54 protein-coding genes and 1 pseudogene (1 of these 55 running past the window's edge) are annotated in these 56,399 nt (G+C 56.9%); 44 read left to right on the top strand and 11 right to left on the bottom strand.

Features of this window, described 5'->3' with window-relative positions; genetic code table 11:
* Positions 1–180, bottom strand: partial view of a DUF1145 family protein gene (locus ACVCAM_RS15320; RefSeq protein WP_008500088.1) — the 5' portion only. 102 nt of this gene lie to the left of the window's left edge; the window shows 180 of its 282 coding nt (coding positions 1–180); its start codon is at positions 178–180; its stop codon lies off the left edge, out of view.
* Positions 164–766: a 16S rRNA (guanine(966)-N(2))-methyltransferase gene (gene rsmD / locus ACVCAM_RS15315; protein WP_407222964.1), complete on the bottom strand. Its 603-nt coding sequence runs from the start codon at positions 764–766 to the stop codon at positions 164–166. Before rsmD ends, ACVCAM_RS15320 begins: the two co-directional genes overlap by 17 nt.
* 127 nt (positions 767–893) lie before the next feature.
* Between rsmD and ftsY the strand changes: the two genes are divergently transcribed.
* The 6 genes from ftsY (at position 894) to livJ (ending at position 7,879) form a co-directional block, all read left to right on the top strand.
* A complete protein-coding gene (gene ftsY, locus ACVCAM_RS15310) occupies positions 894–2,354 on the top strand; it encodes a signal recognition particle-docking protein FtsY (RefSeq protein ID WP_407222965.1) in 1,461 nt (486 codons plus the stop codon).
* Positions 2,355–2,356: 2 nt separating this feature from the next.
* Positions 2,357–3,028, top strand: a complete 672-nt coding sequence (ftsE, locus tag ACVCAM_RS15305) for a cell division ATP-binding protein FtsE (RefSeq protein ID WP_008500091.1) — start codon at positions 2,357–2,359, stop codon at positions 3,026–3,028.
* A complete protein-coding gene (ftsX, locus tag ACVCAM_RS15300) occupies positions 3,015–4,070 on the top strand; it encodes a permease-like cell division protein FtsX (protein ID WP_023326488.1) in 1,056 nt (351 codons plus the stop codon). Before ftsE ends, ftsX begins: the two co-directional genes overlap by 14 nt.
* Positions 4,071–4,321: 251 nt before the next feature.
* A complete protein-coding gene (rpoH, locus tag ACVCAM_RS15295; protein WP_008500093.1) occupies positions 4,322–5,179 on the top strand; it encodes an RNA polymerase sigma factor RpoH in 858 nt (285 codons plus the stop codon).
* A gap of 136 nt (positions 5,180–5,315) precedes the next feature.
* Positions 5,316–6,581, top strand: a complete 1,266-nt coding sequence (locus ACVCAM_RS15290) for a 4-aminobutyrate--2-oxoglutarate transaminase (RefSeq protein WP_008500095.1) — start codon at positions 5,316–5,318, stop codon at positions 6,579–6,581.
* Positions 6,582–6,778: 197 nt separating this feature from the next.
* Positions 6,779–7,879: a branched chain amino acid ABC transporter substrate-binding protein LivJ gene (gene livJ / locus ACVCAM_RS15285; RefSeq protein ID WP_072201786.1), complete on the top strand. Its 1,101-nt coding sequence runs from the start codon at positions 6,779–6,781 to the stop codon at positions 7,877–7,879.
* A 64-nt stretch (positions 7,880–7,943) separates the two neighbouring features.
* Here the strand turns inward: livJ and panM are convergent, their stop codons facing one another.
* Positions 7,944–8,327 (bottom strand): aspartate 1-decarboxylase autocleavage activator PanM, encoded by a 384-nt coding sequence (gene panM / locus ACVCAM_RS15280; protein WP_008500097.1) that lies wholly within the window; start codon positions 8,325–8,327, stop codon positions 7,944–7,946.
* Positions 8,328–8,751: 424 nt separating this feature from the next.
* Between panM and livK the strand changes: the two genes are divergently transcribed.
* From livK to ugpQ, 10 genes are all read left to right on the top strand, one after another.
* A complete protein-coding gene (gene livK, locus ACVCAM_RS15275; RefSeq protein WP_008500098.1) occupies positions 8,752–9,861 on the top strand; it encodes a high-affinity branched-chain amino acid ABC transporter substrate-binding protein LivK in 1,110 nt (369 codons plus the stop codon).
* Positions 9,862–9,907: 46 nt separating this feature from the next.
* A complete protein-coding gene (livH, locus tag ACVCAM_RS15270; protein WP_008500099.1) occupies positions 9,908–10,834 on the top strand; it encodes a high-affinity branched-chain amino acid ABC transporter permease LivH in 927 nt (308 codons plus the stop codon).
* On the top strand, positions 10,831–12,108 hold the full coding sequence (gene livM, locus ACVCAM_RS15265; protein WP_008500100.1) for a branched chain amino acid ABC transporter permease LivM: 1,278 nt from the start codon (positions 10,831–10,833) through the stop codon (positions 12,106–12,108). Before livH ends, livM begins: the two co-directional genes overlap by 4 nt.
* Complete coding sequence (gene livG, locus ACVCAM_RS15260) at positions 12,105–12,872, top strand: high-affinity branched-chain amino acid ABC transporter ATP-binding protein LivG (RefSeq protein WP_008500101.1); 768 nt, start codon at positions 12,105–12,107, stop codon at positions 12,870–12,872. Before livM ends, livG begins: the two co-directional genes overlap by 4 nt.
* 1 nt (position 12,873) lies before the next feature.
* Positions 12,874–13,587, top strand: coding sequence for a high-affinity branched-chain amino acid ABC transporter ATP-binding protein LivF (gene livF / locus ACVCAM_RS15255; RefSeq protein WP_008500102.1), 714 nt, complete (start codon positions 12,874–12,876; stop codon positions 13,585–13,587).
* Positions 13,588–13,835: 248 nt separating this feature from the next.
* The gene (gene ugpB, locus ACVCAM_RS15250) at positions 13,836–15,152 is read left to right on the top strand and encodes a sn-glycerol-3-phosphate ABC transporter substrate-binding protein UgpB (protein WP_021242738.1); all 1,317 of its coding nucleotides are present in this window, start codon (positions 13,836–13,838) and stop codon (positions 15,150–15,152) included.
* Positions 15,153–15,258: 106 nt separating this feature from the next.
* A complete protein-coding gene (ugpA, locus tag ACVCAM_RS15245; RefSeq protein ID WP_407222967.1) occupies positions 15,259–16,146 on the top strand; it encodes a sn-glycerol-3-phosphate ABC transporter permease UgpA in 888 nt (295 codons plus the stop codon).
* The gene (ugpE, locus tag ACVCAM_RS15240; protein WP_013099125.1) at positions 16,143–16,988 is read left to right on the top strand and encodes a sn-glycerol-3-phosphate ABC transporter permease UgpE; all 846 of its coding nucleotides are present in this window, start codon (positions 16,143–16,145) and stop codon (positions 16,986–16,988) included. Before ugpA ends, ugpE begins: the two co-directional genes overlap by 4 nt.
* Before the next feature lies 1 nt (position 16,989).
* Complete coding sequence (locus tag ACVCAM_RS15235) at positions 16,990–18,060, top strand: sn-glycerol-3-phosphate import ATP-binding protein UgpC (RefSeq protein ID WP_008503354.1); 1,071 nt, start codon at positions 16,990–16,992, stop codon at positions 18,058–18,060.
* Positions 18,057–18,803 carry a glycerophosphodiester phosphodiesterase gene (ugpQ, locus tag ACVCAM_RS15230; protein ID WP_023326492.1) on the top strand — a complete coding sequence of 249 codons (747 nt, stop codon included), beginning with the start codon at positions 18,057–18,059 and terminating at the stop codon, positions 18,801–18,803. The genes ACVCAM_RS15235 and ugpQ overlap by 4 nt, the downstream gene beginning before the upstream one ends.
* Here the strand turns inward: ugpQ and ACVCAM_RS15225 are convergent.
* Positions 18,787–19,164 carry a DUF2756 family protein gene (locus ACVCAM_RS15225; protein WP_023326493.1) on the bottom strand — a complete coding sequence of 126 codons (378 nt, stop codon included), beginning with the start codon at positions 19,162–19,164 and terminating at the stop codon, positions 18,787–18,789. The genes ugpQ and ACVCAM_RS15225 overlap by 17 nt on opposite strands.
* Positions 19,165–19,287: 123 nt before the next feature.
* On the opposite strand from ACVCAM_RS15225, the gene ggt reads away from it, so the two are divergent.
* Positions 19,288–21,033: a gamma-glutamyltransferase gene (gene ggt / locus ACVCAM_RS15220; protein ID WP_447093621.1), complete on the top strand. Its 1,746-nt coding sequence runs from the start codon at positions 19,288–19,290 to the stop codon at positions 21,031–21,033.
* Between the two features lie 86 nt (positions 21,034–21,119).
* Here ggt and yhhY read toward each other — a convergent pair whose 3' ends face one another.
* Positions 21,120–21,608, bottom strand: a complete 489-nt coding sequence (gene yhhY, locus ACVCAM_RS15215; protein ID WP_069597759.1) for an N-acetyltransferase — start codon at positions 21,606–21,608, stop codon at positions 21,120–21,122.
* Between the two features lie 256 nt (positions 21,609–21,864).
* Between yhhY and ACVCAM_RS15210 the strand changes: the two genes are divergently transcribed.
* From ACVCAM_RS15210 to gntU, 5 genes are all read left to right on the top strand, one after another.
* Complete coding sequence (locus tag ACVCAM_RS15210) at positions 21,865–22,902, top strand: oxidoreductase (RefSeq protein WP_063453166.1); 1,038 nt, start codon at positions 21,865–21,867, stop codon at positions 22,900–22,902.
* A 122-nt stretch (positions 22,903–23,024) separates the two neighbouring features.
* Positions 23,025–23,720: a pirin family protein gene (locus tag ACVCAM_RS15205; RefSeq protein WP_023326496.1), complete on the top strand. Its 696-nt coding sequence runs from the start codon at positions 23,025–23,027 to the stop codon at positions 23,718–23,720.
* Between the two features lie 101 nt (positions 23,721–23,821).
* Positions 23,822–24,817, top strand: a complete 996-nt coding sequence (gntR, locus tag ACVCAM_RS15200; protein WP_021242747.1) for a gluconate operon transcriptional repressor GntR — start codon at positions 23,822–23,824, stop codon at positions 24,815–24,817.
* A gap of 126 nt (positions 24,818–24,943) precedes the next feature.
* The gene (gene gntK, locus ACVCAM_RS15195; RefSeq protein WP_407222968.1) at positions 24,944–25,471 is read left to right on the top strand and encodes a gluconokinase; all 528 of its coding nucleotides are present in this window, start codon (positions 24,944–24,946) and stop codon (positions 25,469–25,471) included.
* 3 nt (positions 25,472–25,474) lie between these two features.
* The gene (gene gntU, locus ACVCAM_RS15190; RefSeq protein WP_014833577.1) at positions 25,475–26,815 is read left to right on the top strand and encodes a gluconate transporter; all 1,341 of its coding nucleotides are present in this window, start codon (positions 25,475–25,477) and stop codon (positions 26,813–26,815) included.
* Positions 26,816–26,917: 102 nt separating this feature from the next.
* Here the strand turns inward: gntU and plsB are convergent, their stop codons facing one another.
* Positions 26,918–29,338, bottom strand: a complete 2,421-nt coding sequence (gene plsB / locus ACVCAM_RS15185; protein ID WP_021242749.1) for a glycerol-3-phosphate 1-O-acyltransferase PlsB — start codon at positions 29,336–29,338, stop codon at positions 26,918–26,920.
* A gap of 154 nt (positions 29,339–29,492) precedes the next feature.
* Between plsB and ACVCAM_RS15180 the strand changes: the two genes are divergently transcribed.
* The 4 genes from ACVCAM_RS15180 to ACVCAM_RS15165 all read left to right on the top strand — a co-directional run bounded on the left by ACVCAM_RS15180 (position 29,493) and on the right by ACVCAM_RS15165 (position 32,309).
* Positions 29,493–29,861 (top strand): diacylglycerol kinase, encoded by a 369-nt coding sequence (locus tag ACVCAM_RS15180; RefSeq protein WP_021242750.1) that lies wholly within the window; start codon positions 29,493–29,495, stop codon positions 29,859–29,861.
* Between the two features lie 108 nt (positions 29,862–29,969).
* The gene (gene lexA / locus ACVCAM_RS15175; protein ID WP_008503366.1) at positions 29,970–30,578 is read left to right on the top strand and encodes a transcriptional repressor LexA; all 609 of its coding nucleotides are present in this window, start codon (positions 29,970–29,972) and stop codon (positions 30,576–30,578) included.
* 63 nt (positions 30,579–30,641) lie between these two features.
* Positions 30,642–31,979: an MATE family efflux transporter DinF gene (gene dinF / locus ACVCAM_RS15170; protein WP_021242751.1), complete on the top strand. Its 1,338-nt coding sequence runs from the start codon at positions 30,642–30,644 to the stop codon at positions 31,977–31,979.
* A gap of 120 nt (positions 31,980–32,099) precedes the next feature.
* Positions 32,100–32,309 (top strand): CsbD family protein, encoded by a 210-nt coding sequence (locus ACVCAM_RS15165; RefSeq protein ID WP_014830284.1) that lies wholly within the window; start codon positions 32,100–32,102, stop codon positions 32,307–32,309.
* A gap of 69 nt (positions 32,310–32,378) precedes the next feature.
* On the opposite strand, the gene zur is transcribed toward ACVCAM_RS15165, so the two are convergent.
* Positions 32,379–32,891 carry a zinc uptake transcriptional repressor Zur gene (gene zur, locus ACVCAM_RS15160; protein ID WP_008503369.1) on the bottom strand — a complete coding sequence of 171 codons (513 nt, stop codon included), beginning with the start codon at positions 32,889–32,891 and terminating at the stop codon, positions 32,379–32,381.
* Positions 32,892–33,006: 115 nt separating this feature from the next.
* On the opposite strand from zur, the gene ACVCAM_RS15155 reads away from it, so the two are divergent.
* The 4 genes from ACVCAM_RS15155 to pspG all read left to right on the top strand — a co-directional run bounded on the left by ACVCAM_RS15155 (position 33,007) and on the right by pspG (position 36,435).
* Entirely contained in the window at positions 33,007–33,495 is a 489-nt protein-coding gene (locus ACVCAM_RS15155; RefSeq protein WP_023293524.1) for a cupin domain-containing protein, read from the top strand.
* Between the two features lie 172 nt (positions 33,496–33,667).
* The gene (locus ACVCAM_RS15150) at positions 33,668–34,978 is read left to right on the top strand and encodes a conjugal transfer protein TraF (protein WP_021242754.1); all 1,311 of its coding nucleotides are present in this window, start codon (positions 33,668–33,670) and stop codon (positions 34,976–34,978) included.
* 82 nt (positions 34,979–35,060) lie between these two features.
* Positions 35,061–36,056: a tRNA dihydrouridine(20/20a) synthase DusA gene (dusA, locus tag ACVCAM_RS15145; protein WP_407222969.1), complete on the top strand. Its 996-nt coding sequence runs from the start codon at positions 35,061–35,063 to the stop codon at positions 36,054–36,056.
* Between the two features lie 136 nt (positions 36,057–36,192).
* Positions 36,193–36,435, top strand: coding sequence for an envelope stress response protein PspG (pspG, locus tag ACVCAM_RS15140; protein ID WP_023293521.1), 243 nt, complete (start codon positions 36,193–36,195; stop codon positions 36,433–36,435).
* A gap of 184 nt (positions 36,436–36,619) precedes the next feature.
* On the opposite strand, the gene ACVCAM_RS15135 is transcribed toward pspG, so the two are convergent.
* Positions 36,620–37,603 carry a quinone oxidoreductase gene (locus tag ACVCAM_RS15135; protein WP_407222970.1) on the bottom strand — a complete coding sequence of 328 codons (984 nt, stop codon included), beginning with the start codon at positions 37,601–37,603 and terminating at the stop codon, positions 36,620–36,622.
* A 60-nt stretch (positions 37,604–37,663) separates the two neighbouring features.
* Between ACVCAM_RS15135 and dnaB the strand changes: the two genes are divergently transcribed.
* The 8 genes and pseudogenes from dnaB to ACVCAM_RS15095 all read left to right on the top strand — a co-directional run bounded on the left by dnaB (position 37,664) and on the right by ACVCAM_RS15095 (position 44,881).
* On the top strand, positions 37,664–39,076 hold the full coding sequence (dnaB, locus tag ACVCAM_RS15130) for a replicative DNA helicase (protein ID WP_008503375.1): 1,413 nt from the start codon (positions 37,664–37,666) through the stop codon (positions 39,074–39,076).
* Between the two features lie 16 nt (positions 39,077–39,092).
* Positions 39,093–40,172 carry an alanine racemase gene (alr, locus tag ACVCAM_RS15125; RefSeq protein WP_008503376.1) on the top strand — a complete coding sequence of 360 codons (1,080 nt, stop codon included), beginning with the start codon at positions 39,093–39,095 and terminating at the stop codon, positions 40,170–40,172.
* Positions 40,173–40,194: 22 nt separating this feature from the next.
* A pseudogene (pnuC, locus tag ACVCAM_RS15120) lies at positions 40,195–40,752 on the top strand (nicotinamide riboside transporter PnuC).
* Entirely contained in the window at positions 40,749–41,759 is a 1,011-nt protein-coding gene (locus ACVCAM_RS15115) for an AAA family ATPase (RefSeq protein ID WP_008503378.1), read from the top strand. Before pnuC ends, ACVCAM_RS15115 begins: the two are co-directional and overlap by 4 nt.
* A 75-nt stretch (positions 41,760–41,834) precedes the next feature.
* Positions 41,835–43,028 (top strand): aromatic amino acid transaminase, encoded by a 1,194-nt coding sequence (gene tyrB / locus ACVCAM_RS15110; protein ID WP_063453163.1) that lies wholly within the window; start codon positions 41,835–41,837, stop codon positions 43,026–43,028.
* A 253-nt stretch (positions 43,029–43,281) separates the two neighbouring features.
* Positions 43,282–43,995: an acid phosphatase AphA gene (gene aphA, locus ACVCAM_RS15105; protein ID WP_023293517.1), complete on the top strand. Its 714-nt coding sequence runs from the start codon at positions 43,282–43,284 to the stop codon at positions 43,993–43,995.
* A gap of 113 nt (positions 43,996–44,108) precedes the next feature.
* Positions 44,109–44,525: a secondary thiamine-phosphate synthase enzyme YjbQ gene (locus ACVCAM_RS15100; protein ID WP_008503381.1), complete on the top strand. Its 417-nt coding sequence runs from the start codon at positions 44,109–44,111 to the stop codon at positions 44,523–44,525.
* A 2-nt stretch (positions 44,526–44,527) separates the two neighbouring features.
* Positions 44,528–44,881, top strand: a complete 354-nt coding sequence (locus ACVCAM_RS15095) for an MmcQ/YjbR family DNA-binding protein (protein WP_407222972.1) — start codon at positions 44,528–44,530, stop codon at positions 44,879–44,881.
* Positions 44,882–44,884: 3 nt separating this feature from the next.
* On the opposite strand, the gene uvrA is transcribed toward ACVCAM_RS15095, so the two are convergent.
* Positions 44,885–47,707, bottom strand: coding sequence for an excinuclease ABC subunit UvrA (gene uvrA, locus ACVCAM_RS15090; RefSeq protein ID WP_008503383.1), 2,823 nt, complete (start codon positions 47,705–47,707; stop codon positions 44,885–44,887).
* Positions 47,708–47,958: 251 nt separating this feature from the next.
* On the opposite strand from uvrA, the gene ssb1 reads away from it, so the two are divergent.
* A complete protein-coding gene (ssb1, locus tag ACVCAM_RS15085) occupies positions 47,959–48,483 on the top strand; it encodes a single-stranded DNA-binding protein SSB1 (protein ID WP_008503384.1) in 525 nt (174 codons plus the stop codon).
* A 62-nt stretch (positions 48,484–48,545) separates the two neighbouring features.
* Here ssb1 and ACVCAM_RS15080 read toward each other — a convergent pair whose 3' ends face one another.
* Positions 48,546–48,827, bottom strand: a complete 282-nt coding sequence (locus tag ACVCAM_RS15080; RefSeq protein ID WP_008503385.1) for a YjcB family protein — start codon at positions 48,825–48,827, stop codon at positions 48,546–48,548.
* A 635-nt stretch (positions 48,828–49,462) separates the two neighbouring features.
* On the opposite strand from ACVCAM_RS15080, the gene ACVCAM_RS15075 reads away from it, so the two are divergent.
* Positions 49,463–51,028: an EAL domain-containing protein gene (locus ACVCAM_RS15075; protein ID WP_023293514.1), complete on the top strand. Its 1,566-nt coding sequence runs from the start codon at positions 49,463–49,465 to the stop codon at positions 51,026–51,028.
* A gap of 6 nt (positions 51,029–51,034) precedes the next feature.
* Here the strand turns inward: ACVCAM_RS15075 and soxS are convergent, their stop codons facing one another.
* The gene (gene soxS / locus ACVCAM_RS15070; RefSeq protein ID WP_008503387.1) at positions 51,035–51,361 is read right to left on the bottom strand and encodes a superoxide response transcriptional regulator SoxS; all 327 of its coding nucleotides are present in this window, start codon (positions 51,359–51,361) and stop codon (positions 51,035–51,037) included.
* A gap of 98 nt (positions 51,362–51,459) precedes the next feature.
* Here soxS and soxR point away from each other — a divergent pair, with 98 nt between their 5' ends.
* The 4 genes from soxR (at position 51,460) to ACVCAM_RS15050 (ending at position 56,393) form a co-directional block, all read left to right on the top strand.
* Complete coding sequence (gene soxR / locus ACVCAM_RS15065) at positions 51,460–51,918, top strand: redox-sensitive transcriptional activator SoxR (protein WP_008503388.1); 459 nt, start codon at positions 51,460–51,462, stop codon at positions 51,916–51,918.
* 362 nt (positions 51,919–52,280) lie between these two features.
* Entirely contained in the window at positions 52,281–52,952 is a 672-nt protein-coding gene (locus ACVCAM_RS15060) for a glutathione S-transferase family protein (RefSeq protein ID WP_008503389.1), read from the top strand.
* 294 nt (positions 52,953–53,246) lie between these two features.
* Complete coding sequence (gene ghxP / locus ACVCAM_RS15055) at positions 53,247–54,596, top strand: guanine/hypoxanthine transporter GhxP (protein ID WP_008503390.1); 1,350 nt, start codon at positions 53,247–53,249, stop codon at positions 54,594–54,596.
* Between the two features lie 150 nt (positions 54,597–54,746).
* Positions 54,747–56,393, top strand: coding sequence for a Na+/H+ antiporter (locus tag ACVCAM_RS15050; protein ID WP_407222973.1), 1,647 nt, complete (start codon positions 54,747–54,749; stop codon positions 56,391–56,393).
* The last annotated feature ends 6 nt before the right edge of the window (positions 56,394–56,399 follow it).

Raw genomic sequence — 56,399 nt, 5'->3', positions numbered from 1 at the left:
GTCTTTCGGCAGACCGTTTTTCAGCATCACCATCTGCAGGGCGTGCATGAACGAGGTGAAAATCAGCGCGACGTTAACAAAAATATTCATCGGGCGCGGGAACGGGTGCACCAGGTTGAGCAGCAAAAACGCCCAGACGCCCAGCATCAGCAAACGTCCCAGATTAATCAGTACCGGCATCGGATCCTCCTTGTGCCTGACGGTGATACAGACGATAAGCAACCTGACCTGCCACTTTTTCACGGTGCAGATCCCAGTGAGCGGGAACCGGCGGCAAACCGTTCTCCACTTCGCTTTCCACGTAAATCATTGCGTCATCCGCCAGCCAGCCGTTTTGCTCCAGCAGGGATAACGTCTCTTCAAGCAGCCCCTTGCGGAACGGCGGGTCGACAAACACCACGGTGTGCGGCGTGCCCTTTTGCGCGAGGAAGCTCAGCGTGTTGGTGTTAACCACTTTCGCGTTGCTCGCTTTCAGCGTCGCCAGATTTTGCTGCAGCGTCTGCGCCACGCCGCGCTCCATCTCCAGCAGCGTGGCGCTGGCAGCATAGCGCGACAGCGCTTCCAGCCCGAGCGCGCCGCTACCGGCGAAGCAGTCCAGGCAGCGGGCGTCTACCATTGACGGGGCCAGCCAGTTAAACAGCGTCTCGCGCACGCGGTCGGTAGTAGGGCGTAAACCGGGGCTGTCCGGCACCGGTAATTTCCGGCCTCGCCACTGACCGCCGATAATACGAATTTGACCGGCCGGGGCGCGGTTGGGTTTCTTCATCTCAGGAAAGCTCTGTTAACAATTGGCCTGCGATTGCGGGCGGTGATGTCAATTAAGTAAAGTGTTAGACTATTTCATCATTTTTTTAGCTTCCATGTATATAGCGCCGCGAGGAGTGTAGTCGCAGATGGCAAAACAAAAAAAACGTGGCTTCTTTTCCTGGCTGGGCTTCGGTGAAAAAGAGCAAGAAACAGAACAGAAAACCGAAGAGCAACAAGCCGTTGAAGAGCCATCGCAGCCTGAAACGCCAGTAGAAACCGCCGCGGTTGTCGATGCGGAAGAAACGGCGCACAGCAAAGAAGAGGTTGAAACCTTTGCTGAAGAGGTGGTTGAGGTCACTGAACAGGTTCAGGAGAGCGAGAAGCAAGAACCGGTTGTCGTAGAAGCCGCTATCGAAGCGCCACAGGCTGCTATCGAACACGAAGAGCTTCCGCTGCCGGAAGAGGTCAAAGACGAAGCGGTGTCTGCCGAAGAGTGGCAGGCCGAAGCGGAAACCGTTGAAATCGTTGAGGCGGTGGAAGAAGAAGCGGCGCTCGAGCCGGAGCTGACCGACGAAGAGCTGGAAGCCCAGGCGCTGGCGGCGGAAGCGGCTGAAGAAGCGGTCATCGTTGTGCCGGTAGAAGAGCAGGCCGAAGAAGAGATCGTTCAGGAGCAGGAAAAACCGACCAAAGAGGGTTTCTTCGCGCGCCTGAAGCGCAGCCTGCTTAAAACCAAAGAAAACTTAGGTTCCGGATTTATCAGTCTGTTCCGCGGCAAGAAGATCGACGACGATCTGTTTGAAGAGCTGGAAGAGCAGCTGCTGATTGCGGACGTTGGGGTGGAAACCACCCGTAAGATCATTGCCAATCTGACCGAAGGGGCGAGCCGCAAGCAATTGCGTGACGCCGAAGCGCTGTACGGCCTGCTGAAAGACGAGATGGGTGAAATTCTCGCAAAAGTTGACGAACCGCTTAATATTGAAGGCAAAACGCCATTTGTTATTCTGATGGTCGGCGTGAACGGCGTGGGTAAAACCACCACCATCGGCAAGCTGGCGCGTCAGTTCGAGCAGCAGGGCAAATCGGTGATGCTGGCGGCGGGCGATACCTTCCGTGCGGCGGCGGTTGAGCAGCTGCAGGTCTGGGGCCAGCGCAACAACATCCCGGTGATTGCTCAGCATACCGGCGCGGATTCCGCATCCGTGATCTTTGACGCCATCCAGGCGGCGAAGGCGCGTAACGTGGACGTGCTGATAGCCGATACCGCAGGGCGTTTGCAGAACAAATCGCATCTGATGGAAGAGCTGAAGAAGATCGTTCGCGTCATGAAGAAGCTGGACGAAGACGCACCGCATGAAATTATGCTGACTATTGATGCCAGCACCGGACAGAACGCCATCAGCCAGGCGAAGCTGTTCCATGAAGCGGTAGGACTGACGGGGATCACGCTGACCAAACTGGACGGCACCGCGAAAGGCGGGGTGATCTTCTCCGTGGCCGACCAGTTCGGCATTCCTATCCGTTACATCGGTGTGGGCGAGCGTATTGAGGATTTACGTCCGTTTAAGGCGGACGACTTTATTGAGGCATTATTTGCCCGAGAGGACTAACAATGATTCGCTTTGAACACGTCAGCAAGGCCTATCTCGGTGGGAGACAAGCGCTGCAGGGGGTGACCTTTCACCTGCAGCCGGGCGAGATGGCATTCCTGACCGGCCATTCCGGCGCGGGGAAAAGTACCCTGCTCAAGCTTATCTGTGGGATCGAGCGGCCAAGCGCCGGAAAAATCTTTTTCAGCGGCCATGAGATCAGCCGTCTGAAAAACCGTGAGGTGCCGTTCCTGCGTCGTCAGATCGGCATGATTTTCCAGGATCACCACCTGCTGATGGATCGCACCGTTTTCGATAACGTGGCCATTCCGCTGATTATTGCCGGCGCCAGCTATGACGATATCCGCCGCCGCGTCTCTGCGGCGCTGGATAAGGTCGGGCTACTGGACAAAGCGAAGAACTTCCCGATCCAGCTCTCCGGCGGTGAACAGCAGCGCGTGGGTATCGCCCGCGCGGTGGTGAACAAGCCTGCCGTGCTGCTGGCGGATGAACCGACCGGTAACCTGGACGATGCCCTGTCAGAAGGGATTTTGCGTCTGTTTGAGGAGTTTAACCGCGTAGGGGTTACCGTATTGATGGCAACGCACGACATCGGGCTGATTTCCCGTCGTTCGTACCGCATGCTGACCCTGAGCGACGGGCATTTGCACGGAGGCCACGGTGAACAAGCGTGATGCAATAAACCAGATTCGGCAGTTCGGGAACCGGTTTGACCGTTTCCGTAAGCCGCAGGGCGGGGGTGACGGCAATCGTAATGCGCCGAAGCGCCAGAAGGCCGCGCCAAAACCGGCCTCCCGCAAAACTAACGTCTTTAACGAGCAGGTGCGCTACGCGTTCCACGGCGCGCTGCAGGACCTGAAAAGCAAACCGCTGGCGACGTTCCTGACGGTGATGGTAATCGCCATCTCCCTGACGCTGCCAAGCGTCTGCTACATGGTTTACAAGAACGTCAACCAGGCAGCGTCGCAGTATTATCCGTCTCCGCAGATCACGGTCTATCTGGATAAAGCGCTCGACGATAACGCGGCGGCGCAGGTGGTTGGGCAAATTCAGGCCGAGCAGGGCGTGGAGAAGGTCAACTATCTTTCACGTGAAGACGCGCTGGGCGAGTTCCGCAACTGGTCAGGCTTTGGCGGTGCGCTGGATATGCTTGAAGAGAACCCGCTGCCCGCCGTGGCGGTGGTGATCCCGAAGCTGGATTTCCAGGGGACCGATTCGCTTAACACCCTGCGCGATCGCATCACGCGCATTAAGGGCATTGATGAAGTGCGCATGGATGACAGCTGGTTTGCGCGTCTCGCTGCTTTGACCGGGCTGGTAGGCCGCGTCGCGGCGATGATTGGCGTGCTGATGGTGGCGGCGGTCTTCCTCGTCATCGGCAACAGCGTACGCCTGAGCATCTTCGCTCGTCGCGATACCATCAACGTGCAGAAACTGATTGGTGCGACGGATGGCTTCATCCTCCGACCGTTCCTTTACGGTGGCGCACTGCTCGGTTTTTCCGGCGCATTTCTTTCACTGATATTGTCAGAAATTTTGGTGATGCGGCTTTCCTCTGCCGTGACTGAAGTGGCGCAGGTTTTCGGAACCAAGTTTGATATCAGTGGTTTAGGGTTCGATGAGTGCCTGTTACTGCTGCTGGTGTGTTCGATGATTGGGTGGGTGGCAGCGTGGCTGGCAACCGTTCAACATTTACGTCACTTTACTCCCGACTAATAAAAGCGTGATATAATCTTTCCCTGCACCGAGATGTTCGCTCTGCAGGGAAAGCGTCCCTGTTGTCTCTTCCCCTGTTATCATCTCCATGTCACATTTTGTGCGTAATTTATTCACCGTTGCACCTGGAACTTGTGGATAAAATCACTGTCTGATAAAAGAGTGAATGCTAATCTCGTTGCTCAAACGCTTTGGCATGGTTGTTGCCTGACGGGGACAGCCTGGACCAGAAGAAACACTGAGAGGAATGAATGACCAAAGAAATGCAAACTTTAGCTTTAGCCCCTGTTGGTAACCTGGAATCCTATATCCGGGCTGCGAACACCTGGCCGATGTTAACGGCCGAGGAAGAAAAGGAGCTTGCTGAAAAGCTGCATTACCAGGGCGATCTGGAAGCAGCGAAAAAGCTGATCCTGTCTCACCTGCGCTTTGTTGTTCACATTGCTCGTAATTATGCGGGCTATGGCCTGCCGCAGGCGGACTTGATTCAGGAAGGTAACATCGGCCTGATGAAGGCTGTGCGTCGCTTTAACCCGGAAGTGGGGGTGCGACTGGTCTCCTTCGCCGTCCACTGGATCAAAGCAGAAATTCATGAATACGTGCTGCGCAACTGGCGTATCGTGAAAGTCGCCACGACAAAAGCGCAACGCAAACTGTTCTTCAACCTGCGTAAAACCAAGCAGCGTCTGGGCTGGTTCAATCAGGATGAAGTGGAAATGGTCGCGCGCGAGCTGGGTGTTTCCAGCAAAGACGTGCGTGAGATGGAATCCCGTATGGCCGCGCAGGACATGACTTTTGACATGTCTTCCGACGACGACGCATCTGACAGCCAGCCGATGGCACCGGTTCTGTATCTGCAGGATAAAACCTCTAACTTTGCCGACGGCATCGAAGAGGACAACTGGGAAGATCAGGCCGCGAACAAGCTGAGCTATGCGATGGAAGGCCTCGACGAACGTAGCCAGGATATTATCCGCGCCCGCTGGCTGGACGAAGACAACAAGTCCACGCTGCAGGAGCTGGCCGACCGCTACGGCGTCTCTGCGGAACGTGTCCGTCAGCTTGAAAAGAACGCCATGAAGAAACTTCGCGCCGCTATCGAAGCGTAATTAACGCGAAGTACACCGAGAACCCCTGGATGAGAGTCTGGGGGTTTTGTTTTTTTAGCGCCCGCTCTGGCGAATTCCCTCCCCCTGGCAAACACTTACTGATGCGCTAAGCAGGCGACTTTCTCAGGGGGACAGGGTGAAAAACAACGAACTGAACGACCGGCGGTTACAGGCGACGCCGCGCGGCATCGGCGTGATGTGTAACTTCTATGCCGATAAAGCCGAAAACGCCACGGTGTGGGACGTGGAAGGCAATGAGTACATCGACTTCGCCGCCGGGATCGCGGTGCTGAATACCGGCCATCGCCATCCTAAAGTCATCTCCGCTATAGAAAAACAACTCCACGCGTTTACCCATACGGCCTACCAGATTGTGCCGTACGAAGGCTACGTGGCGCTTGCCGAGCGCATCAACCAGCGCGTGCCGATTGACGGCCCGGCCAAAACCGCGTTCTTCTCGACGGGGGCTGAGGCGGTCGAAAACGCGGTGAAAATTGCCCGCGCCTTTACCAAACGCCCCGGCCTTATCACCTTCGGCGGCGCGTTCCACGGCCGCACCTTTATGACCATGGCGCTGACCGGCAAAGTCGCGCCCTACAAGCTCGGCTTTGGACCTTTCCCCGGCTCGGTTTATCACGCCCAGTATCCGAATGAACTGCACGGCGTCAGCACCGCTGAGGCGTTAAAAAGCCTGGAACGTATCTTTAAAGCGGATATTGCCCCTGACCAGGTCGCGGCGATTATTCTCGAACCGGTTCAGGGAGAGGGTGGTTTCAACATCGCCCCGGCTGATTTTATGCAGGCGCTGCGCGCCCTGTGCGATACCCACGGCATTTTGCTGATTGCCGACGAGGTGCAAAGCGGCTTCGCCCGCACCGGCAAGCTGTTCTCGATGGAACATCACTGCGTGAAGCCCGATCTGATCACCATGGCGAAAAGCCTGGCGGGCGGGATGCCGCTCTCTGCGGTGTCGGGACGTGCTGAGGTGATGGATGCGCCCGCGCCGGGTGGGCTGGGCGGTACCTACGCGGGTAACCCGCTGGCGATTGCGGCGGCGCACGCCGTGCTGGACGTGATTGACGAAGAGGATCTCTGCACGCGATCGGCGCATCTTGGCCATCACCTGGTGGAAGTGTTGAACAAGGCGAAGGAACACTGCCCGTATATCGCGGATATTCGCGCGCAGGGCTCGATGGTGGCGGTGGAGTTTAACGATCCGCAAACGGGTCAGCCTTCGCCGGAATTTACCCGCCAGGTGCAGGAGCGTGCACTGCAGGAAGGTCTGCTGCTTCTGAGCTGCGGCGTCTACGGCAACGTCATTCGTTTCCTCTATCCTCTGACGATTCCCGAAGTGCAGTTCCGTAAAGCGCTGGACATTATCTCCGCGTCGCTGACACGTTAAAGCCACATGCCCGGCGGAACTCTCTGCCGGGCTTATCATATATTCATTTCAAATTTGCTATTCCAAAATCATAAAAATGGGGTATGTTTTAGCAGAGTATGCTGAAAAAGCGCGAACAGCACACCTATAACTGAAATAAAGCGCTGCACAACAACATCACAACAATCGTAATAACCATAATAATGGGGAATCTCAGGATGAACATGAAGGGTAAAGCGTTACTGGCAGGATGTATCGCGTTGGCATTCAGCACCATGGCGCAGGCAGACATCAAAGTGGCTGTGGTTGGCGCCATGTCCGGTCCGGTAGCGCAGTACGGCGACCAGGAGTTTACTGGCGCAGAACAGGCGGTTGCAGACATTAACGCTAAGGGCGGTATCAAGGGCGAAAAACTGCAGATCGTAAAATACGACGATGCCTGTGACCCGAAACAGGCGGTCGCGGTGGCGAACAAAGTGGTCAACGATGGCATCAAATACGTTATCGGTCACCTGTGCTCCTCTTCTACTCAGCCCGCGTCTGACATCTACGAAGATGAAGGTATTCTGATGATCACCCCGGCTGCGACCGCACCGGAGCTGACCGCGCGCGGCTACAAGCTGACCCTGCGTACCACCGGTCTGGACTCCGATCAGGGCCCAACGGCGGCTAAGTACATTCTGGAAAAAGTGAAGCCGCAGCGTATCGCGATTGTTCACGACAAACAGCAGTACGGCGAAGGTCTGGCCCGTGCGGTGCAGGACGGTCTGAAAAAAGGCAATGCCAACGTGGTCTTCTTTGACGGGATCACCGCCGGCGAGAAAGACTTCTCCACCCTGGTGGCGCGTCTGAAGAAAGAGAATATCGATTTCGTTTACTACGGCGGCTACCACCCGGAAATGGGCCAGATCCTGCGCCAGGCGCGCGCTGCGGGTCTGAAAACCCAGTTCATGGGCCCGGAAGGCGTGGCGAACGTTTCCCTGTCTAACATCGCGGGTGAATCTGCCGAAGGTCTGCTGGTGACCAAGCCGAAGAACTACGACCAGGTGCCAGCGAACAAACCTATCGTAGATGCCATCAAGGCGAAGAAGCAGGATCCAAGCGGCGCGTTCGTCTGGACCACCTACGCAGCGCTGCAGTCTCTGCAGGCAGGTCTGAATCAGTCAGCCGATCCGGCTGAGATTGCCACCTGGCTGAAAGCCAACACGGTGGAAACCGTGATGGGGCCGCTCTCCTGGGACGCGAAGGGCGATCTGAAGGGCTTTGAGTTCGGCGTGTTTGACTGGCATGCTAACGGCACGGCAACTGACGCCAAATAATACCCTGGGAAAATGCGGTAGAAATTGTAGGCCGGGCAAGGCGCAGCCGCCACCCGGCTTTCTTTTAGCGCTTCTCCCACCCGCTCTCCTGCGCCGTAAACCCTAACGCCTGCATAAACGCCGCCATGACGCCGCGGTCTTCCACGCCCACGTCGGCCATCCACCATGAGGTCACGCCCGGGTTTTCGCGGAGCACTTCTTCAATTAAATACTGCCCCACGCCGCGACGGCGGGTCACGTCACGCACGCGCAGCGAGTCCAGCGCCCCTTCCGTGCCGCTCAGCGTTACGCGAACGGCGGCCAGAAGACGCTCGTTAAAGCGCGCGGCATAGATACGGTGATTTTCGTCGACGGCCAGCGACGAAGGGGAATATTCCGGCCAGATCTTGCCCAGGTCGATATGATCCTGGTCGCTAAAGGTCACCAGACGCACGATAGTCAGTTTCATTAGCTGCTTGTCCAAATCAAATTGAGTAGGGGCAGTGTACTCAATTTATTCGCTCAGCGGCTTCCTCTTTTTATCGCCGTTTGCCAGGTGATTAGTTTTTTGGCAGCGCGTTGGGCAGTTTGAAAACACATGGATCGAAAAATAAGCAGGATTTTAACCTGAATGGCAGTGATTTATTCGGCGCTTTGTACCGTTATTTTATGCTGCAAACTGCACTTTTATTTGTTTATCTCTGCCTGATTTCAGAATATTATCTTTGCTTAATCGCCTGAAAAATAGAGATTTTAGTCTGGTTTTTGACAAAAACCTGCGCTAAACCATTAAAGGCACTGGTAAAAATAGCGTTGTTCATTAAAAGTACAGAATGCTTTTTAACCATAATAAAACAAAATATAAACACGACATCACGAATGGGGATTCAGAGATGAAAAGGAACGCGAAGACGTTAATCGCGGGGATGGTCGCACTGTCGATCTCGCATGCCGCCATGGCGGAAGACATAAAAGTTGCGGTAGTGGGTGCGATGTCCGGCCCTGTTGCCCAGTGGGGTGACATGGAGTTCAACGGTGCGCGCCAGGCCATCAAAGACATCAACGCTAAGGGCGGCATCAAAGGCGACAAGCTGGTGGGCGTGGAGTATGACGACGCCTGCGATCCGAAACAGGCCGTCGCGGTCGCCAACAAAATCGTCAACGATGGCATCCAGTATGTGATCGGCCACCTGTGCTCATCGTCCACCCAGCCCGCGTCTGATATCTACGAAGACGAAGGCATTCTGATGATCACCCCTGGCGCCACTAACCCTGAGCTGACCCAGCGCGGCTACCAGCACATCATGCGCACCGCCGGTCTGGACTCCTCTCAGGGGCCTACCGCCGCCAAATACATCCTTGAAACCGTCAAGCCGCAGCGTATCGCCATTATTCATGACAAGCAGCAGTACGGCGAAGGCCTGGCGCGCTCCGTTCAGGACGGCCTGAAAAAAGGCGGCGCGAACATCGTCTTCTTCGACGGCATTACCGCCGGTGAGAAAGACTTCTCCGCGCTGATCGCCCGTCTGCAAAAAGAGAATATCGACTTTGTTTACTACGGCGGCTACTACCCGGAGATGGGGCAGATGCTGCGTCAGGCGCGGGCCACCGGTCTGAAAACTCAGTTTATGGGGCCAGAGGGCGTGGGCAATGCCTCCCTGTCCAACATCGCCGGGGATTCTGCCGAAGGCATGCTGGTGACGATGCCAAAACGCTATGACCAGGATCCGGCCAACAAGGCTATCGTGGATGCGCTCAAGGCGCAGAAGAAAGATCCGAGTGGTCCGTACGTCTGGATCACCTATGCCGCCGTACAGTCTCTGGCCACCGCGCTGGATCGTACCGGCAGCAAAGAACCGCTGGATCTGGTGAAAGATTTAAAAGCACACGGGGCGAACACCGTGATTGGGCCGCTGAACTGGGATGAGAAAGGCGATCTGAAGGGATTTGAGTTTGGTGTCTTTAAGTGGCACGCCGACGGTTCGTCTTCGGCCGCCAAATAATTATCCCACCGCCCGGCATGACGGGCGGGTATAAAAAGGTTTGCATATGTCCGAGCAGTTTCTCTATTTCCTGCAGCAGATGTTTAACGGCGTCACGCTGGGAAGCACCTACGCGCTGATCGCCATCGGCTATACGATGGTTTACGGCATTATCGGCATGATCAACTTCGCCCACGGCGAGGTCTACATGATCGGTAGCTATGTCTCCTTTATGATTATCGCCGCCCTGATGATGATGGGCATCGACAGCAGCTGGCTGCTGGTCGCCGCCGGGTTTGTCGGCGCGATTGTGATTGCCAGCGCCTACGGCTGGAGCATCGAGCGCGTGGCCTATCGGCCGGTGCGCAGCTCCAAGCGTTTGATTGCACTGATTTCCGCCATCGGGATGTCGATCTTCCTGCAAAACTACGTCAGCCTGACCGAAGGCTCGCGCGACGTGGCGCTGCCAAGCCTGTTTAACGGCCAGTGGATTGTGGGAGCCAGCGAAAACTTCGCGGCCTCTATCACTACCATGCAGCTGGTTATCTGGGTCGTGACCTTTATTGCGATGCTGGCCCTGACGCTGTTCATCCGCTACTCGCGGATGGGACGCGCCTGCCGCGCGTGCGCAGAAGACCTGAAGATGGCGAGCCTGCTCGGCATCAATACCGACCGCGTGATTGCCCTGACCTTCGTGATTGGCGCCGCGATGGCGGCGGTAGCGGGCGTGCTGCTCGGCCAGTTCTACGGCGTGATCAACCCGTACATCGGCTTTATGGCCGGGATGAAAGCTTTTACCGCGGCGGTGCTGGGCGGTATCGGCAGTATTCCGGGCGCGATGATTGGCGGCCTCATCCTGGGCGTGGCGGAAGCGCTCTCTTCGGCGTATCTGAGCACGGAATATAAAGACGTGGTGTCGTTTGCCCTGCTGATTCTGGTTCTGCTGGTCATGCCTACCGGTATTCTGGGCCGTCCGGAGGTAGAGAAAGTATGAAACCGATGCATTTTGCAATGGCGCTGCTCTCTGCCGCCATGTTCTTCGTGCTGGCGGGCGTCTTTATGGGCGTCCAGCTTGAGCTGAATGGCACCAAACTGGTGGTGGATACCGCCCCCGACATCCGCTGGCAGTGGGTGTTTATCGGTACCGCCGTGGTGTTCCTGTTCCAGCTGCTGCGTCCGCTGTTCCAGAAGTCGCTGAAAAACGTCTCCGGGCCGAAATTCGTCCTGCCGGCAATCGACGGGTCTACCGTTAAGCAGAAGCTGTTCCTCGTGGCGCTGCTGGTGGCTGCCGTGGCGTGGCCGTTCGTGGTGTCTCGTGGAACCGTGGATATCGCTACCCTGACCATGATCTACGTGATCCTCGGTCTCGGTCTGAACGTGGTGGTGGGGCTCTCAGGCCTGCTGGTGCTGGGCTACGGCGGCTTCTACGCCATCGGCGCCTACACCTTCGCGCTGCTGAACCACTATTACGGGCTTGGCTTCTGGACCTGCCTGCCGCTGGCGGGGCTGGTTTCTGCCGCCGCAGGCTTCCTGCTCGGTTTCCCGGTGCTGCGCCTGCGCGGTGACTACCTGGCGATTGTGACCTTAGGCTTCGGTGAAATCGTCCGTATCCTGCTGCTGAACAACACCGAAGTGACCGGCGGCCCGAACGGCATAAGCCAGATCCCGAAACCAACCTTCTTTGGCCTGGAGTTCAGCCGTACCGCCCGCGAAGGCGGCTGGGACACCTTCAGTAACTTCTTCGGCGTGAAGTATGACCCGTCCGACCGCGTCATCTGGCTCTATCTGGTGGCGCTGCTGCTGGTGGTCATCACCCTGTTCGTGATTAACCGCCTGCTGCGCATGCCGCTGGGTCGCGCGTGGGAAGCGCTGCGCGAAGATGAGATTGCCTGCCGCTCCCTGGGCCTGAACCCGACCCGCATCAAGCTGACCGCGTTCACCATCAGCGCCGCGTTTGCCGGTTTCGCCGGGACGCTGTTTGCCGCGCGTCAGGGCTTCGTCAGCCCGGAATCCTTCACCTTTGCCGAATCCGCCTTTGTGCTGGCGATTGTGGTGCTGGGCGGGATGGGCTCGCAGTTCGCCGTTATCCTGGCGGCCATCCTGCTGGTGGTCTCGCGCGAGCTGATGCGCGACTTTAACGAATACAGCATGTTAATGCTGGGTGGTTTGATGGTGCTGATGATGATCTGGCGTCCGCAGGGCTTGCTGCCGATGACCCGTCCACAGCTGAAGCTGAAGAACGGGCAAGCGAAAGGAGAACAGGCATGAGTCAGCCATTATTATCCGTTAACGGTCTGATGATGCGTTTTGGCGGCCTGCTGGCGGTCAACAACGTGAATCTGGATTTGCACAAGAAAGAGATTGTCTCCCTGATTGGCCCGAACGGCGCGGGGAAAACCACGGTCTTTAACTGCCTGACCGGCTTCTACAAGCCGACGGGTGGCACCATCATGCTGCGCGATCAGCATCTTGAAGGGCTGCCGGGCCAGCAGATTGCCCGCATGGGCGTGGTGCGTACCTTCCAGCACGTGCGTCTGTTCCGCGAGATGACGGTGATTGAGAACCTGCTGGTGGCGCAGCATCAGCAGCTGAAAACCGGGCTGTTCTCCGGCCTGCTGAAAACCCCGGCCTTCCGCCGCGCCCAGGATGAAGCGCTCGATCGCGCCGCCACCTGGCTCGACCGCATTGGCCTGCTGCAGCACGCCAACCGTCAGGCGAGCAACCTGGCCTACGGCGACCAGCGTCGTCTGGAGATTGTGCGCTGCATGGTGACGCAGCCGGAAATCCTCATGCTCGACGAACCGGCGGCGGGCCTCAACCCGAAAGAGACCAAAGAGCTGGACGAGCTGATTGCCGAGCTGCGCGATCACCACGACACCACCATTCTGCTGATTGAGCATGACATGAAGCTGGTGATGGGCATTTCCGACCGTATCTACGTGGTCAACCAGGGCACGCCGCTGGCAAACGGCACGCCGGAAGAGATCCGCAACAACCCGGACGTGATCCGCGCATACCTGGGTGAGGCATAAGATGGAAAAAGCGATGTTAACGTTCGACAAGGTCAATGCGCACTACGGCAAGATCCAGGCGCTGCACGACGTCAGCCTGCATATCAACCAGGGTGAAATCGTCACCCTGATTGGCGCCAACGGCGCGGGTAAGACCACGCTGCTCGGCACCCTGTGCGGTGACCCGCGCGCCACCAGCGGGCGGATTGTGTTTGACGGCAAAGACATTACCGACTGGCAGACCGCCAGAATCATGCGCGAGGCGGTGGCGATTGTTCCGGAAGGGCGTCGCGTGTTCTCGCGTATGACGGTGGAAGAGAACCTGGCGATGGGCGGCTTCTTCGCCCACCGCGATGAATACCAGACCCGCATCAAGTGGGTGTACGAACTCTTCCCGCGCCTGTGGGAGCGTCGCATCCAGCGTGCGGGCACCATGTCCGGCGGTGAACAGCAGATGCTGGCGATCGGCCGCGCGCTGATGAGCCAGCCGCGCCTGCTGCTGCTGGATGAGCCGTCGCTCGGCCTGGCGCCGATCATCATCCAGCAGATCTTCGACACCATTGAGCAGCTGCGTAAAGAGGGGATGACCATCTTCCTCGTTGAGCAGAACGCCAACCAGGCGCTGAAGCTGGCTGACCGTGGCTACGTGCTGGAGAACGGCCGCGTGGTGCTTGAGGATACCGGAGACGCACTGCTGGCGAACGAAGCGGTGCGGAGCGCTTACCTGGGCGGCTGAGCCGTCTGTATCGCCCGGTGGCGCTGCGCTTACCGGGCCTACAGGGATCGACCAGGCCGGGTAAGGCGTAGCCGCCACCCGGCTTTTTTTAACCACTACACCCCTTCACACAACCATCATCCCCCTGACCCTTTGCTGTCACTTATCTGTAAACAAACAGTTATTTTTCTGTCATTCGAGCATGTCATGTTACCTCGCGAGCATAAAACGCGTGATATCGCGCATCCGGCACAATAAGAGAGATGACAATGACATCGTTACGACACACAGCTTTGGGTCTGGCATTGGGTCTGGCTTTTGCGACGAACGCAATGGCTGTGACGACCATTCCGTTCTGGCATTCCATGGAAGGGGAGTTGGGTAAAGAAGTTGACTCCCTGGCGCAGCGTTTCAACGACACCCATCCGGATTACAAAATTGTGCCGGTGTACAAAGGCAACTACGAGCAGAGCCTGAGCGCGGGCATCGCCGCCTTCCGTACCGGCAACGCGCCTGCACTGTTACAGGTTTATGAAGTGGGCACCGCCACCATGATGGCCTCCAAAGCCATCAAGCCGGTCTATGAAGTGTTCAAAGAAGCGGGTATTAACTTCGATGAATCCCAGTTCGTGCCAACCGTAGCGGGTTACTACACCGATTCCAAAACCGGACATCTGCTGTCTCAGCCGTTTAACAGCTCCACGCCGGTGCTGTACTACAACAAAGACGCCTTCAAGAAAGCCGGTTTAGATCCGGAGCAGCCGCCAAAAACCTGGCAGGACCTGGCCGAATACACCGCGAAGCTGAAAGCGGCGGGAATGAAGTGCGGCTACGCCAGCGGCTGGCAGGGCTGGATCCAGATCGAAAACTTCAGCGCCTGGCACGGCCTGCCGGTGGCGACCAAAAACAACGGCTTCGACGGCACCGACGCGGTACTGGAGTTCAACAAGCCGGAGCAGGTGAAGCACATCGCGCTGCTGGAAGAACTCAACAAGAAGGGTGACTTCAGCTACTTCGGGCGTAAAGACGAATCCACCGAGAAGTTCTACAACGGCGATTGCGCCATTACCACCGCCTCGTCCGGCTCGCTGGCGGATATCCGCCACTACGCCAAATTCAACTACGGCGTGGGCATGATGCCGTACGATGCCGACGTGAAGGGCGCGCCGCAGAACGCCATCATCGGCGGGGCGAGCCTGTGGGTGATGCAGGGTAAAGACAAGGGCACCTACAAAGGCGTGGCCGAGTTCCTTGACTTCCTGGCGAAGCCGGAAAACGCTGCTGAATGGCACCAGAAGACCGGCTACCTGCCGATCACCAAAGCCGCGTACGATCTGACCCGCGAGCAGGGCTTCTACAGCAAAAACCCGGGCGCGGATATCGCGACGCGTCAGATGCTGAACAAGCCGCCGTTGCCGTTCACCAAAGGCCTGCGTCTGGGCAACATGCCGCAGATCCGCACCATCGTGGATGAAGAGCTGGAAAGCGTCTGGACCGGGAAGAAAACGCCACAGCAGGCGCTGGATTCCGCGGTAGAGCGCGGGAATCAGCTGCTGCGCCGCTTTGAGCAGTCGACGAAATCGTAATCCGTGATTCGCCCGGTGGCGCTGCGCTTACCGGGCCTACGATGTGCCCCATGTAGGCCGGGTAAGGCGTAGCCGCCACCCGGCATTGCTCAGGAACCCAATCTCAATGTCATCATCCCGTCCGGTGTTCCGTTCCCGCTGGCTGCCGTACCTGCTGGTCGCGCCTCAGCTGGTCATCACCGTTATCTTCTTTATCTGGCCTGCGGGCGAAGCGCTGTGGTACTCGGTACAAAGCGTCGATCCGTTTGGGCTCTCCAGCCAGTTTGTCGGGCTGGACAACTTTACCGCGCTGTTCCATGACAGCTACTACCTGGACGCCTTTTGGACGACGATCAGGTTCAGCGCGCTGGTCACCGTCAGCGGCCTTGTTGCCTCGCTGTTTTTCGCCGCGCTGGTGGACTATGTGGTGCGCGGCAGCCGCCTGTATCAGACCCTGATGCTGCTGCCGTACGCCGTGGCGCCCGCCGTCGCCGCCGTGCTGTGGATTTTCCTGTTTAACCCCGGTCGCGGGTTGCTTACCCATTTCCTGGCAGAGTTCGGCTACGACTGGAACCACGCCCAGAACAGCGGTCAGGCCATGTTCCTGGTGGTATTCGCCTCGGTGTGGAAGCAGATCAGCTACAACTTCCTGTTCTTCTTTGCCGCGCTGCAGTCCATCCCGCGTTCGCTGGTGGAGGCCGCCGCCATTGACGGGGCAGGGCCGATTCGTCGCTTCTTCAGGCTGTCGCTGCCGCTGATTGCCCCGGTGAGCTTCTTCCTGCTGGTGGTTAACCTCGTATACGCCTTCTTCGACACCTTCCCGGTGATCGATGCGGCGACCGCAGGCGGTCCGGTGCAGGCGACCACCACGCTGATTTATAAAATCTACCGCGAAGGCTTCGCCGGGCTGGATCTCTCGGCCTCCGCCGCGCAGTCGGTGGTGCTGATGTTCCTCGTCATCATCCTCACGGTGGTGCAGTTCCGTTATGTCGAAAGTAAGGTGCGCTACCAATGATTGAGAACCGTCGTGGGCTGACGATTTTCAGCCACACCATGCTGATTCTGGGGATCATCGTCATCCTGTTTCCACTGTACGTGGCCTTTGTCGCCGCCACGCTGGACACCAAAGCGGTGTTCGATACGCCGATGACGCTGATCCCAGGCACGCATCTGTTCGAGAACATGAAGACCATCTGGACCCAGGGCGTGGGCGCCAACAGCGCGCCGTTCTGGCTGATGATGCTCAACAGCTTCATCATGGCGTTCGGCATTACGGTCGGCAAAATTACGGTGTCGATGCTCTCGGCCTTCGCCATCGTCTGGTTCCGTTTTCCGCTGCGTAACCTCTTTTTCTGGATGATTTTCATCACCCTGATGCTGCCGGTGGAGGTGCGTATCTTCCCGACGGTGGAAGTGATCGCCAACCTGAAGATGCTCGACAGCTACGCGGGCCTAACCCTGCCGCTGATGGCCTCGGCGACCGCCACCTTCCTGTTCCGCCAGTTCTTTATGACCCTGCCGGACGAGCTGATTGAAGCCGCGCGCATCGACGGCGCGTCGCCGATGCGCTTCTTCCGCGACATCGTGCTGCCGCTGTCGAAAACCAACCTTGCGGCGCTGTTTGTGATCACCTTTATCTACGGCTGGAACCAGTACCTGTGGCCGCTGCTGATTATTCAGGACGTCAATCTCGGCACCGCCGTGGCGGGCATCAAAGGCATGATTGCCACCGGCGAAGGCACCACCCTCTGGAACCAGGTGATGGCGGCGATGCTGCTCACCCTCATCCCACCCGTAGTCATTGTTTTAGCCATGCAGCGCGCGTTTGTCCGCGGCCTGGTCGATAGCGAGAAATAAGATGGCAGGTTTAAAACTTCAGGCAGTAACCAAAAGCTGGGACGGCAAAACCCAGGTGATTCAGCCGCTCACGCTCGACGTGGCGGACGGGGAGTTTATCGTGATGGTCGGCCCGTCCGGCTGCGGCAAATCTACGCTGCTGCGCATGGTGGCGGGGCTGGAGCGCGTAACGTCCGGGGATATCTGGATTGACCGCCAGCGCGTCACCGAGATGGAGCCGAAAGACAGGGGCATCGCGATGGTGTTCCAGAACTACGCTCTCTACCCGCACATGAGCGTGGAGGAGAACATGGCCTGGGGGCTGAAAATCCGCGGCATGGGCAAAGGCCATATTGAGGAGCGCGTGAAAGAAGCGGCGCGCATTCTGGAGCTGGACGGCCTGCTCAAGCGCCGCCCGCGCGAACTCTCCGGCGGCCAACGCCAGCGCGTGGCGATGGGGCGCGCCATCGTGCGCGATCCGGCGGTATTCCTCTTCGATGAGCCGCTCTCTAACCTCGACGCCAAGCTGCGCGTGCAGATGCGTCTTGAGCTGCAGCAGCTGCACCGTCGTCTGAAAACCACGTCACTGTACGTCACCCACGATCAGGTTGAGGCCATGACCCTCGCCCAGCGCGTGATGGTGATGAACAAAGGCGTTGCCGAGCAGATTGGTACCCCCGTGGAAGTCTACGAGAAACCGGCCACCCGCTTTGTGGCGAGCTTTATCGGCAGCCCGGCGATGAACCTGCTCGAAGGGCGCATCAGCAGCACGGGCACGCACTTTGAGCTGGAAAGCGGGATGGCATTGCCGATCAACTGGTACTATCGTGGCTACGCCGGGCGTAAGATGACGCTCGGTATCCGCCCGGAACATATCGGTTTAACCTCTCAGGCGGAAGGCGGCGTGCCGCTGGTGATGGACACGCTGGAGATGTTAGGTGCAGATAACCTGGCGCACGGGCGCTGGGGCGAGCAAAAGATGGTGGTGCGTCTGGCGCATCAGGAGCGCCCGAAAGCAGGCAGCACGCTGTGGCTGCACCTGCCGGAAAATCATCTGCACCTGTTTGACGGTGAAACAGGACAACGAGTATGAGCAACTGGCCTTATCCCCACGTCGTCGCCCACCGCGGCGGCGGTAAGCTGGCGCCGGAGAACACCCTGGCGGCGATTGATGTTGGCGCGCGTTACGGCCACACCATGATCGAGTTCGACGCCAAGCTGTCGAAAGACGGCGAGATTTTCCTGCTGCATGACGATAACCTCGAACGCACCAGCAACGGCTGGGGCGTGGCGGGCGAGCTGCCGTGGCGCGATCTGCTGAAAGTCGACGCCGGAAGCTGGTACAGCGGCGAATTCAAAGGCGAACCGCTGCCGCTGCTGGCGGAAGTGGCCGATCGCTGTCGCCAGCACGGCATGATGGCCAATATCGAAATCAAACCGACCACCGGCACCGGGCCGCTGACGGGCAAAGTCATTGCCCTGGCCGCGCGCGAGCTGTGGGAAGGGATGACCGCGCCGCTGCTCTCCTCGTTTGAAATTGACGCCCTGGAGGCGGCGCAGGCGGCCGTGCCGGAATTGCCGCGCGGGCTATTGCTGGACGAGTGGCGCGAGGACTGGCGCGAGCTGACGACGCGCTTAGCGTGTGTCTCTATTCATCTTAATCACAAGCTGCTGGATGAGGCGCGGGTGAAGGTGCTGAAAGACGCGGGACTGCATATTCTGGTTTACACCGTCAACAAACCCCAGCGTGCGGCCGAACTGCTGCGCTGGGGCGTGGACAGCATCTGTACCGATGCGATTGACCTGATCGGCCCGGACTTTAGTTCTGCGGATTAAGCATACTGCCATTCGACTGCGGCGGCAGCATATGCTGCTGTCCGCTGCCTGACGAGGTCATCCCACCTAACATTCCGCCATTTTTGTTCGGCAGCGGCTGCTCGCGCACCTGCCCCTGCTGCACGCGCTGGGTGTTGGCGTTCATCTGATTTTGCAGGCTTTGCTGCTGCATCTGGGTCTGCGTTCTCAGCTGCTGATTCAGCATCCCTTTTTGCTGCTGTTGCTGGCTCATCATCTCGGTCTGCATACGCTGCTGGCTCGGGATGACATAACCCTGCTGGTTCGGGTTATTCATGGTGTTGAGTGGCTGTGCGAGCGCGGCAAAGGGGATCAGCGCCGTAAGAATCATCAAGCGTTTCATTGTCATTTCCTCCTCTTGAGGTCTCTCTTAAGTTTACCCTGATTTCACCATGACGATGATTTTTTAGGAGTTGTGAACCAGGCTTAAGCGGGGAATATGGATCCCTTCACCTGGAGAACAATAATGATGAAACCAACGTTTTTGCGCTGGGTCGCCCTCGCCGCGCTGATGGCAGGCGGTACATTTAGCGTGGCGGCCAACCCGCCCGCGGCGCCTCCGGTCTCTTACGGCGTGGAGGAAGATGTCTTTCATCCCGTGCGGGCAACCCACGGCATGGTGGCGTCGGTGGATGCGCTGGCGACCCGCGTGGGCGTCGATATTCTCAGGCAGGGCGGTAACGCGGTGGATGCGGCGGTCGCCGTCGGCTATGCGCTGGCGGTGACGCACCCGCAGGCGGGGAACCTGGGCGGCGGCGGCTTTATGATGCTGCGCACCAAAGACGGGAAAACCACCGCCATCGACTTCCGTGAAATGGCGCCTTCTCAGGCGTCACGGGACATGTTCCTCGACGACCAGGGTAACCCAGACAGTAAAAAATCCCTGACCTCGCACCTGGCCTCCGGCACGCCGGGCACCGTTGCGGGCTTCTCGCTGGCGCTGGAAAAATACGGCACGATGCCGCTGAACAAGGTGGTGCAGCCTGCTATCAAGCTGGCGCGGGAGGGCTTTGTGGTGAATGACGCCCTGGCGGACGACCTCAAAACCTACGGCAGCGAAGTCATCCCGAATCACGAAAACAGTAAGGCGATCTTCTGGAAAGACGGTGAACCGCTGAAGAAGGGCGATAAGCTGGTGCAGAAGAACCTCGCCAAAAGCCTGGAGCTGATTGCGGAGCACGGCCCGGACGCCTTCTACAAAGGGGCGATTGCCGACCAGATTGCGGAAGAGATGCAGAAGAACGGCGGGCTCATCACCAAAGCGGATCTGGCGGACTACAAGGCGGTGGAGCGCGAGCCGATTAGCGGCACCTACCGCGGGTACGAGGTCTTCTCCATGCCGCCGCCGTCTTCCGGGGGCATTCACATCGTGCAGATCCTCAACATTCTTGAAAACTTCGATATGCACAAGTTCGGCTTCGGCAGCGCGGACGCCATGCAGGTGATGGCGGAAGCGGAAAAACGCGCCTATGCCGACCGCTCGGAATATCTCGGCGACCCGGACTTCGTGAAGGTGCCGTGGCAGGCGCTGACTAATAAAGCCTATGCCAAATCTATTGCCGATCAGATCGACATCAACAAGGCTAAGCCGTCGAGCGAGATCCGCCCCGGCAAGCTGGCGCCGTATGAAAGCAACCAAACCACCCACTTCTCGGTGGTGGATAAAGACGGTAACGCGGTGGCGGTGACCTATACGCTCAACACCACCTTCGGAACCGGGATTGTGGCGGGCAACAGCGGCATTCTGCTGAACAACGAGATGGATGACTTCTCTGCCAAGCCGGGCGTGCCGAACGTCTACGGGCTGGTCGGCGGCGATGCGAACGCGGTAGGGCCGAAGAAACGTCCGCTGTCGTCCATGTCGCCCACCATCGTGGTAAAAGAGGGCAAAACCTGGCTGGTAACCGGTAGCCCGGGCGGCAGCCGGATTATCACCACCGTATTGCAGATGGTGGTGAACAGCATCGACTTTGGGATGAACGTCGCCGATGCGACTAACGCCCCGCGTTTCCACCACCAGTGGCTGCCGGACGAGCTGCGCGTCGAGAAGGGCTTTAGCCCGGACACCATTAAACTGCTTGAGCAGCGTGGGCAGAAGGTGGCGGTGAAGGAGGCGATGGGCAGCACCCAGAGCATTATGGTGGGGCCGGACGGAGCGCTGTTTGGCGCATCAGACCCGCGTTCGGTGGATGATTTGACGGCGGGGTATTGATGTGTTGCCCGGTGGCGCTGCGCTTACCGGGCCTACAACTGCACGAACGTAGGCCGGGTAAGGCGAAGCCGCCACCCGGCAAATCATTACTTCATTCTCGCCATATAATACGCGTCCACATATTCGCCGTTGCGCAGGGCATAGCGCTTGCCGGTGCCTTCAATTTCGAACCCGTATTTTTTGTACACCGCAATCGCCGGCTCGTTATCGACAAACACCGTCAGCTCAATGCGGTCAACGCGCAGCCAGTTATCGCACATATCAATCATGGTGCGCATCAGCGCGCTGGCAACGCCCCGGTTTTGCCACTGCGCGCCGACACAAATCCCAAAATCAGCCACATGGCTGCGGCGTGGGCGTTGCGCGACGGCGATGCACAGATGCCCGGCGACATGACCGTCTATACAGGCGACCAGTTGCTTAATGCCGGGCTGGTCGGTGAGTCGTTCTTGCCACATTTGCTCAGACGGATGAGGAACCTGTAGTGTGTTGTGGTACACCTCCGGTTGGGCGTGGATCTGACGAATGGCGTCATAATCTTTCGGTTCCGCATGGCGTATCACTATCTCACTCATTCCTTGTTCCTCAGTCAGTTAAAAGGCCCTTCCAACATCGATGACTTTAAAATTTGAGTCAACCGCTATTTTTTGCAAAAAGTATTGGACAAGTGCGAATGAGAATGATTATTATTGCTCTGCATTCAGGAAGACCGCTACGGGAACCTGAAAGCACGACATTGCTCACATTGCTTCCAGTATTACTTTAGCCAGCTTTTAGCTGGCTTTTTTTTTGTTATGGTTAGACTCAGTAACCTTCCAAAAGGACTGAGCCATGACACTACATTGCGCATTTATTGGATTTGGTAAAAGCACCACCCGCTATCACCTGCCGTATGTCCTCAACCGTAAAGATACCTGGCATGTGGCCCATATCTACCGCCGCCGCGCGAAGCCGGAAGAGCAATCTCCTCAGTATTCCCACATCCACTTCACCAGCGATCTCGATGACGTGCTTAACGATCCGCAGGTCACGCTGGTGGTTGTCTGCACCCACGCCGACAGCCATTTTGACTATGCGAAACGCGCGCTCAATGCGGGTAAAAACGTGCTGGTAGAAAAGCCGTTCACCCCGACCATCGCCGAAGCGAAAGCGCTGTTCGCGCTGGCGAAAAGTAAAGGCCTGACCGTCACGCCGTACCAGAACCGTCGCTTTGACAGCTGCTTCCTGACGGCAAAAAAAGCGATTGAAAGCGGCAAGCTCGGCGACATTGTGGAGATCGAAAGCCACTTCGATTACTACCGTCCGGTGGCGGAAACCCAACCCGGACTGCCGCAGGATGGTTCGTTCTACGGGCTGGGGGTGCACACCATGGACCAGATCATCTCCCTGTTTGGCCGCCCGGACCACGTGGCGTATGACATTCGCAGCCTGCGCAACAAAGCCAACCCGGACGATACCTTCGAAGCCCAGCTTTTCTACGGCGACCTTAAAGCCATCGTCAAAACCAGCCACCTGGTGAAGATCGACTACCCGAAATTTATCGTTCACGGCACTAAAGGTTCGTTTATCAAATACGGTATCGACCAGCAGGAGACCAGCCTGAAGGCCAATATCATGCCCGGTGAACCAGGCTTTGCGGCGGACGATTCCGTGGGCGTGCTGGAGTATGTGAACGATGAGGGCGTGACGGTCAAAGAAACGCTGAAGCCGGAAACCGGCGACTATGGCCGCGTCTATGATGCGCTGTTTGAGACCCTCACAAACGGCACGGCGAATTACGTCAAGGAATCTGACGTTCTGACTAACCTCGAAATCCTTGAGCGGGCCTTCGAACAGGCTTCTCCTGCCACGGTAACCCTCGCGAAATAAGCAAAAACGGCTCCTCTGCACTTGTTCACAATTTTTGAACAGAGGAGTCAATTTTCACCCCCTATGATCCCAGGCCGTTTGCGTCCACACTTACTCCATCGAAACGAACTGAGGGTGAAACAATGATCTACTTACGCAAAGCAAACGAACGTGGTCACGCGAATCATGGCTGGCTGGACTCATGGCATTCATTCTCGTTTGCCGACTACTACGACCCGAACTTCATGGGCTTCTCCGCACTGCGCGTGATTAACGACGACGTGATTGATGCAGGCCAGGGCTTTGGTACCCACCCGCACAAAGACATGGAAATCCTGACCTATGTGCTGGAAGGCGCGGTTGAGCACCAGGACAGCATGGGCAACAAAGAGCAGGTTCCGGCGGGCGAGTTCCAGATTATGAGCGCGGGTACCGGGGTGCGTCACTCCGAGTACAACCCAAGCAAAACGGAAAAACTGCACCTGTATCAAATCTGGATCATTCCAGAAGAGACCGGCATCACGCCGCGCTACGAGCAGCGCCGCTTCGACGCCAAACAGGGTAAACAGCTGGTGCTCTCCCCGGATGCGCGTGAAGGTTCCCTGAAAGTGCATCAGGATATGGAGCTGTACCGCTGGGCGCTGGCGAAAAATGAACAGTCCGTGCATCAGATTGCCGCTAACCGCCGCGTCTGGATCCAGGTGGTGAAAGGCGACGTGTCCATCAACGGGACCAAAGCGACAACCGCCGATGGTCTGGCCATCTGGGACGAGCAGGCGATCTCCGTGCACGCCGACAGCGAAAGCGAAATTCTGCTGTTTGACCTGCCGCCGGTGTAATAATACATAAATAAATCCCCATCCTTCCCTTTGACAGGGGAAGGATGGGCTTTGTCCGTGGTAAACTGAGCAAATCTCTCACTTCAAGATTTCTCAGGACGATGAAAAAGAAACGCCCCGTACTTCAGGATGTCGCCGATCGCGTCGGTGTGACCAAAATGACGGTCAGCCGTTTTTTACGTAACCCGGAACAGGTTTCCGTGGCGTTACGTGGCAAGATTGCCGCTGCCCTTGATGAACTGGGTTATATCCCCAACCGCGCGCCCGATATTCTCTCCAATGCGACCAGCCGCGCGGTGGGCGTTCTGCTTCCTTCTTTGACCAACCAGGTTTTCGCCGAAGTATTACGTGGAATCGAAAGCGTTACCGATGCGTTTGGCTACCAGACCATGCTCGCCCACTACGGGTACAAGCCGGAACTCGAAGAGGAACGTCTTGAATCGATGCTTTCCTGGAACATTGACGGCCTGATTTTAACCGAACGAACCCACACTGCCCGCACGCTCAAAATGATTGAAGTGGCCGGTATCCCAGTCGTGGAGCTGATGGACAGCCAGTCGCCATGCCTCGACATCGCCGTGGGGTTTGATAACTTCGAAGCGGCGCGCCAGATGACGGCGGCCATCATCGCCCGCGGGCATCGTCATATCGCCTATCTGGGTGCGCGTCTTGATGAACGTACTATCATCAAACAGAAGGGATACGAGCAGGCGATGCTCGACGCGAACTTAACCCCGTACAGCGTGATGGTGGAGCAGTCCTCTTCCTATACGTCGGGTATTGAGCTGATGCGTCAGGCGCGACGCGAGTATCCGCAACTGGACGGTATTTTCTGTACCAACGATGACCTTGCGGTCGGCGCAGCGTTTGAGTGCCAGCGTCTGGGGCTGAAGATCCCTGATGATATGGCGATCGCCGGTTTCCACGGCCATGACATCGGTCAGGTGATGGAGCCGCGTCTGGCGAGCGTCCTGACGCCGCGTGAACGTATGGGCCGCATTGGCGCAGAACGCCTGCTGGCGCGCATTCGTGGCGAGACGGTTACGCCGAAAATGTTAGATTTAGGTTTCACCTTGTCACCGGGTGGATCTATTTGAACTGACAAATTTGAAGTAGCTCACAGTTATTCACTTCGCGCACGTTTGGATATTGCTTCTCTTTTGCCCCGGCAGGACAATGTTACCGATAACTGTTACCCGTAACAATTGACTGAGGGACACCCTTTGAGCACGAATAATCACGATCACCACGTCTACGTCCTGATGGGCGTTTCCGGTAGCGGGAAATCAGCCGTGGCCAGCGAAGTGGCGCATCAACTCCAGGCTGCGTTTCTTGATGGCGACTTCCTCCATCCGCGCAGCAACATCATGAAAATGGCCTCCGGCGAGCCGCTGAACGACGACGACCGCAAACCGTGGTTGCAGGCGCTGAACGACGCCGCGTTCGCGATGCAGCGCACCAATAAAGTCTCCCTGATCGTCTGCTCCGCGCTGAAAAAAACCTACCGCGATCTGCTGCGTGACGGCAATCCGAACCTCTCTTTCATCTACCTGAAAGGGGATTTCGAGGTGATTGAAAGCCGCCTGAAGGCGCGCAAAGGTCACTTCTTCAAAACCCAGATGCTGGTAACGCAGTTCGAAGCGCTGCAGGAGCCGGGTGAAGACGAGAAAGACGTCTTAGTGGTTGATATCGATCAGTCACTGGAGGGTGTTGTTGCCAGCACCATCGAGGTCATTAATAAAAGGCAGTAAGTTTTGAGTACATTAACGCTAGTTTTGACAGCAGTAGGTTCGGTATTGCTGCTGCTGTTTTTAGTGATGAAGGCGCGTATGCACGCCTTTGTTGCTTTGATGGTGGTTTCTATTGGTGCTGGTCTCTTTTCCGGTATGCCGCTCGACAAGATCGCCGCGACGATGGAAAAAGGGATGGGCGGTACGCTGGGCTTCCTGGCGATTGTGGTCGCGCTGGGTGCGATGTTTGGCAAGATTTTGCACGAGACGGGCGCGGTCGACCAGATTGCCGTCAAGATGCTGAAATCCTTCGGCCACAGCCGCGCGCACTACGCGATTGGTCTGGCCGGTCTGATTTGCGCGCTGCCGCTGTTCTTCGAAGTGGCCGTTGTGCTGCTGATAAGCGTCGCCTTCTCCATGGCGCGCCATACCGGCACTAACCTCGTGAAGCTGGTCATTCCGCTGTTTGCGGGCGTGGCGGCAGCCGCAGCGTTTCTGCTGCCGGGGCCTGCCCCGATGCTGCTGGCCTCCCAGATGCACGCCGACTTTGGCTGGATGATCCTGATTGGCCTGTGCGCGGCAATCCCGGGGATGATTATCGCCGGTCCGCTGTGGGGCAACTTCATCAGCCGTTACGTTGAGCTGCACATTCCGGACGACATTACCGAGCCGCACCTGGGCGAGGGCAAAATGCCATCCTTCGGCTTCAGCCTGTCGCTGATCCTGCTGCCTCTGGTGCTGGTGGGCCTGAAAACCATCGCCGCGCGCTTTGTGCCGGTCGGTTCTACCGCCTACGAATGGTTTGAGTTCATTGGTCATCCGTTCACGGCGATCCTGGTGGCGTGCCTGGTGGCGATTTACGGCCTGGCGATGCGTCAGGGGATGCCAAAAGACCGGGTGATGGAGATCTGCGGTGCGGCGCTGCAGCCTGCGGGGATTATCCTGCTGGTGATCGGTGCAGGCGGCGTGTTCAAGCAGGTGCTGGTGGATTCCGGCGTGGGCCCGGCTCTGGGCGAAGCGCTGACCGGGATGGGCTTGCCGATTGCGGTCACCTGCTTTGTGCTGGCTGCGGCGGTGCGTATCATCCAGGGTTCCGCCACCGTGGCGTGTTTAACCGCCGTGGGTCTGGTGATGCCGGTGATTGAACAGCTGAACTACTCCGGTGCCCAGATGGCCGCGCTCTCTATCTGTATCGCGGGCGGTTCGATTGTGGTCTCTCACGTTAACGACGCCGGCTTCTGGCTGTTCGGTAAGTTTACCGGTGCCACCGAAGCGCAAACCCTGAAAACCTGGACGCTGATGGAAACTATCCTCGGCACGACGGGTGCAATTGTCGGGATGATTGCCTTTACGCTGCTCAGCTAAATGCAATGATTTAACAAGGCAAAAAAAGGCCCGGTAGCGTCAGCGCTTACCGGGCCTTTTTATTATCCAGGGCGTCAGGCCGGGCCATAACCCGGCATTGTGTTACTCGCCCTGCGTGGCGCTCTCAATCGTTAAGCGCACGTCCGAGGTAATCAGTTCTGCCAGCATCTGGTACACCTTCAGCGTCTCTTCCGGCTCGGCATCACCCGTATCGCTGATGAAGCCTTCATCGCGCAGCGTCAGCACCAGAGAACTGAAGACCGCTTTGTCGAAGAATTCAGGGGCGTTAATGCCGTGCAGAACGGACAGGCGCTGGGCCAGCGTCCGGCTCTCTTTCTCCAGCGTACCGCGGTTGATGGACGGGTTCGCGCTCAGCAGCCAGAACGTGATGGCGTAGCGCTGCAGCGTTTCGCGCGCACCGGCCGCCAGCAGCTGCAGGGTGCGGGAGCGTGACGGATTGATGTGCAGCTCGTCGTTGTTCAGGGTAATCAGCCCCTGGCGACGCATCTCTTCCGTCATCTTATCCAGTTCTGTCGCCAGCTCATCCTTACTCCAGCGCAGGAACAGCTCCGCTTTCAGCATTGGATAGATGGTCTCAAGATGGCGCAATAGCTCCTGACGGGAGATATGACGATGCTGGGTAATAATGGCGGCCATGAGCGACGGCAGCATCAGCATATGCGTGATGTTGTTGCGGTAGTAGGTCATCAGCACCGCCTGCTCGCGCGGCAGAATGATGATGTCGCCGATCGTGTCCTTCTCCACTTCAAACTTGTTCATCTGCAACGCGTGATCGATAAGTTCACTGGCGGTTGCAGAAGGCACGGTCGAGTCAACCGAATACGGCACGTTACGCATCATGTCCAGATAGCAATCCAGCTGCTCCGTAAGCTGTTCACGGGTCAGCGAGCGCTGACGCGAAGCCAGAAGTGCCGTACAGCACAGGTTCATGGCGTTAGCCGCACCGGCGTTGTTAATGCGCACCATCAGCTCGGATGCGATGCCGTTAACCGTTGGCGTCAGCCAGGCCGGACGCACCGCTTCGATAGGATCGATGGACTCGCGCCACTCCGGCACGTGATGGTTCAGGTAGGTCATCAGCGGCATCGGCTCGCCGAAGTTCACGTAGCCCTGACCGAGATTGCGCAGCTTGCTCAAGCCGCGCAGCATCTGCGGCAGGCTCTCTTTCTCTTTGGTCGCGCCACGCAGCTCTTTCGCGTACGTGCCCACTTCCATCACGTGCTCGTAGCCGATGTAGATAGGCACCAGCGTGATCGGACGCGTACCGCCGCGCAGCATGGCCTGGATGGTCATCGACAGCGTGCCGGTCTTCGGATCGAGCAGACGACCGGTACGGGAACGACCGCCCTCCACGAAGTACTCCACGGAATAGCCGCGGCTGAACAGCTCGCCCAGATACTCGCGGAACACGGTGGAGTAGAGCTTGTTGCCCTTGAAGGTACGACGAATAAAGAACGCGCCCAGGCGGCGGAAAATCGGGCCCGCGGGCCAGAAGTTCAGGTTGATACCGGCTGCGATGTGCGGTGGCACCAGCCCCTGGTGATAGAGCACGTAGGAAAGGAGCAGGTAGTCCATGTGGCTGCGGTGGCAGGGGACATAGACAATCTCATGGCCATCGTGCGCCAGCTGACGCACGCGCTCGGCGTTATGGACGTTGATACCCTGATACAGGCGGTTCCAGGTAAAGCCGAGAATACGATCGGACAGGCGAATCATCTCGTAAGAGAAGTTCGCTGCGATCTCTTCCATCAGCGCAATGGCGTTCTGCTGAGCTTTCTCATGCGAAATTTTCTTGCTGCGCGCTTCATCTTCAACGGCGCGGGCAATCGCTTTTGAAGCCAATAGCTTGTTGAACAGGTCCTGACGCGCCGGGAGGCGTGGCCCTACGGCCGCCAGGCGCTGACGGGCGAAGTGCATACGCGCCACGCGCGCCAGTTTTTGCGCGATGATCTTGTCGGTGCCGTGCTCGTCCGCCATGCGACGCAGCGAAACTGACGGGGAGAAACGCACGAAGCTGTCGCGTCCCAGCCAGGAGACCGCGAAGAACTTCTGGATGCCGTTAAGCATGCGCAGCGGCGGATTCTCTTCGCCTTTTTCACGACCCGGACGACGACCAAACATCACCGATACCGGCACCATCTGCACATCCAGATCGGGGTTGCTGCGGTGCAGGTCGAGATAGTCATGGAACAGCTTGATGGACTCTTCTTTCGGCGTGTAATAGGTAAACACGCGCGGCCCGCCGTGGATGAAGACGTAGCGCGGCAGCAGCGTACCGTCAACTTCCAGCGGTTCAAGCGGGTCAGGTAAGTCATGCGCCAGACACTGGGCGCGAAGCGTCAGTAAGTCTGCCTTCGAGTTATAAGGCAAAACGTACATAATAGGGCGCGACGTATCGAGCCCCAGTTCCAGCGCGGGTTCTGCTGGGATAGACTTGCTTTTTACCAGGATGCTTAATGGTAAATTAAGTAATTTGTAGTAAATTCGTGGCCAGCCGGACATAAACGATGTAAAGCCTCTGGTTAATAATGCAATTGCGGCGCAAGGATAACAGAAAGCGCGCAAAATTTCTGTTGTTACCCGTCATACTTCAGGCTGTAGCGAAACGCGCTCCGCCTCATGTTAATGACGCTCTTTTTTAAAAAAGGTTCTTTTAATGGCCAATAATACCACTGGGTTAACGCGTATCATCAAAGCCGCCGGCTATTCATGGAAAGGTTTCCGTGCCGCATGGGTCAACGAAGCCGCTTTTCGCCAGGAGGGTGTCGCCGCAATCATCGCGGTGATCGTTGCCTGTTTCCTTGATGTTGATGCGATTACCCGCGTACTGCTTATCGGTTCCGTACTTCTGGTGATGATAGTGGAAATTCTTAATAGCGCTATTGAGGCCGTTGTTGATCGCATTGGTTCCGATTTCCATGAGCTTTCTGGCCGTGCAAAAGACATGGGCTCTGCTGCCGTGTTGCTGGCGATTATCACTGCCGTTATCACCTGGGTCACCCTGCTTTGGTCACATTTCCGATGAGCCTCGAGGAATAATTAAGTCCCTGGTTTTTTGTGCAGTTTTTGGTTCCAAAATCGCCTTTGACTGTATATACTCACAGCATAACTGTATATACACCCAGGGGGCGGAATGAAAGCGTTAACGACCAGGCAGCAAGAGGTGTTTGATCTCATTCGGGATCATATCGGCCAGACGGGTATGCCACCCACGCGTGCGGAAATCGCGCAGCGTCTGGGCTTCCGTTCTCCGAATGCTGCCGAGGAACACCTGAAAGCGCTGGCGCGTAAGGGTGTGATTGAGATTGTGTCAGGCGCGTCGCGTGGTATCCGCCTGCTGGTGGAAGAAGAGACGGGCATTCCGCTGATAGGCCGCGTTGCTGCAGGTGAGCCGCTGCTGGCACAACAGCATATTGAAGGTCACTACCAGGTCGATCCCGGCATGTTCAAACCGAGCGCTGATTTCCTGCTGCGCGTCAGCGGCATGTCGATGAAAGACATCGGCATTCTTGATGGCGATCTGCTTGCGGTGCATAAAACCCAGGACGTGCGAAACGGCCAGGTGGTGGTCGCACGCATTGATGACGAAGTGACCGTTAAGCGTCTGAAAAAGCAGGGTAACACTGTTCAGTTGCTGCCCGAAAACAGCGAGTTCACCCCGATTGTGGTCGACCTCCGCGAACAGAGCTTCTCTATTGAAGGTCTGGCGGTAGGCGTGATTCGCAACGGTGAATGGCTGTAATCTCTTCCTGACAGGCTACGCTTCTGCTGTAGCCTGCTTCATCCTCCTTTCCCGGTATTTTGCATGTCACTACTGACGGCATCAGATAAGGCATTGTGGCGTCTTGCCCTGCCGATGATTTTCTCCAATATTACCGTGCCCTTGCTGGGGCTGGTTGATACTGCCGTTATAGGCCATCTTGATTCACCGGTTTATCTTGGCGGCGTGGCGATTGGCGCGACGGCAACCAGCTTCCTGTTTATGCTGCTGCTCTTTTTGCGCATGAGTACCACCGGTCTTACCGCACAGGCTTATGGCGCGAAAGATCCGCTGCGTCTGGCGCGCGCACTGGTGCAGCCGCTAATCCTCGCGCTTGGCGCGGGTGCGTTAATCGTTGTATTGCGGGCCCCCCTGATCGATCTTGCGCTTCATATCGTCGGTGGCAGCGAAGCGGTACTGGCGCAGGCGCGACGGTTCCTGGAAATCCGCTGGCTCAGCGCACCCGCCTCGCTGGCAAACCTGGTTCTGCTGGGGTGGCTACTGGGCGTGCAGTACGCCCGCGCGCCCGTGATTTTGCTGGTGGTGGGTAATCTGCTCAACATTGTTCTGGACGTCTGGCTGGTCATGGGTCTGCATATGAACGTGCAGGGCGCGGCGCTGGCGACGGCGATTGCCGAATACGGAACCTTTATCATTGGCTTGTGGATGGTCCGGCGTGTGCTGGCCATGCGCGGGATCTCCCTGGCGCTGCTCAAAACCGCATGGCGCGGCAATATCCGTAAGCTGCTGGCGCTCAACCGTGACATCATGCTGCGCTCGCTTCTTCTTCAGCTCTGCTTCGGCGCGCTGACGGTTTTCGGGGCTCGACTGGGGCCGGAAATCGTTGCGGTGAATGCGGTATTGATGACGCTTCTGACCTTTACCGCCTATGCGCTGGACGGATTTGCCTACGCGGTTGAAGCGCATTCCGGGCAGGCGTACGGCGCGCGCGAAAGCGGGCAGCTTCGGGAGGTGTGGCGGGCTGCCTGCCGTCAGTCGGGGCTGGTGGCGCTGGCCTTTGGTCTGGTTTACGCCTGCTTCGGTGAGCAGATCGTTGCATTGCTTACCTCTCTCCCTGCGCTGCGCGAGCTGGCGAGCCACTATCTCATCTGGCAAGTCGTCTTACCGGTGGTTGGCGTCTGGTGTTATCTGCTGGACGGCATGTTTATTGGGGCGACGCGCGGAGCCGAAATGCGCAACAGTATGGCTGTCGCGGCGGCCGGATTTGGCCTGACGCTCCTGACGCTCCCCTGGCTGGGGAATCATGGTTTATGGCTGGCCCTGGCCGTCTTCCTCTCGCTGCGCGGGTTATCGCTGGCGTTTATCTGGCACCGGCACTGGCAAAACAATACCTGGTTTCCCTCGCGCTCCGATATATCGTGACGGTTAAAGATTCCGAATATGAAATTAACCACGGAATCCTTAACTACAATAATTATCACGTCCAGCAGAAAAGAACGTAACGGACGTTACGACCCGACGCTTAACGAAGAGGACACGATGATGAATAAAGACGAAATCGGCGGCAACTGGAAGCAGTTCAAAGGTAAAGCGAAAGAACAGTGGGGTAAGCTGACGGATGACGACATGACCGTCATCGAAGGTAAACGCGATCAGCTTGTCGGTAAAATCCAGGAGCGTTACGGCTACGCAAAAGACCAGGCGGAAAAAGAAGTGGGCGACTGGGAAAAACGCAACGACTACCGCTGGTAACCGGGCTACACCCGAAAGTACAAGGAAGTACACCCTGAGGGCGGCCATGAGCCGCCTTTTCATTTGCCGCTAACGCGGCTTTTTCTTCACCAGGATAGAGTGGTCGTGCTGACACGCGTCCTGATGGCGACAGGCTTCCACCTCCACGCACGCGGAACAGAGCCCGTGCGCTTCAATCACGTTATGACGCAGGGCAAAGCCCATTTTCGCTGCCAGCGTATGCATAATATCTTCCACGCCTTCCGCAGCCTCTTCTTTCACCACGCCGCAGCGGTCACAGATAAACATCGCCGATGTGTGGGTGGGCTGATCGAACAGATGGCATAGCACATAGCTGTTGGTAGATTCCACCTTGTGCACGAACCCTTGTTCAAGCAGGAAATCCAGCGCGCGATAGACCGTCGGCGGCTTTGCCTGCGGCTCGCTTTCGCGGAGCAGATCCAGAAGATCGTAGGCGCTGATGGCACCCTGCTGCAGGCTCATCAGACGTAATACTTCAAGGCGCTGCGGAGTCAGGCGCACATTGCGTTGCGCACACAGCTTTTCGGCCTGCGCTAACAGCTCTTTTGTGGACTTATCCATGTAGCACCCCGGATGTTATAGGACGGAAAACCTTCACTTTATCATGTTCTGCTAAAAACACCGAGATCCGCCAGTCTGTGCTATACCTGACCCATCGAAAACCGGGAGAACCAGAATGAAAAGACCTGACTGCATTCGACACTGGCGCGACGTGGAAGGCGCGGATGACTCGACCTACCCCGACAGCGATGAGCTGTTTTCCATTGGTGCACCGCTGGCTCGCAAGCTTGGGCTCGGGCGTATTGGCATCCATCATGAGCGCCTGCCGCCTGGGCGCAGAACGTCCTATCCGCATGCGGAGAGCGACGAAGAAGAGTTTGTTTACGTGCTCGAAGGCTACCCTGAAGCCTGGATTAACGGCCACTTGTGGAAACTGGAGCCTGGCGACAGCGTAGGTTTTCCCGCCGGAACCGGCATCTGTCATACCTTTATCAACAACACGGACGATGAGGTTCGGCTCCTGGTCGTTGGCGAGGCCAACAAGAAGCACAACCGCATCTACTACCCGCTCAACCCCGTGTATGCCGCCACGCGGGAAGATCGCTGGGTAGATCATCCCCCGCAGTTTTTTGGGCCGCATGATGGAAAACCTGGGAAAAAATAATTTCCTCTTCTATAAATATTGAGGGCCGTCACAAAATATAACAGGCCGTAAGGGAGTTTTACTTAGGGAAAGAAATAGCGGGTCTTTTACTACTTATTCACAGCAATAGTTCGTTCCTGTTTGGGTGATAACAGACAGGGGTTATTTCATAACAGACTATAACGGGCATACTGTGAAAAAAAATTTTAAATTTTCGGTGGTTAGCATTGCTGTCTCCTTGTTTATGGCAAATCAGGCGGGAGCAGCCAATACCTGGACAGAATCACGCAGCGACGCAATGGGTGGCACCGGCGTGGCTTCGGGAAGCTATGGCAGTGGGGCGTTAATCAACCCCGCGCTGCTGGCAAAGGCAAAACCGGACGATGATGTGACGGTCATATTGCCTTCGGTTGGCGCGCAAATCACGGATGAAGACAATCTTCAGGACGAGATTGATAACATCAACGACAAAATTAATCACTACAAGGATGTGGTTGATAATCTCACGCCACGAGAAATTATCACCAATCCATTAGGTTCCATTAATCAATTCCAGGGCGCGGCCAAAGATCTGGCCGATGAGCTGGACTATCTCAAAGGCAAAACCGCACGCGCAACGGCAGGGGCAGGGCTTGCGGTGAGTATCCCTAACGATGTCCTTTCGGTAGCCTTCATGGCGAAAGGCTATGCCCATGGCCGGGTGAGCTCGTCTATCGATCAGCAAGATATTGATTACCTTCGCCGTATTCAACGAAGCAATGTCGTGGCTGCCGGTGTCGCGCTGGACGCTGCGCTGAATGGTACGGATCAGATCACCAAAAACCTCAACTCAACGGCATCCGGCCGGGCGGCGATAGTCTCCGATTACGGTGTTGCTGTTGCCCGTCAGTTCGATCTGGGTGGCGTCCCGGTTTCCGTGGGGGTTACGCCAAAACTGCAAAAAACCTGGGTCTATAACTACACCACGTCAATCTACGATTACGACAGTAACAAGTGGAACGACAGCCGCTACCGCACTGACGATACGGGCTTCAACGTGGATGCCGGTATTGCGGCCGATTTCGGCGAACACTGGACCGTGGGCGTGAGCGGACAAAACCTGATGTCGCGTGATATCGACACCAAAGACATCCGTATTCGCAACGGCCGTACGGGAGAAGTGGTGAGCTATAAAGACACCTATCAGATCCGTCCGCTGGTGACCGCCGGTGCTGCCTGGCACAACGACCTGGTGACGCTGACCGCCGATGGCGATCTGACCGAAACCAAAGGCTTCAAGAGCGAAGATACGTCGCAGTACGTGGGTGTCGGTGCCGAGGTGACGCCGCTGAGCTGGCTGGCGGTGCGTGCGGGTTATCGTGCCGACGTGAAGGGTAACGACAGCAATGTCTTTACCGGCGGTGTCGGTTTCGCGCCGTTTAGCACCGTGCATGTTGACCTGATGGGCCTGTACGGTGAAGACGAAACCTGGGGCGCAGGGGCTCAGCTGAGCATGACGTTCTAAAGTCCACCGGAGGCGCTGCGCCTCCGGCTTTTCTTTGTGCTATAGTAGCGCCCCTTTTCCACCAGATGCTTAAAACTTCGCCATGTCGTCAGAATTACAGACCGCTTTCCCTGCACACCGTTTTTCCATTGCGCCAATGCTCGACTGGACGGACAGACACTGCCGCTATTTCCTGCGCCAGCTCTCCCGCCATACGCTGCTGTACACCGAAATGGTGACCACAGGCGCAATCATTCACGGCAAGGGCGACTATCTGGCCTATAGCGAAGAAGAGCATCCGGTTGCCCTGCAGCTGGGCGGCAGCGATCCGGCCGCCCTGGCGCAGTGCGCGAAGCTGGCTGAAGCGCGCGGCTACGACGAGATCAACCTCAACGTTGGCTGCCCGTCCGATCGCGTGCAAAACGGCATGTTCGGCGCCTGCCTGATGGGGAACGCGCAGCTGGTGGCGGACTGTATCAAGGCGATGCGCGACGTCGTTTCCATTCCGGTGACGGTCAAAACCCGTATCGGGATTGACGACCAGGACAGCTACGAATTCCTGTGCGATTTCATCAATACGGTCTCCGGCAAGGGCGAATGCGAGATGTTTATCATCCACGCGCGAAAAGCCTGGCTCTCCGGCCTGAGTCCGAAAGAGAACCGTGAGATCCCGCCGCTGGACTACCCGCGCGTGTATCAGCTGAAGCGTGACTTCCCGCACCTGACGATGTCCATTAACGGCGGCATCAAGTCGCTGGAAGAGGCCAAAGCGCATATTGAACATATGGATGGGGTGATGGTCGGGCGCGAGGCGTATCAGAACCCGGGCATTCTGGCGACGGTCGATCGCGAAATCTTTGGCATCGAAGGTGCAGACACCGATCCGGTTGGCGTCGTGCGTGCGATGTATCCTTACATTGAGCGCGAGCTGAGCAACGGTACGTATCTCGGCCATATCACTCGCCATATGCTTGGGCTGTTCCAGGGCATTCCGGGCGCGCGTCAGTGGCGTCGCTACCTGAGCGAAAACGCCCATAAAGCCGGGGCCGATATTGAGGTGCTGGAACATGCGTTGCGCCTGGTGGCGGACAAGCGATAACTTTCGCTAAAAGTTCGTCAAATTCACCACGCCCTGCGAATTCTCGCGGGGCGTTTTGCTTTAAGAACAACACGTTATGTCTGGCATGATTCTTGTAATGTTTGCTGCATCATTCGGGAACTCGTGGGAGAGCACCATGCTGGAACTACTTTTTGTGATTGGCTTTTTTGTCATGCTGTTAGCAACGGGCATTTCGCTGCTCGGCATTCTGGCGGCTATCGTGGTGGCGACGGTCGTCATGTTTATTGGCGGATTGTTTGCCCTGACGATCAAACTGCTGCCGTGGTTACTGCTGGCCGTCGCGGCGGTGTGGGTGATACGGGCGATTAAATCGCCAAAAGTGCCTAGTTATCAGCGCAATAACCGCTTCCGTTACTAAGGTATTGAGGGGTTCGTCACAGAGTTGTAACTTTTCCGGCAGCCTGGCTTAGAACAGAATAGGATTTACTTATCGAATCTGTCACTATGACTGCCGTTAAAGAATTCATCGCGCTGTACCCTACATACAGCCGAACTAAAAAAAGAAAGGGCTTCCCACGGGAAGCCCAATTTCTTTTTGGGGCTCAGGGAATCAATAAACTCGACCCCTGCGTTGCCCGGCTCTCCAGCACCTCATGCGCACGCTGCGCATCGGCTAGCGGGTATTTCTGCGCTTCTGCCACATCCACCTTAATGACGCCGCTGGCGATCAGCGAGAACAGCTCGTTGCTGGCTTCCTCAAGTTCTTCCCGGTTGGTGATGTAGCCTTGCAGGGAAGGGCGCGTGACGTACAGCGAGCCTTTCTGGTTAAGGATGCCCAGATTCACGCCGGTGACTGCGCCTGACGCATTCCCGAAGCTCACCATCAGCCCACGACGCTGCAGGCAGTCCAGCGACGCTTCCCAGGTGTCTTTCCCTACCGAGTCATACACCACGCGCACCTTTTTGCCGCTGGTGATCTCCTTCAGCCGTTCGACAATGCTCTCTTCACGGTAGTTAATCACCTGCCAGGCGCCCGCCTGCAGCGCGCGCTGGGCTTTTTGGGCATTGCCCACGGTGCCGATCAGTTTTGCGCCCAGCGCTTTTGCCCACTGACAGGCGATGAGCCCGACGCCACCCGCCGCGGCATGAAACAGGAACTGCTCGTCGGGTTTAATTTCATAGGTTTTGCGCAGCAGGTAGTAAACGGTTAACCCTTTCAGAAAGGAGGCCGCCGCCTGCTCAAAGGAGATGGCGTTGGGCAGCAGGGCGGCTTTATCCGCCGGGACGTTGTGGACGGAGCTGTAAGCGCCCAGCGGAGATTGCGCGTACACCACGCGGTCGCCTTCTTTAATATGCTTAACTGCGCTGCCCACTTTGACGACGACGCCGGCCGCCTCGGTGCCCAGTCCGCTCGGCATCGACGGAGGCGGGTAGAGCCCGCCGCGAATATAGGTGTCGATGTAGTTTATGCCGATGGCTTTGTTTTCAACCTGCACTTCGTTTTCGTCAGGCGCGGTGGGGGTGAACTCCACCGCGTTGAGTACGTCAGGGCCACCATGCTTGTGAAATTCAATACGTGTTGCCATGCTTCCTCCAGAATGTGGTAATCTTTCGACCCACTCTTTATCTCGGTAACTCCATTCACTATGGCAGGAAACAAACCCTTCAACAAACAGACTGAACCTCGCGAGCGTGATTTCCAGGTCGCAGGGTTAAAAGTCCCGCCGCACTCGATTGAAGCGGAACAGTCGGTGTTGGGCGGTTTAATGCTGGATAACGAGCGCTGGGACGACGTCGCCGAGCGCGTGGTGTCCGAGGACTTCTACACCCGTCCGCACCGTCATATCTTTACCGAAATGGCGCGCCTGCAGGAGTCGGGTAGCCCGATTGACCTGATCACGCTCGCGGAGTCGCTGGAGCGTCAGGGACAGCTGGACAGCGTTGGCGGGTTTGCCTATCTGGCAGAACTGTCAAAAAACACGCCAAGTGCGGCGAACATCAGCGCTTATGCTGACATCGTGCGTGAACGCGCCGTTGTCCGCGAGATGATCTCGGTGGCGAATGAGATCGCCGAAGCGGGTTTTGATCCGCAGGGTCGCACCAGTGAAGACCTGCTCGACCTTGCCGAGTCCCGCGTCTTCAAAATCGCCGAAAGCCGCGCCAACAAAGACGAAGGCCCCAAAAATATCGCCGACGTCCTCGACGCCACCGTTGCCCGTATCGAACAGCTGTTCCAGCAGCCGCACGACGGTGTGACCGGGGTGAACACCGGTTATGACGATCTCAACAAGAAAACCGCCGGTCTGCAGCCGTCGGATTTGATTATCGTCGCCGCGCGTCCGTCGATGGGTAAAACGACATTTGCGATGAACCTCGTCGAAAATGCGGCGATGTTGCAGGATAAGCCGGTACTGATTTTCAGCCTTGAGATGCCCTCCGAGCAGATCATGATGCGTTCTCTGGCATCGCTGTCGCGCGTGGACCAGACCCGCATCCGTACCGGTCAGCTCGACGATGAGGACTGGGCGCGCATCTCCGGCACCATGGGCATTCTGCTGGAAAAACGTAACATCTATATTGATGACTCCTCCGGCCTGACGCCGACGGAAGTCCGTTCCCGCGCGCGTCGTATCGCCCGCGAACACGGCGGTATCGGCCTTATCATGATCGACTACCTTCAGCTGATGCGCGTCCCGTCGCTCTCCGACAACCGTACGCTGGAGATCGCCGAAATTTCCCGCTCGCTCAAGGCGTTAGCCAAAGAGCTGCACGTGCCGGTGGTGGCGCTGTCGCAGCTTAACCGCTCTCTGGAACAACGTGCCGACAAACGTCCGGTCAACTCCGACCTGCGTGAATCCGGCTCGATCGAGCAGGATGCCGACTTAATCATGTTTATCTACCGTGATGAGGTTTATCACGAGAACAGCGACCTGAAAGGGATCGCCGAAATTATTATTGGTAAACAACGTAACGGCCCGATCGGGACGGTGCGTCTGACCTTTAACGGCCAGTGGTCGCGTTTCGACAACTATGCCGGTCCTCAATATGATGATGAGTAATTTCTAAGGAATTCAAATGCAAGCGGCAACTGTTGTCATTAACCGCCGCGCTCTGCGACACAACCTGCAACGTCTGCGTGAACTGGCACCCGCCAGCAAGCTCGTTGCAGTCGTGAAAGCGAACGCTTACGGACACGGTCTTCTTGAGACCGCGCGAACGCTCCCCGATGCCGACGCCTTTGGCGTCGCCCGTCTTGAAGAAGCCCTTCGCCTGCGCGCGGGGGGGATTACCCAGCCGATTCTGCTCCTCGAAGGCTTTTTCGAAGCCGCCGATCTGCCAACTATCGCGGATCAGCATCTGCACACGGCGGTACACAACGAAGAACAGCTGGCCGCGCTGGAAACCGCTGAGCTGAGCGAGCCGGTGACCGTGTGGATGAAGCTTGATACGGGCATGCACCGTCTGGGCGTGCGTCCGGAAAGCGCCGAAGCGTTTTATCAGCGTTTATGCCGGTGCAAAAACGTGCGCCAGCCGGTGAATATTGTCAGCCACTTCGCCCGTGCCGATGAGCCCGAGTGCGGTGCGACCGAGCGGCAGCTGGATATCTTTAATACCTTCTGCGAAGGCAAGCCGGGGATGCGCTCGATCGCCGCATCCGGCGGTATTCTGCTGTGGCCGCAGTCGCATTTCGACTGGGCGCGACCGGGCATCATTCTTTACGGCGTGTCGCCGCTGGAGAATAAACCCTGGGGACCGGACATGGGTTTCCAGCCGGTGATGTCTCTGGTGTCTACTCTGATTGCCGTGCGTGAACACAAAGCCGGTGAACCGGTGGGCTATGGTGGCACCTGGACCAGCGAGCGCGACACGCGTCTCGGCGTGGTGGCGATGGGCTACGGCGACGGCTATCCGCGCGCTGCACCAACGGGTACGCCGGTGCTGGTTAACGGTCGCGAGGTGAAGATCGTTGGCCGCGTGGCGATGGACATGATTTGCGTCGATCTGGGGCCAGAAGCGCAGGATAAACCCGGCGACGATGTGGTGATGTGGGGGGAAGGTTTACCCGTTGAACGTATTGCTGAAATCACTAAAGTGAGTGCTTACGAACTTATCACCCGCCTGACGTCTCGGGTGGCGATGAAGTACATCGACTAACATTTCATTCCAGGGAAGGATAATGTCCCCTTCAGAAATCGCTGCATGTCTGGCCTATGCTCTCTCCGTCTGGCTGGCCGCCAGAAACAATATCCATACGTGGTGGATAGGCATCATCGGTAGCGGGCTTTATGCCTAGGTTTTCTATTCTGTGCAGCTTTATGCTGACGTTACCCTTCAGTTCTTTTTCATCATAACGAGCATAACCGGCTGGCTGCATTGGCTTAAAGGCAATCATGGAGAGGTCTTGCCTGTTCGTCGTACCAGACCGGGACATTTTTTTATGCTTTTAGCCTGCGCCGTAAGCGTAGCAGCGGCGTACGGGTGGATATTGCATCTCTATACCAATGCATGGGCCCCCTGGCTGGACTCCATCATTTTGACATTCAGCATTCTTGCTCAGTTTATGTTGATGGGACGGCGTCTGGAAAACTGGTACATCTGGCTTGCCGTTAACACGCTGGCAGTACCGCTGTACGCGACGAGAGAACTGTACCTGACCGCCGGTTTATATCTGGTGTTTTGGTTTAATGCGTGGCACGGACTGTATCAGTGGCGCAAGGAGATCCGTGCGCAATGACGCTGTATGCCAACGGCCTGGTGGTAGGCAAATTCGCACCATTACATGCAGGCCATGAAGCGCTTATCAATACGGCACTTGAGCAGTGCGAGACGGTCTGTATCATCAGCTATTCGTCGCCGGAAATACGCGGTTACGAACCTGAAAAGCGGCTTAACTGGTTAACAACGCGCTTTCCGCAATGTCGCCACCTCGTGCTTTCGCCGCATGTGTTGGCTGCATATGGCCTTGCGCCACCGCCACCGAATGACGCTGATGACGATCTTCACCGGCATTATGTTGCAACGTTGTGTGAGGACATTTTGCACTGTCAGCCAGAGGCGGTATTTACTGCCGAAGACTATGGGGACGGGTTTGCCGCTGTCCTGAGCCAGCGTTTCGGACGACCGGTTGCGCACGTGCGTCTCCAGCGTCAACGGGGACCAGAGGCCCCTTCGGGAACGCTCATCCGTTCTGATGTTCATCGTTATCGTAAGATGATGTCCCCAGAGGTGTACCGCAGCTTTGTTTTTCGTATCTGCTTATTAGGTGGAGAATCGACGGGCAAAAGCACGCTAGCAAAAGCTCTGGCGCAGACGTTAAACGTTCCGTACGTTGCAGAGTATGGCCGTGAACACTGGGAAGCGAAGAACGGTATCCTGGATCGGGAGGATTTGCTGCATATTGCCCGCGAGCAAGTACGTCGGGAGGCATTAGCCTGCACGGCGCCTTATCTGGTCTGTGATACCTCACCTTTAACGACCCTGTTTTACGCACTCGATCAGTTTGGCAGCGCGCCGCAGGCGTTAAAGGAGTTAGCTGAACGAGACTATGCGCTGGTCGTACTTTGCGGAGATGAATTTCCGTTTGTGCAGGATGGCACCCGGCAGGGCGAGGCGTTTCGCCACCGACAGCAAGTATGGTATGAAGCAGAGCTGTCGGCACGAAATATTCCTTTTCTGCGCGTGCGGGGCTCACTGCCTGAGCGAATCGATCACATTTGCCGATATATCCAGGGACCGATCTGATATCGCTCTCGACCTTCATCTGCTTCCGGTTTATTGTTGAAATCCCTGCCTCATCGAATTCCGGAGAACCATCGCGTGTTTCAGAAAGTTGACGCCTATGCCGGCGACCCTATCCTCTCCTTAATGGAGCGTTTCAAAGAAGATCCTCGCAGCGACAAAGTGAACCTCAGCATCGGTCTGTATTACAACGAGGATGGCATTATTCCTCAATTAAAAGCCGTTGCCGAAGCCGAAGCGCGTCTGAACGCGGTTCCACACGGCGCGTCTCTTTATCTGCCGATGGAAGGGCTAAACGCTTATCGCAACACCATTGCACCGCTGCTGTTCGGCGCCGATCACGCTGTGCTCGCGCAAAAACGCGTGGCGACTATCCAGACGCTGGGCGGCTCGGGTGCGCTGAAAGTCGGTGCAGACTTCCTGAAAAAATATTTCCCGGATTCAGGCGTGTGGGTCAGCGACCCGACGTGGGAAAACCACGTTGCGATCTTCGAGGGCGCGGGCTTTAAGGTGGCGACCTATCCGTGGTTCGACAGCGAAACGAACGGCGTGCGCGTTGACGCGCTGCTGGAAAAGCTGAACACGCTGCCAGCGCGCAGTATTGTGCTGCTGCACCCATGCTGCCATAACCCAACCGGGGCGGATCTCACCAATGCCCAGTGGGATGCGGTGATCGAGGTGCTGAAGACCCGCGACCTGATCCCGTTCCTCGACATTGCCTACCAGGGCTTTGGCGCGGGTATGGAAGAAGACGCCTATGCCATTCGCGCCGCTGCCAGCGCCGGGCTGCCTGTTCTGGTGAGTAACTCCTTCTCTAAGATCTTCTCCCTGTACGGTGAACGCGTTGGTGGCCTGTCCGTGGTGTGTGAAGACGCCGAAGCGGCGGGCCGCGTGCTGGGCCAGCTGAAAGCGACGGTGCGCCGTATCTACTCCAGCCCGCCAAACTTTGGTGCTCAGGTGGTGGCGACGGTTCTCGGTGACGAAACGCTGAAAGCGTCCTGGCTTGCCGAAGTGGAAGCGATGCGTAAGCGCATCCTGTCGATGCGTCAGGCGCTGGTTAACGTCCTGAAAGAGGCCGTGCCAGGGCATAACTTTGATTATCTGCTCAAGCAGCGCGGGATGTTCAGCTATACCGGACTGAGCGCGGCGCAGGTCGATCGCCTGCGCGAAGAGTTCGGTGTCTATCTGATCGCCAGCGGCCGTATGTGCGTGGCGGGCCTGAATGCCGGCAACGTTCACCGCGTGGCGCAGGCGTTTGCAGCTGTGATGTAAGTACTCACTACTTTTTATCTCCCTCTCCCTGTGGGAGAGGGCATCAGGCCGCAGAAAATCTTGCCCGGTGGCGGCTGCGCCTGCGCCTTACCGGGCCTACATCACTCATCCACACTTTGTGATCGTCTTCTTTTTATTCCGCTTCATAAGCAAAAACTCCTTCCCTTCACCTCCCGCTGGGGTTAAGGTCGGATAGTTTTTTGACCATTCACTCAAAATAAAACGATAACAAGCTGAATATTCAGGGGAAAATATGCGCAAGATCACACTGGCGCTCAGCGCCGCCTGCTTATTGTTCTCACTTAATAGCGCCGTCGTCGCACGTGCCTCGGCGCCGACGCCGCTTTACACCGGCACCACCGCCGCCATGCTTGCCGAACAGGCGCCCATTCACTGGGTCTCCGTGGCCCAAATCGAAAACAGCCTGATGGGACGCGCGCCAATGGCCGTGGGCTTCGACATTGACGATACCGTGCTGTTCTCAAGCCCTGGCTTCTGGCGCGGCAAAAAAATGTATTCACCGGACAGCGAAGCGTATCTGAAGAATCCGGAGTTCTGGGAAAAAATGAATAACGGCTGGGACGATTACAGCATCCCGAAAGAGGTCGCCCGGGCGCTTATTGCTATGCACGTTAAGCGCGGTGACAGCATTTACTTCGTTACCGGCCGTAGCCAGACCAAAACGGAAACCGTCTCCAGAACACTGCAGGACGATTTCCAGATCCCGGCTGCCAATATGAATCCGGTCATTTTTGCGGGTGACAAAGAGGGGCAAAACACCAAAATCCAGTGGCTGGAAAAGAAAAACATCAAAGTGTTTTATGGCGATTCGGATAACGACATTACCGCCGCGCAGGATGCTGGTGCCAGAGGGATCAGGGTGTTACGCGCGTCTAACTCGACCTATCGACCGCTGCCGATGGCCGGAAAGTTTGGTGAAGAGGTGATCGTCAACTCGGAGTATTAAGCCTCTGGCAGCGAGTTTGACTCTTTTTTAATCAAATCTCGCTGCTGCGGGTTTTACCTTTCGCCTTCTTGCTGCACACTTAGAAAGATTCATCTTTCATTACGGAGCAGCAGATGTGGTACCAACAGACCCTGACCTTAAGCGCTAAACCACGCGGTTTTCACCTGGTGACGGATGAAGTCATCGGGCAGCTCCGCGACCTGTCGCGGGTCAAAACGGGTTTGCTGCATCTGCTGCTTCAGCATACGTCTGCCTCTCTGACGCTGAATGAAAATTGCGATCCCACCGTCCGGTCTGACATGGAGCGGCATTTTCTGAAGAGCGTCCCGGACAACGCGCCCTACGAGCATGACTATGAGGGGGCGGACGATATGCCTTCGCATATCAAATCTTCCCTGCTGGGCGTATCGCTGATGCTGCCGGTCCACAACGGACGGCTGCTGTTGGGCACGTGGCAGGGGATCTGGCTGGGAGAGCATCGCATTCACGGTGGTTCGCGTAAAATTATCGCCACGCTACAAGGGGAATAAAGATGACAATTTCGGAGATACTTCAGTACTGCATGAGCAAGCCCGGCGCGGAGCAGAGCGTCCATAGCGACTGGAAAGCCACGCAGGTTAAGGTGGGGGATGTGCTGTTTGCGATGGTGGAAGAGGTAGAGGGCCGTCCGGCGGCGTCGCTGAAAACCAGCCCTGAACTGGCGGATTTACTGCGTCAGCAGCATGATGACGTGAGGCCGAGCCAGCACCTCAATAAGGCGCACTGGAGCACCGTCTATCTGGATGGATCGATTCCAGGCTCGCAAATTTACTACCTGGTGGACGCGTCCTATCAGCAGGCGGTTGAGCTGCTGCCGGAAACGACCCGACAGCAACTCTCCGTGTGACAATTACAGCAACGGTTTAAGGAAGCGCGCGGTGTGCGAGGCTTCGCACTCTGCAACGGTCTCTGGCGTACCGGAGACGAGGATTTCACCGCCGCCGCTGCCGCCTTCCGGGCCAAGATCGACAATCCAGTCCGCGGTTTTAATCACGTCCAGGTTATGCTCGATGACCACGATGGTGTTGCCCTGATCGCGCAGCTGATGCAGCACGTCCAGCAGCTGCTGGATGTCGGCAAAGTGCAGACCGGTGGTCGGCTCATCCAGGATATACAGCGTCTGGCCGGTGCCGCGTTTTGACAGCTCGCGCGCCAGCTTCACGCGCTGCGCTTCACCGCCGGACAGCGTCGTGGCGGACTGCCCCAGACGAATGTAGGTCAGGCCGACGTCCATCAGCGTCTGCAGCTTACGCGCCAGCGCAGGGACGGCGTCAAAGAACTCACGCGCCTCTTCGATGGTCATATCCAGCACTTCGTGGATGGTCTTGCCCTTGTACTTAATCTCCAGCGTTTCGCGGTTATAGCGCTTGCCTTTGCACTGGTCGCACGGCACGTAGATATCCGGCAGGAAGTGCATCTCAACCTTGATCACGCCGTCGCCCTGGCAGGCTTCACAGCGGCCGCCGCGCACGTTAAAGCTGAAACGGCCTGGCGTATAGCCGCGTGAACGCGCTTCCGGCACACCGGCAAACAGTTCACGTACGGGCGTGAAAACACCGGTATAGGTTGCCGGGTTAGAGCGTGGCGTACGGCCAATCGGGCTCTGGTCGATGTCGATAACCTTATCGAAATGCTCCAGCCCCTGAATGTCACGGTACGGTGCCGGTTCGGCCAGCGTCGCGCCGTTCAGCGCCGTCTGCGCAATCGGGAACAGCGTATCGTTGATCAGCGTCGACTTACCGGAACCGGACACGCCGGTAATGCAGGTAAACAGGCCCACCGGCAGCGTCAGGGTAACGTCTTTCAGGTTGTTGCCGCGCGCGCCGGTCAGCTTCAGCACTTTTTCCGGGTTCGCCGCCACGCGCTGTTTTGGTACTTCAATCTTGCGCTTGCCGCTCATGTACTGGCCGGTCAGCGACTCGGGCACCGCCATAATGTCCTTCAGCGTGCCTTCCGCCACCACCTGGCCGCCGTGCACGCCAGCGCCCGGGCCGATGTCGATCACGTGGTCTGCGGCGCGGATCGCGTCTTCGTCGTGCTCCACCACAATCACCGTGTTGCCGAGGTTACGCAGGTGAACCAGGGTGCCGAGCAGACGTTCGTTATCGCGCTGGTGCAGGCCGATGGACGGCTCATCGAGCACGTACATCACGCCCACCAGGCCCGCACCAATCTGGCTCGCCAGACGAATACGCTGGGCTTCACCGCCGGAGAGCGTTTCTGCCGAGCGTGAAAGCGTCAGGTAGTTCAGGCCGACGTTCACGAGGAACTTCAGGCGATCGCCAATCTCTTTCAAGACTTTTTCAGCGATTTTCGCGCGCTGGCCGGACAGCTTCAGGTTATTGAAGAAGTCCATCGCGTGGCCGATGCTCATGTCTGAGATGGTCGGCAGCGCCGTATTTTCCACAAACACGTGGCGCGCTTCGCGACGCAGGCGCGTGCCCTCGCAGGTGGCGCAGGAGCGGTTGCTGATGAACTTCGCCAGCTCCTCGCGCACCGCGCTGGATTCGGTCTCTTTGTAGCGGCGCTCCATATTGTGCAGCACCCCTTCGAACGGATGGCGGCGCACGGAGGTATCGCCGCGATCGTTCATATACTTGAACTCGATGTTCTCTTTGCCAGAACCGAACAGGATCACTTTGTGTACGTTCGGGCTCAGGCTGGCCCACGGCGCTTCCACGTCGAACTTGTAGTGCTCCGCCAGCGACTTCAGCATCTGGAAGTAATAGAAGTTACGCTTGTCCCAGCCGCGAATGGCGCCACCCGCCAGCGACAGCTCCGGATTCTGGATCACGCGGTCCGGGTCGAAATACTGCTGGACGCCCAGACCGTCACACGTCGGGCAGGCGCCCGCCGGGTTGTTAAACGAGAACAGGCGCGGTTCCAGCTCGCGCATGCTGTAGCCGCAAATCGGGCAGGCAAAGTTGGCGGAGAAGAGCAGCTCTTCCGCCTGCGGGTCGTCCATGTCGGAAACCACGGCCGTGCCGCCGGAGAGCTCCAGCGCCGTTTCAAACGATTCTGCAAGACGCGTGGCGAGATCGTCACGCACCTTAAAGCGGTCAATCACCACCTCGATGGTGTGCTTCTTCTGCAGTTCCAGCTTGGGCGGGTCGGACAGGTCACACACTTCGCCGTCAATACGGGCGCGGATATAGCCCTGGCTTGCCAGGTTCTCCAGCGTTTTGGTGTGTTCGCCCTTACGCTCTTTAATGATTGGCGCCAGCAGCATCAGGCGTTTGCCTTCCGGCTGCGACAGCACGTTATCCACCATCTGGCTCACGGTCTGTGCCGCCAGCGGGACGTCGTGGTCCGGGCAGCGCGGCTCACCCACGCGGGCATACAGCAGACGCAGGTAGTCATGAATTTCAGTAATGGTACCGACCGTGGAGCGCGGGTTATGCGACGTGGACTTCTGCTCAATAGAGATAGCAGGAGACAACCCTTCAATGTGGTCGACATCCGGTTTTTCCATCAGCGACAGGAACTGACGCGCGTACGCCGAGAGCGATTCAACGTAACGACGCTGTCCTTCGGCATACAGAGTGTCGAAAGCCAGTGAGGATTTGCCAGACCCCGAAAGCCCGGTCACGACAATGAGTTTGTCGCGAGGGATTATGAGGTTGATATTCTTGAGATTGTGGGTGCGGGCGCCCCGAACTTCGATCTTATCCATTCACCTTTCCCGGTTGGAACACGGATTGCCTGGTTTGTTTGAAGGACAAACGGCTGTCAGAAACGGCTAATTATGACACAATTTGACCTGTTTGAATATACAGTATTGGAATGCATTTTCTGACGGACTGTGTAACAATGTTATGTTCGCACGAGAACTCTGGAATCCATCTCGCAGCTATCAAAATGCAGCGTGGAAATGGTACACTCGCGCGTTTACACTATTAAGAAACGTATTCAGGAGACACGAACATGGCCAGCAGAGGCGTAAACAAGGTGATTCTCGTCGGTAATCTGGGCCAGGACCCGGAAGTACGCTACATGCCGAGTGGTGGCGCAGTTGCCAACATTACGCTGGCTACTTCCGAATCCTGGCGTGATAAAGCGACCGGTGAGATGAAAGAGCAGACCGAATGGCACCGCGTTGTGCTGTTTGGCAAACTGGCAGAAGTGGCCGGTGAGTATCTGCGTAAAGGTTCTCAGGTCTATATCGAAGGCCAGCTGCGTACCCGCAAATGGACCGATCAGTCCGGTGCTGAGAAGTACACCACTGAAGTCGTGGTTAACGTCGGCGGCACCATGCAGATGCTGGGTGGCCGTCAGGGCGGTGGCGCACCAGCAGGTGGCGGCCAGCAGCAGGGCGGTTGGGGTCAGCCTCAGCAGCCACAGGGCGGCAACCAGTTCAGCGGCGGCGCGCAGTCTCGTCCGCAGCAGCAGTCTGCTCCGGCGCCGTCTAACGAACCGCCAATGGATTTCGACGACGACATTCCGTTCTGATTTGTGCGTCCTTCAAACAAAAAACCCAGACATCGTCTGGGTTTTTTTATTCCATAAAGGGATCAGGTAATCACCATTGGCCAGTCTGGTGGCGTGTGGCTCATCGCTTCAACCATCACCACTTTGATATTTTCCCAGACGGCGGCGATATCCAGCAGGGTAATGCCAAGCAGCCCCGTTGCAAACCAACATGCTGCACCCAGCCCCAACAGCGTGCTGATGACAGCGAGACCCGCGTAGTCAGATTTACGAAACTGAATGTTCAGCGTGCTGGCCAAAAACATCAGTACCGCACTCAACAAAGGCCAGCGCAGGAGAACCATGCTGGTAGTAATGGTTGCCATAAACCCATCCTCTACAAAACAGACGACCTGAATGAAACGGTGTTTCTCGTTACAGAATATGTGTGAACTATATCACATTTGTTGATTTATTCGCCAGTGTCTGTGCGATCAAAAAACGGTTTTTATTCCTCAGGTAAAGAGTGTGTGCAGGCTGGCCCTGCCTTCGGCGCGCGAGGAGGCGCCCCCCAGCGTGCCGGAAACGTCCATCGGGCTAGTGGTGATACCTCAAATTCGGTTTTTATAAGAGGGGCTCAGTCGAATCATAAAATAGTGCGGCGAAGACTGATTATTTATAAATCAACGCACACAATGCCCCACAGTAAATAGCATAAAACGTCATGATAAAGGTGCGCTTTTTTCATGCTGCCAGAAGTTTGGCTTAATCAACGATCGTCTGTTGTGTTATCTTCCCTCCGCCCTCGAGGGCTGGATAATTATTTTCCTTAATTGAAACGGAACGAATACTTACAGTTTCACTTACGGGAAAATATTATCGTCATAACGAAATTTAAGATTTTTAATACGAAAAGTCAGTTGCTAACTTCGCATGATTCATGCAACGTAATCACCTGTTTAACACAGCATCCGGCCTTCATTACTACAGGCGTACAACATGCAGGGATATAGGGCGGGAAATGAATCGTAGCGCGCGGCGCAAGATGCTCAGGGTGGTAGGGATCATCATGGTAGTTATGCTGCCGGTGATGCTTGCGCTATGGTTTGCCCAGCTAAGAGCCGTGTCTGAAACAAGCGCCCAGCTACGGACATTTGCTGAACTGGCTTTAGACAAAACTGAGCTGGTTATACAACAGGTTGATCTGGCCCGGGACGAGGCCGAAAAATATCGGGGCGAGCTCTGTACCCCGGGACACCGTCAATATATGTTGAACGTTGTTCGTGGTCGCCTGTTTGTTGCCGATTTAATTTACGCTGAAGGTCAGAATTTTCTTTGTTCGACCGTTTTTACACCGGATCAACCCTACGCCATACCCGTCGCTAATTACACGCGAAAACCTGACGTCGCTATCTATTATTATCGCGACACCCCATTTTATACTGGCTATAAAATGACATATATGCAGCGCGGAAATTATGTAGTGGTCGTTAATCCACTTTCATACAGCGAAGTCATGTCCGCGGATCATTCTCTCTCGTGGGGGGTTTACGACACGGTAACCAATGCTTTCTTTTCCGTCAGTCAGAAAGCCAACGTTTCGTTATTAAATTCGCTGATTCGGGATAAGGAATCGGTATTTCAAAAAGATAACCGCTTTTATACGATCGTCACATCCCCTAAAAGACCGATTGCGGCCATCGTGTCGACATCGAATAAACGCTTTTATGAAACGCTTTATCATCAGGCGACATTAACGCTGCCGCTGGGCATGATCTGCAGCATTATTATTTTGTTGGTCTGGTCCCGTACTCATCGTGAGCTTAATTCGCCGGGGCGTTTACTGCACCGGGCGCTGAACAAACGCCAGCTTTGCGTGCACTATCAACCGATTATTGATATCAAGAACAACCGGTGTGTCGGCGCGGAGGCGTTGTTACGCTGGCCGGGTTTTAACGGGCAGGTGATGAGCCCGGCTGAATTTATTCCGCTGGCTGAAAATGAGGGGATGAGCGAGCGGATTACGGATTACGTCGTTGAGGAAGTGTTCAGCGATTTGGGCCATTTCCTGGCCGAGCATCCGCATCTCTATATTTCGATTAACCTGTCGGCCACGGATTTCCACTCCTCGCGGCTGATCGCCATGATTTCTGAGAAGGCTCGCCACTACGCCGTCCGCGCGCAGCAAATCAAAATTGAAGTGACGGAACGCGGTTTTATCGATGTGCCTAAAACCACGCCGGTGATTCAGGCTTTCCGTCAGGCGGGGTATGAAGTGGCGATCGATGATTTCGGTACCGGCTATTCGAACCTGCACAACCTCTACTCGCTGAACGTCGATATTCTGAAAATCGACAAATCGTTTATCGATACCTTAACAACCAACAGCACCAGCCACCTGATTGCCGAGCATATTATCGAGATGGCGCAAAGCCTGCGGCTGAAAACCATTGCGGAAGGGGTCGAGACGGCAGAGCAGGTGAGCTGGCTGTTGAAGCGCGGCGTCCAGTTTTGTCAGGGATGGCACTTCGCGAAAGCGATGCCGCCCCAGGAATTTATGACCTGGCAGCAGCAACCTTTGCACTGAGAGTAATTAATTCAACTGGTGGCGATAGTCGCTCGGCGTGCGGTCAAACTCGCGGCGAAACACGCGGGAAAAGGTTTGTTGCGACACATAGCCAAGATCCATCGCGATATCAAAAATCGGCCGCTGCGTTGAGCGTAGCGCCTGCGCCGCCAGCAGCAGCCTGCGCTGACGAATGTACTCACCCAGCGTCTGATGCATGACCGTGCGGAACATTCTCTGTAAATACCATTTCGAATAGCCCGATTTTTTCGCGACCACATCAATGTTCAACGGTTGGTCGATATGATCGTCAATCCATTCAATAAGCGTCTGAATAATCTGCTGATGCGACATAAGGTTGCCCCTCTGTAGATACAACTTTCTCGGTTGATTCGTCGTTTTCTCTGCGGGGGAGTATAATTCCTCAAGTTAACTTGAGGTAAAGAGGTTTTATGGAAAAGAGATTGCCGCGCATTAAAGCGCTGTTAACCCCCGGCGAAGTGGCAAAGCGAAGCGGCGTTGCGGTATCGGCGCTCCACTTCTATGAAAGCAAAGGGTTAATTAAAAGCATCCGCAACGGCGGCAACCAGCGTCGCTATACTCGCGACGTGCTCCGCTACGTGGCGATTATCAAAATTGCGCAACGAATCGGCATTCCCCTGGCTACCATTGGAGAAGCATTTGGCGTGCTGCCGGAAGGGCATACGCTGAGCCCGAAAGAGTGGAAAGAGCTTTCATCCCAGTGGCGAGAAGAGCTGGACAGGCGTATCCATACGCTGGTCGCGCTACGCGATGAGCTGGACGGTTGTATCGGCTGCGGCTGCCTGTCGCGCAGCGACTGCCCGTTGCGTAACCCCGGCGACAAACTGGGCGAGCAGGGGACGGGAGCGCGGTTGCTGGAAGAGGATTGAGATCGGTTTGCCGGGTGGCGGCTGCGCCTTACCCGGCCTACAACACCGAGAACGTAGGGCGGGTAAGCGAAGCGCCACCCGGCAAAACCCCGCATAATAAAGAACTAAAGCGCCACGAAGGGCGCTTTAGTTTTTCCCGGTCTTTGTCTTTCTCTCTATCCCGCTGGTTCACGGGAGGGTTTCCCCCGACGTCAGCACCCCTCATGTCGAGCTGGTTGGGGAGGTTCCGGATTGTGCTGACACTTTAATTCTATGCAAGACCCGTTTTTTCGCCAGCGTCGCTGACCGGTTTTTAGCCGAATTTTTTTCGCGGTGTTGTTCGATTTTCTATAGTTAAAAAGTATGAATAACAGGAGAAAACCATGCTCACGGTACACCACCTTAACCAGTCGCGCTCGCACCGCGTGATCTGGGCGCTGGAAGAACTCGGTCTGCCTTATGAGATCGTTCACTATCAGCGCGAAAAGAACATGCTTGCGCCGGAGGCTCTCAAAAAGGTGCATCCGTTGGGCAAATCGCCGGTCATCGAAGATAACGGGCTGATCCTCGCGGAGTCTGGCGCCATTCTCGAGTATCTGCAGGAAACATACGATGCCGAATCGCGGCTTAAGCCTTTAGATCCGGCGCATAAGGTGCAGTATCGCTTCTGGCTGCACTACGCGGAAGGATCGCTGATGCCGCTGCTGCTAATGAAGCTGGTCTTCAGCAGTCTCGGCAAGCCGCCGGTGCCGTTTGGTATCCGAACCCTGGGCAAAGCGCTTGGGCAAGGGGTGCAGAAAGCGTACCTTAACCGCCAGCTGGAAACTCATGCGCGCTTTATTGAGTCGCACCTTGCTAAAAATAGCTGGTTTGCCGGGGATTCGCTCAGCATGGCCGACATTCAAATGAGCTTCCCGATCTTTGCCCTGCTGGCACGCGGCGGTATCGACAACCTGCCGCATAGTCAGGCATGGAAAACGAAAGTTGAAAACAGCCCCGGCTGGCAACGAACCCTGGCACAAGGGGGACCGTTATCCATTCCGGGTGAGGATTGAAATGTAAACAAATTGCGCATAGACGATAACGTTTGCGCATCCTCTGTTTATTTCTTCAGCGTCATAAGGGAATTTTAGCGAAAAACGATAAAGTTCAGTTGAAAAGGGCGGGGATTAGGCTAGATAATCGTTTGCCTTAATTTGACCACCCGTTTGTAAGCGCGGAGCTAAACGTTTGCTTTTTCTGTGACGCCCTTTCGTCGCAAACGCAACACAAGGATTTGACGTTTAGCTGGCAGTGGCGTCTCCACCTCGCTTACGGACTTCCTAAAAAACTCTCAGGGGATGTTTTCTATGTCTACGCCATCTGCGCGTACTGGCGGTTCACTTGACGCCATGTTTAAAATTTCGGCCCGCGGCAGCACCGTGCGCCAGGAAATCGTTGCCGGTTTGACAACGTTTCTGGCGATGGTTTATTCCGTCATCGTTGTGCCGGGTATGCTGGGCAAAGCGGGCTTCCCGCCAGCGGCTGTCTTTGTGGCGACCTGCCTTGTGGCCGGCGTGGGCTCTATCGTGATGGGCCTGTGGGCGAACCTGCCGCTGGCGATTGGTTGCGCCATCTCCCTGACCGCGTTTACCGCGTTCAGCCTGGTGCTGGGCCAGCACATCAGCGTACCGGTTGCGCTGGGCGCCGTGTTCCTGATGGGTGTGCTGTTTACCGTTATTTCAGCGACCGGCATCCGTAGCTGGATCTTGCGCAACCTGCCGCAGGGCGTGGCGCACGGTACCGGCATCGGCATCGGCCTGTTCCTGCTGCTGATCGCCGCCAATGGCGTCGGTCTGGTTATCAAGAACCCGCTGGACGGCCTGCCGGTTGCGCTGGGCCACTTCGCCAGCTTCCCGGTGATCATGTCGCTGATCGGCCTGGCGGTGATTATCGGTCTGGAAAAACTGAAAGTCCCGGGCGGCATTCTGCTGACCATTATCGGCGTGTCCATTGTGGGCCTGATTTTCGATCCGAACGTCCACTTCTCCGGCATTTTCGCCATGCCGTCGCTGAGCGATGACAAAGGCAACTCTCTGATTGGCAGCCTCGATATCGTTGGCGCGCTGAACCCGGTGATCCTGCCAAGCGTGCTGGCGCTGGTGATGACCGCCGTGTTTGACGCGACCGGTACCATTCGTGCGGTGGCCGGTCAGGCGAACCTGCTGGATAAAGACGGTCAGATTATTGACGGCGGCAAAGCGCTGACTACGGACTCCCTGAGCAGCGTCTTCTCGGGCCTGGTGGGCGCAGCGCCTGCGGCGGTGTACATCGAGTCCGCAGCGGGTACGGCGGCGGGCGGTAAAACCGGCCTGACGGCGATCACCGTGGGCGTGCTGTTCATGCTGATCCTGTTCCTCTCCCCGCTCTCCTATCTGGTTCCGGCGTACGCGACCGCGCCAGCGCTGATGTACGTTGGCCTGCTGATGCTGAGCAACGTGGCGAAAATCGACTTTGCGGATTTCGTTGACGCGATGTCTGGACTGATTACCGCGGTCTTCATCGTACTGACCTGTAACATCGTGACCGGCATTATGATCGGCTTCGCGTCGCTGGTGATTGGTCGTCTGGTCTCCGGTGAATGGCGCAAGCTGAACGTTGGCACCGTTGTGATTGCCGTTGCGCTGGTGGCGTTTTACGCGGGCGGCTGGGCAATCTGAGTTGTCCTTTGATGCGAAAACGGGTGGCTCAGGCCGCCCGTTTTTATTTTCAGGACTCATCCTGTTGCCTTTTGCGTTACTCTGGGGAAGATAGAATAAAAGGCACGACGCCTTCCGGAGTACATAAGCAACACAGCAAACAGGGAACGCATGGAAATCTTCTTCACAATACTCATCATGACCCTTGTGGTCTCGCTATCCGGGGTGTTTACACGCGTACTGCCCTTTCAGGTCCCCCTGCCATTAATGCAAATTGCCATCGGTGCGCTGCTGGCGTGGCCAACGTTTGGCCTGCACGTGGAATTTGACCCCGAACTGTTCCTCGTGCTGTTCATCCCGCCACTGCTGTTTGCCGATGGCTGGAAAACGCCCACGCGCGAGTTCCTTGAGCACGGGCGAGAGATCTTCGGCCTGGCGCTTGCGCTGGTGGTGGTCACCGTCGTCGGGATTGGTTTCCTGATCTACTGGACGGTACCGGGTATCCCGTTAATTCCTGCCTTTGCGCTGGCCGCCGTGCTGTCGCCAACCGATGCCGTGGCGCTGTCCGGCATTGTGGGCGAAGGCCGCATTCCGAAGAAAATCATGGGGATTTTACAGGGTGAGGCGCTGATGAATGACGCCTCCGGCCTGGTTGCCCTAAAGTTTGCCGTGGCCGTTGCGATGGGCACGATGGTCTTTACCGTCGGCGGCGCGACGCTGGAGTTCTTTAAGGTAGCCATCGGCGGTATCCTGGCGGGCTTCGTGGTGAGCTGGCTGTACGGCCGCTCATTGCGCTTCCTCAGCCGCTGGGGCGGCGATGAACCCGCGACGCAGATCGTGCTGCTGTTCCTGCTGCCGTTCGCCTCTTATCTGATTGCCGAACATATCGGCGTGTCGGGCATTCTGGCCGCGGTCGCGGCAGGGATGACCATCACCCGCTCCGGCGTGATGCGCCGCGCGCCGCTGGCGATGCGCCTGCGTGCCAACAGCACCTGGGCGATGCTGGAGTTTGTCTTTAACGGCATGGTGTTCCTGCTGTTGGGCCTGCAGCTGCCGGGCATTATGGAATCCTCGCTGGTGGCGGCGGAGGCCGATCCGAACGTTGAGGTCTGGATGCTGTTTACCGACATCGTGCTGATCTACCTGGCGCTGATGCTGGTGCGTTTCGGCTGGCTGTGGACGATGAAAAACTTCAGCGTCCGCTTCCTGAAGAAAAAACCGATGGAGTTCGGCTCGTGGACAACGCGTGAGCTGCTGATTGCCTCTTTTGCGGGCGTACGCGGGGCGATAACCCTCGCCGGTGTGCTCTCCATTCCGCTGCTGCTGCCGACGGGCGATGTCTTCCCGGCGCGTTACGAGCTGGTGTTCCTGGCGGCGGGGGTGATTCTGTTCTCCCTGTTCGTCGGCGTGATTATGCTGCCGATTTTGCTCCAGCATATTGATGTTGGCGATTCGACCCAGCAGCACAAGGAAGAGCGTATTGCGCGTGCGGCCACCGCCGAAGTGGCGATTGTCGCCATCCAGAAAATGGAAGAGCGCCTGGCCGCGGATGCGGAAGAGAACATCGACAATCAGCTGCTGACGGAGGTGAGTTCCCGCGTAATTGGTAACCTGCGTCGCCGCGCGGACGGGCGTAACGATGTGGAAAGCTCGCTGCAGGAGGAGAACCTGGAACGCCGGTTCCGTCTGGCCGCGCTGCGCTCAGAGCGTGCCGAACTGTATCACCTGCGCGCCACGCGCCAGATCAGCAACGAGACGCTGCAAAAGCTACTGCACGATCTGGACCTGCTGGAAGCGCTGTTGATAGAGAATCAGTAGCGCGCT

It is taken from the genome of Enterobacter sp. CFEC122 (assembly GCF_052983755.1).
The sequence above is the reverse complement of the archived record's forward strand: the minus strand, read 5'-3'. Positions and strand labels throughout refer to the sequence as shown.

Excerpts from the sequence above, each read along its gene's own strand:
- rsmD (WP_407222964.1), bottom strand. The coding sequence starts at position 766 with ATGAAGAAACCCAACCGCGCCCCGGCCGGTCAAATTCGTATTATCGGC.
- ftsY (WP_407222965.1), top strand. The coding sequence starts at position 894 with ATGGCAAAACAAAAAAAACGTGGCTTCTTTTCCTGGCTGGGCTTCGGT.
- ftsE (WP_008500091.1), top strand. The coding sequence starts at position 2,357 with ATGATTCGCTTTGAACACGTCAGCAAGGCCTATCTCGGTGGGAGACAA.
- rpoH (WP_008500093.1), top strand. The coding sequence starts at position 4,322 with ATGACCAAAGAAATGCAAACTTTAGCTTTAGCCCCTGTTGGTAACCTG.
- livJ (WP_072201786.1), top strand. The coding sequence starts at position 6,779 with ATGAACATGAAGGGTAAAGCGTTACTGGCAGGATGTATCGCGTTGGCA.
- panM (WP_008500097.1), bottom strand. The coding sequence starts at position 8,327 with ATGAAACTGACTATCGTGCGTCTGGTGACCTTTAGCGACCAGGATCAT.
- livK (WP_008500098.1), top strand. The coding sequence starts at position 8,752 with ATGAAAAGGAACGCGAAGACGTTAATCGCGGGGATGGTCGCACTGTCG.
- livH (WP_008500099.1), top strand. The coding sequence starts at position 9,908 with ATGTCCGAGCAGTTTCTCTATTTCCTGCAGCAGATGTTTAACGGCGTC.
- livM (WP_008500100.1), top strand. The coding sequence starts at position 10,831 with ATGAAACCGATGCATTTTGCAATGGCGCTGCTCTCTGCCGCCATGTTC.
- livG (WP_008500101.1), top strand. The coding sequence starts at position 12,105 with ATGAGTCAGCCATTATTATCCGTTAACGGTCTGATGATGCGTTTTGGC.
- livF (WP_008500102.1), top strand. The coding sequence starts at position 12,874 with ATGGAAAAAGCGATGTTAACGTTCGACAAGGTCAATGCGCACTACGGC.
- ugpB (WP_021242738.1), top strand. The coding sequence starts at position 13,836 with ATGACATCGTTACGACACACAGCTTTGGGTCTGGCATTGGGTCTGGCT.
- ugpA (WP_407222967.1), top strand. The coding sequence starts at position 15,259 with ATGTCATCATCCCGTCCGGTGTTCCGTTCCCGCTGGCTGCCGTACCTG.
- ugpE (WP_013099125.1), top strand. The coding sequence starts at position 16,143 with ATGATTGAGAACCGTCGTGGGCTGACGATTTTCAGCCACACCATGCTG.
- ACVCAM_RS15235 (WP_008503354.1), top strand. The coding sequence starts at position 16,990 with ATGGCAGGTTTAAAACTTCAGGCAGTAACCAAAAGCTGGGACGGCAAA.
- ugpQ (WP_023326492.1), top strand. The coding sequence starts at position 18,057 with ATGAGCAACTGGCCTTATCCCCACGTCGTCGCCCACCGCGGCGGCGGT.
- ACVCAM_RS15225 (WP_023326493.1), bottom strand. The coding sequence starts at position 19,164 with ATGAAACGCTTGATGATTCTTACGGCGCTGATCCCCTTTGCCGCGCTC.
- ggt (WP_447093621.1), top strand. The coding sequence starts at position 19,288 with ATGATGAAACCAACGTTTTTGCGCTGGGTCGCCCTCGCCGCGCTGATG.
- yhhY (WP_069597759.1), bottom strand. The coding sequence starts at position 21,608 with ATGAGTGAGATAGTGATACGCCATGCGGAACCGAAAGATTATGACGCC.
- ACVCAM_RS15210 (WP_063453166.1), top strand. The coding sequence starts at position 21,865 with ATGACACTACATTGCGCATTTATTGGATTTGGTAAAAGCACCACCCGC.
- ACVCAM_RS15205 (WP_023326496.1), top strand. The coding sequence starts at position 23,025 with ATGATCTACTTACGCAAAGCAAACGAACGTGGTCACGCGAATCATGGC.
- gntR (WP_021242747.1), top strand. The coding sequence starts at position 23,822 with ATGAAAAAGAAACGCCCCGTACTTCAGGATGTCGCCGATCGCGTCGGT.
- plsB (WP_021242749.1), bottom strand. The coding sequence starts at position 29,338 with ATGTCCGGCTGGCCACGAATTTACTACAAATTACTTAATTTACCATTA.
- ACVCAM_RS15180 (WP_021242750.1), top strand. The coding sequence starts at position 29,493 with ATGGCCAATAATACCACTGGGTTAACGCGTATCATCAAAGCCGCCGGC.
- lexA (WP_008503366.1), top strand. The coding sequence starts at position 29,970 with ATGAAAGCGTTAACGACCAGGCAGCAAGAGGTGTTTGATCTCATTCGG.
- dinF (WP_021242751.1), top strand. The coding sequence starts at position 30,642 with ATGTCACTACTGACGGCATCAGATAAGGCATTGTGGCGTCTTGCCCTG.
- ACVCAM_RS15165 (WP_014830284.1), top strand. The coding sequence starts at position 32,100 with ATGAATAAAGACGAAATCGGCGGCAACTGGAAGCAGTTCAAAGGTAAA.
- zur (WP_008503369.1), bottom strand. The coding sequence starts at position 32,891 with ATGGATAAGTCCACAAAAGAGCTGTTAGCGCAGGCCGAAAAGCTGTGT.
- ACVCAM_RS15155 (WP_023293524.1), top strand. The coding sequence starts at position 33,007 with ATGAAAAGACCTGACTGCATTCGACACTGGCGCGACGTGGAAGGCGCG.
- dusA (WP_407222969.1), top strand. The coding sequence starts at position 35,061 with ATGTCGTCAGAATTACAGACCGCTTTCCCTGCACACCGTTTTTCCATT.
- pspG (WP_023293521.1), top strand. The coding sequence starts at position 36,193 with ATGCTGGAACTACTTTTTGTGATTGGCTTTTTTGTCATGCTGTTAGCA.
- ACVCAM_RS15135 (WP_407222970.1), bottom strand. The coding sequence starts at position 37,603 with ATGGCAACACGTATTGAATTTCACAAGCATGGTGGCCCTGACGTACTC.
- dnaB (WP_008503375.1), top strand. The coding sequence starts at position 37,664 with ATGGCAGGAAACAAACCCTTCAACAAACAGACTGAACCTCGCGAGCGT.
- alr (WP_008503376.1), top strand. The coding sequence starts at position 39,093 with ATGCAAGCGGCAACTGTTGTCATTAACCGCCGCGCTCTGCGACACAAC.
- ACVCAM_RS15115 (WP_008503378.1), top strand. The coding sequence starts at position 40,749 with ATGACGCTGTATGCCAACGGCCTGGTGGTAGGCAAATTCGCACCATTA.
- aphA (WP_023293517.1), top strand. The coding sequence starts at position 43,282 with ATGCGCAAGATCACACTGGCGCTCAGCGCCGCCTGCTTATTGTTCTCA.
- ACVCAM_RS15100 (WP_008503381.1), top strand. The coding sequence starts at position 44,109 with ATGTGGTACCAACAGACCCTGACCTTAAGCGCTAAACCACGCGGTTTT.
- ACVCAM_RS15095 (WP_407222972.1), top strand. The coding sequence starts at position 44,528 with ATGACAATTTCGGAGATACTTCAGTACTGCATGAGCAAGCCCGGCGCG.
- uvrA (WP_008503383.1), bottom strand. The coding sequence starts at position 47,707 with ATGGATAAGATCGAAGTTCGGGGCGCCCGCACCCACAATCTCAAGAAT.
- ssb1 (WP_008503384.1), top strand. The coding sequence starts at position 47,959 with ATGGCCAGCAGAGGCGTAAACAAGGTGATTCTCGTCGGTAATCTGGGC.
- ACVCAM_RS15080 (WP_008503385.1), bottom strand. The coding sequence starts at position 48,827 with ATGGCAACCATTACTACCAGCATGGTTCTCCTGCGCTGGCCTTTGTTG.
- ACVCAM_RS15075 (WP_023293514.1), top strand. The coding sequence starts at position 49,463 with ATGAATCGTAGCGCGCGGCGCAAGATGCTCAGGGTGGTAGGGATCATC.
- soxS (WP_008503387.1), bottom strand. The coding sequence starts at position 51,361 with ATGTCGCATCAGCAGATTATTCAGACGCTTATTGAATGGATTGACGAT.
- soxR (WP_008503388.1), top strand. The coding sequence starts at position 51,460 with ATGGAAAAGAGATTGCCGCGCATTAAAGCGCTGTTAACCCCCGGCGAA.
- ACVCAM_RS15060 (WP_008503389.1), top strand. The coding sequence starts at position 52,281 with ATGCTCACGGTACACCACCTTAACCAGTCGCGCTCGCACCGCGTGATC.
- ghxP (WP_008503390.1), top strand. The coding sequence starts at position 53,247 with ATGTCTACGCCATCTGCGCGTACTGGCGGTTCACTTGACGCCATGTTT.
- ACVCAM_RS15050 (WP_407222973.1), top strand. The coding sequence starts at position 54,747 with ATGGAAATCTTCTTCACAATACTCATCATGACCCTTGTGGTCTCGCTA.